This window comes from Microbacterium sp. CFBP 8801, from assembly GCF_014839455.1.
GTDB lineage: Bacteria > Actinomycetota > Actinomycetes > Actinomycetales > Microbacteriaceae > Microbacterium.
In genome coordinates, this window is the sequence record NZ_JACYNU010000012.1 from 1 (window position 1) to 56,855 (window position 56,855).

The 56,855-nt window shown below is 71.0% G+C and carries 54 protein-coding genes (1 of these 54 running past the window's edge); 33 read left to right on the forward strand and 21 right to left on the reverse strand.

Features of this window, described 5'->3' with window-relative positions; genetic code table 11:
- From IFR11_RS16225 to IFR11_RS12950, 12 genes are all read left to right on the forward strand, one after another.
- Positions 1-502: hypothetical protein (locus IFR11_RS16225; protein ID WP_206755305.1), on the forward strand; the 502-nt coding region annotated here is incomplete at its 5' end.
- Positions 499-1,341 carry a hypothetical protein gene (locus IFR11_RS12900; RefSeq protein WP_192040471.1) on the forward strand — a complete coding sequence of 281 codons (843 nt, stop codon included), beginning with the start codon at positions 499-501 and terminating at the stop codon, positions 1,339-1,341. The genes IFR11_RS16225 and IFR11_RS12900, both read left to right, overlap by 4 nt.
- Positions 1,338-2,375 (forward strand): HAD-IIA family hydrolase, encoded by a 1,038-nt coding sequence (locus IFR11_RS12905; protein WP_191916417.1) that lies wholly within the window; start codon positions 1,338-1,340, stop codon positions 2,373-2,375. The genes IFR11_RS12900 and IFR11_RS12905 overlap by 4 nt, the downstream gene beginning before the upstream one ends.
- Positions 2,376-2,394: 19 nt before the next feature.
- Positions 2,395-2,565, forward strand: a complete 171-nt coding sequence (locus IFR11_RS12910; RefSeq protein ID WP_191916418.1) for a hypothetical protein — start codon at positions 2,395-2,397, stop codon at positions 2,563-2,565.
- Positions 2,562-3,362, forward strand: coding sequence for an SAM-dependent methyltransferase (locus tag IFR11_RS12915; protein ID WP_191916419.1), 801 nt, complete (start codon positions 2,562-2,564; stop codon positions 3,360-3,362). The genes IFR11_RS12910 and IFR11_RS12915 overlap by 4 nt, the downstream gene beginning before the upstream one ends.
- On the forward strand, positions 3,359-4,279 hold the full coding sequence (locus IFR11_RS12920; RefSeq protein ID WP_055939285.1) for an NAD kinase: 921 nt from the start codon (positions 3,359-3,361) through the stop codon (positions 4,277-4,279). The genes IFR11_RS12915 and IFR11_RS12920 overlap by 4 nt, the downstream gene beginning before the upstream one ends.
- Positions 4,276-5,973 (forward strand): DNA repair protein RecN, encoded by a 1,698-nt coding sequence (gene recN, locus IFR11_RS12925; protein ID WP_191916420.1) that lies wholly within the window; start codon positions 4,276-4,278, stop codon positions 5,971-5,973. The genes IFR11_RS12920 and recN overlap by 4 nt, the downstream gene beginning before the upstream one ends.
- A gap of 130 nt (positions 5,974-6,103) precedes the next feature.
- Positions 6,104-7,801, forward strand: coding sequence for a CTP synthase (locus IFR11_RS12930; protein WP_055839967.1), 1,698 nt, complete (start codon positions 6,104-6,106; stop codon positions 7,799-7,801).
- 1 nt (position 7,802) lies between these two features.
- A complete protein-coding gene (locus IFR11_RS12935; protein WP_055839970.1) occupies positions 7,803-8,381 on the forward strand; it encodes an NUDIX domain-containing protein in 579 nt (192 codons plus the stop codon).
- Position 8,382: 1 nt separating this feature from the next.
- Entirely contained in the window at positions 8,383-9,312 is a 930-nt protein-coding gene (gene xerD / locus IFR11_RS12940; protein ID WP_055939282.1) for a site-specific tyrosine recombinase XerD, read from the forward strand.
- A gap of 74 nt (positions 9,313-9,386) precedes the next feature.
- On the forward strand, positions 9,387-9,896 hold the full coding sequence (locus tag IFR11_RS12945) for a hypothetical protein (RefSeq protein ID WP_191916421.1): 510 nt from the start codon (positions 9,387-9,389) through the stop codon (positions 9,894-9,896).
- Positions 9,893-11,533, forward strand: a complete 1,641-nt coding sequence (locus IFR11_RS12950; protein WP_191916422.1) for an ABC-F family ATP-binding cassette domain-containing protein — start codon at positions 9,893-9,895, stop codon at positions 11,531-11,533. The genes IFR11_RS12945 and IFR11_RS12950 overlap by 4 nt, the downstream gene beginning before the upstream one ends.
- A 91-nt stretch (positions 11,534-11,624) precedes the next feature.
- Here the strand turns inward: IFR11_RS12950 and IFR11_RS12955 are convergent, their stop codons facing one another.
- The 4 genes from IFR11_RS12955 to IFR11_RS12970 form a co-directional block, all read right to left on the reverse strand.
- A complete protein-coding gene (locus IFR11_RS12955; protein ID WP_055839982.1) occupies positions 11,625-11,969 on the reverse strand; it encodes a LysR family transcriptional regulator in 345 nt (114 codons plus the stop codon).
- Between the two features lie 136 nt (positions 11,970-12,105).
- A complete protein-coding gene (locus IFR11_RS12960; RefSeq protein ID WP_191916423.1) occupies positions 12,106-13,656 on the reverse strand; it encodes a GMC family oxidoreductase in 1,551 nt (516 codons plus the stop codon).
- Positions 13,653-15,047, reverse strand: coding sequence for an alpha/beta fold hydrolase (locus tag IFR11_RS12965; protein ID WP_191916424.1), 1,395 nt, complete (start codon positions 15,045-15,047; stop codon positions 13,653-13,655). The genes IFR11_RS12960 and IFR11_RS12965 overlap by 4 nt, the downstream gene beginning before the upstream one ends.
- A 217-nt stretch (positions 15,048-15,264) precedes the next feature.
- Positions 15,265-16,167, reverse strand: a complete 903-nt coding sequence (locus IFR11_RS12970; RefSeq protein ID WP_191916425.1) for an SDR family oxidoreductase — start codon at positions 16,165-16,167, stop codon at positions 15,265-15,267.
- Between the two features lie 138 nt (positions 16,168-16,305).
- Here IFR11_RS12970 and IFR11_RS12975 point away from each other — a divergent pair, with 138 nt between their 5' ends.
- Positions 16,306-17,403, forward strand: a complete 1,098-nt coding sequence (locus IFR11_RS12975; RefSeq protein ID WP_191916426.1) for a glycosyltransferase — start codon at positions 16,306-16,308, stop codon at positions 17,401-17,403.
- 37 nt (positions 17,404-17,440) lie between these two features.
- Here IFR11_RS12975 and IFR11_RS12980 read toward each other — a convergent pair whose 3' ends face one another.
- The 5 genes from IFR11_RS12980 to IFR11_RS13000 all read right to left on the reverse strand — a co-directional run bounded on the left by IFR11_RS12980 (position 17,441) and on the right by IFR11_RS13000 (position 23,248).
- Positions 17,441-18,514 (reverse strand): glycosyltransferase family 4 protein, encoded by a 1,074-nt coding sequence (locus tag IFR11_RS12980; RefSeq protein ID WP_191916427.1) that lies wholly within the window; start codon positions 18,512-18,514, stop codon positions 17,441-17,443.
- 229 nt (positions 18,515-18,743) lie between these two features.
- Positions 18,744-19,892, reverse strand: a complete 1,149-nt coding sequence (locus IFR11_RS12985) for a nucleotidyltransferase family protein (RefSeq protein WP_191916428.1) — start codon at positions 19,890-19,892, stop codon at positions 18,744-18,746.
- A gap of 166 nt (positions 19,893-20,058) precedes the next feature.
- A complete protein-coding gene (locus IFR11_RS12990; RefSeq protein ID WP_055840007.1) occupies positions 20,059-21,054 on the reverse strand; it encodes a LacI family DNA-binding transcriptional regulator in 996 nt (331 codons plus the stop codon).
- Positions 21,055-21,254: 200 nt separating this feature from the next.
- Positions 21,255-22,412, reverse strand: coding sequence for a Gfo/Idh/MocA family protein (locus IFR11_RS12995; RefSeq protein ID WP_191916429.1), 1,158 nt, complete (start codon positions 22,410-22,412; stop codon positions 21,255-21,257).
- The gene (locus IFR11_RS13000) at positions 22,409-23,248 is read right to left on the reverse strand and encodes a class I fructose-bisphosphate aldolase (protein WP_191916430.1); all 840 of its coding nucleotides are present in this window, start codon (positions 23,246-23,248) and stop codon (positions 22,409-22,411) included. The genes IFR11_RS12995 and IFR11_RS13000 overlap by 4 nt, the downstream gene beginning before the upstream one ends.
- A 128-nt stretch (positions 23,249-23,376) precedes the next feature.
- Between IFR11_RS13000 and IFR11_RS13005 the strand changes: the two genes are divergently transcribed.
- The 10 genes from IFR11_RS13005 (at position 23,377) to IFR11_RS13050 (ending at position 35,943) form a co-directional block, all read left to right on the forward strand.
- The gene (locus IFR11_RS13005; RefSeq protein ID WP_191916431.1) at positions 23,377-24,375 is read left to right on the forward strand and encodes an aldose 1-epimerase family protein; all 999 of its coding nucleotides are present in this window, start codon (positions 23,377-23,379) and stop codon (positions 24,373-24,375) included.
- A gap of 85 nt (positions 24,376-24,460) precedes the next feature.
- Positions 24,461-25,801, forward strand: coding sequence for a LacI family DNA-binding transcriptional regulator (locus IFR11_RS13010; protein ID WP_191916432.1), 1,341 nt, complete (start codon positions 24,461-24,463; stop codon positions 25,799-25,801).
- Entirely contained in the window at positions 25,798-26,838 is a 1,041-nt protein-coding gene (locus IFR11_RS13015) for a class I mannose-6-phosphate isomerase (protein ID WP_197979083.1), read from the forward strand. The genes IFR11_RS13010 and IFR11_RS13015 overlap by 4 nt, the downstream gene beginning before the upstream one ends.
- Positions 26,835-28,253 (forward strand): FGGY family carbohydrate kinase, encoded by a 1,419-nt coding sequence (locus tag IFR11_RS13020; RefSeq protein WP_197979081.1) that lies wholly within the window; start codon positions 26,835-26,837, stop codon positions 28,251-28,253. Before IFR11_RS13015 ends, IFR11_RS13020 begins: the two co-directional genes overlap by 4 nt.
- A 2-nt stretch (positions 28,254-28,255) precedes the next feature.
- Entirely contained in the window at positions 28,256-29,035 is a 780-nt protein-coding gene (locus IFR11_RS13025; RefSeq protein WP_070409269.1) for an ATP-binding cassette domain-containing protein, read from the forward strand.
- Positions 29,032-30,114, forward strand: a complete 1,083-nt coding sequence (locus IFR11_RS13030) for an ABC transporter permease (protein ID WP_070409270.1) — start codon at positions 29,032-29,034, stop codon at positions 30,112-30,114. The genes IFR11_RS13025 and IFR11_RS13030 overlap by 4 nt, the downstream gene beginning before the upstream one ends.
- Before the next feature lie 41 nt (positions 30,115-30,155).
- Positions 30,156-31,145 carry an ABC transporter substrate-binding protein gene (locus IFR11_RS13035; RefSeq protein WP_191916433.1) on the forward strand — a complete coding sequence of 330 codons (990 nt, stop codon included), beginning with the start codon at positions 30,156-30,158 and terminating at the stop codon, positions 31,143-31,145.
- A 171-nt stretch (positions 31,146-31,316) separates the two neighbouring features.
- Positions 31,317-32,144 (forward strand): class II fructose-bisphosphate aldolase, encoded by an 828-nt coding sequence (locus IFR11_RS13040; RefSeq protein WP_342030303.1) that lies wholly within the window; start codon positions 31,317-31,319, stop codon positions 32,142-32,144.
- Positions 32,141-33,139 carry a 1-phosphofructokinase family hexose kinase gene (locus IFR11_RS13045; protein WP_191916434.1) on the forward strand — a complete coding sequence of 333 codons (999 nt, stop codon included), beginning with the start codon at positions 32,141-32,143 and terminating at the stop codon, positions 33,137-33,139. The genes IFR11_RS13040 and IFR11_RS13045 overlap by 4 nt, the downstream gene beginning before the upstream one ends.
- Positions 33,136-35,943, forward strand: a complete 2,808-nt coding sequence (locus IFR11_RS13050; RefSeq protein WP_191916435.1) for an FAD-linked oxidase C-terminal domain-containing protein — start codon at positions 33,136-33,138, stop codon at positions 35,941-35,943. The genes IFR11_RS13045 and IFR11_RS13050 overlap by 4 nt, the downstream gene beginning before the upstream one ends.
- Before the next feature lie 51 nt (positions 35,944-35,994).
- On the opposite strand, the gene IFR11_RS13055 is transcribed toward IFR11_RS13050, so the two are convergent.
- The 4 genes from IFR11_RS13055 to IFR11_RS13070 form a co-directional block, all read right to left on the reverse strand.
- Positions 35,995-36,822 carry a CPBP family intramembrane glutamic endopeptidase gene (locus IFR11_RS13055; RefSeq protein WP_191916436.1) on the reverse strand — a complete coding sequence of 276 codons (828 nt, stop codon included), beginning with the start codon at positions 36,820-36,822 and terminating at the stop codon, positions 35,995-35,997.
- 443 nt (positions 36,823-37,265) lie between these two features.
- Positions 37,266-37,841 (reverse strand): sigma-70 family RNA polymerase sigma factor, encoded by a 576-nt coding sequence (locus IFR11_RS13060; protein ID WP_191916437.1) that lies wholly within the window; start codon positions 37,839-37,841, stop codon positions 37,266-37,268.
- Positions 37,838-38,602 carry a hypothetical protein gene (locus IFR11_RS13065; RefSeq protein ID WP_191916438.1) on the reverse strand — a complete coding sequence of 255 codons (765 nt, stop codon included), beginning with the start codon at positions 38,600-38,602 and terminating at the stop codon, positions 37,838-37,840. Before IFR11_RS13065 ends, IFR11_RS13060 begins: the two co-directional genes overlap by 4 nt.
- 91 nt (positions 38,603-38,693) lie before the next feature.
- The gene (locus tag IFR11_RS13070; RefSeq protein WP_191916465.1) at positions 38,694-39,893 is read right to left on the reverse strand and encodes an IS110 family transposase; all 1,200 of its coding nucleotides are present in this window, start codon (positions 39,891-39,893) and stop codon (positions 38,694-38,696) included.
- A 480-nt stretch (positions 39,894-40,373) separates the two neighbouring features.
- Here IFR11_RS13070 and IFR11_RS13075 point away from each other — a divergent pair, with 480 nt between their 5' ends.
- A complete protein-coding gene (locus IFR11_RS13075; protein WP_206755306.1) occupies positions 40,374-40,595 on the forward strand; it encodes a hypothetical protein in 222 nt (73 codons plus the stop codon).
- 356 nt (positions 40,596-40,951) lie between these two features.
- Here IFR11_RS13075 and IFR11_RS13080 read toward each other — a convergent pair whose 3' ends face one another.
- From IFR11_RS13080 to IFR11_RS13100, 5 genes are all read right to left on the reverse strand, one after another.
- Positions 40,952-42,088: a DUF4232 domain-containing protein gene (locus IFR11_RS13080; protein WP_191916440.1), complete on the reverse strand. Its 1,137-nt coding sequence runs from the start codon at positions 42,086-42,088 to the stop codon at positions 40,952-40,954.
- Positions 42,089-42,316: 228 nt separating this feature from the next.
- Positions 42,317-42,532 carry a hypothetical protein gene (locus IFR11_RS13085; RefSeq protein WP_191916441.1) on the reverse strand — a complete coding sequence of 72 codons (216 nt, stop codon included), beginning with the start codon at positions 42,530-42,532 and terminating at the stop codon, positions 42,317-42,319.
- A gap of 73 nt (positions 42,533-42,605) precedes the next feature.
- The gene (locus IFR11_RS13090) at positions 42,606-42,896 is read right to left on the reverse strand and encodes an antitoxin HicB (RefSeq protein ID WP_197979077.1); all 291 of its coding nucleotides are present in this window, start codon (positions 42,894-42,896) and stop codon (positions 42,606-42,608) included.
- Positions 42,897-43,009: 113 nt separating this feature from the next.
- Entirely contained in the window at positions 43,010-43,990 is a 981-nt protein-coding gene (locus IFR11_RS13095) for a hypothetical protein (RefSeq protein WP_191916442.1), read from the reverse strand.
- 4 nt (positions 43,991-43,994) lie between these two features.
- Positions 43,995-44,585: a TasA family protein gene (locus tag IFR11_RS13100; protein WP_191916443.1), complete on the reverse strand. Its 591-nt coding sequence runs from the start codon at positions 44,583-44,585 to the stop codon at positions 43,995-43,997.
- A gap of 545 nt (positions 44,586-45,130) precedes the next feature.
- Between IFR11_RS13100 and IFR11_RS13105 the strand changes: the two genes are divergently transcribed.
- A complete protein-coding gene (locus tag IFR11_RS13105) occupies positions 45,131-45,430 on the forward strand; it encodes a hypothetical protein (RefSeq protein ID WP_191916444.1) in 300 nt (99 codons plus the stop codon).
- A gap of 52 nt (positions 45,431-45,482) precedes the next feature.
- Here IFR11_RS13105 and IFR11_RS13110 read toward each other — a convergent pair whose 3' ends face one another.
- The 3 genes from IFR11_RS13110 to IFR11_RS13120 form a co-directional block, all read right to left on the reverse strand.
- Complete coding sequence (locus IFR11_RS13110) at positions 45,483-45,905, reverse strand: hypothetical protein (protein ID WP_191916445.1); 423 nt, start codon at positions 45,903-45,905, stop codon at positions 45,483-45,485.
- Between the two features lie 133 nt (positions 45,906-46,038).
- A complete protein-coding gene (locus IFR11_RS13115) occupies positions 46,039-46,356 on the reverse strand; it encodes a hypothetical protein (RefSeq protein ID WP_191916446.1) in 318 nt (105 codons plus the stop codon).
- Between the two features lie 368 nt (positions 46,357-46,724).
- A complete protein-coding gene (locus tag IFR11_RS13120; RefSeq protein ID WP_191916447.1) occupies positions 46,725-47,966 on the reverse strand; it encodes an HAD-IA family hydrolase in 1,242 nt (413 codons plus the stop codon).
- Positions 47,967-48,040: 74 nt separating this feature from the next.
- Here IFR11_RS13120 and IFR11_RS13125 point away from each other — a divergent pair, with 74 nt between their 5' ends.
- From IFR11_RS13125 to IFR11_RS13160, 8 genes are all read left to right on the forward strand, one after another.
- Positions 48,041-49,393: an FGGY family carbohydrate kinase gene (locus tag IFR11_RS13125; RefSeq protein WP_191916448.1), complete on the forward strand. Its 1,353-nt coding sequence runs from the start codon at positions 48,041-48,043 to the stop codon at positions 49,391-49,393.
- A 59-nt stretch (positions 49,394-49,452) separates the two neighbouring features.
- Positions 49,453-50,340: a tagatose-bisphosphate aldolase gene (locus tag IFR11_RS13130; protein WP_055939201.1), complete on the forward strand. Its 888-nt coding sequence runs from the start codon at positions 49,453-49,455 to the stop codon at positions 50,338-50,340.
- A gap of 242 nt (positions 50,341-50,582) precedes the next feature.
- Positions 50,583-51,554 carry a LacI family DNA-binding transcriptional regulator gene (locus IFR11_RS13135; RefSeq protein WP_244630773.1) on the forward strand — a complete coding sequence of 324 codons (972 nt, stop codon included), beginning with the start codon at positions 50,583-50,585 and terminating at the stop codon, positions 51,552-51,554.
- Between the two features lie 292 nt (positions 51,555-51,846).
- Positions 51,847-53,505, forward strand: a complete 1,659-nt coding sequence (locus IFR11_RS13140; RefSeq protein WP_191916450.1) for an alpha-amylase family protein — start codon at positions 51,847-51,849, stop codon at positions 53,503-53,505.
- Positions 53,506-53,823: 318 nt separating this feature from the next.
- Positions 53,824-54,378, forward strand: a complete 555-nt coding sequence (locus IFR11_RS16190; RefSeq protein WP_194717100.1) for a hypothetical protein — start codon at positions 53,824-53,826, stop codon at positions 54,376-54,378.
- A gap of 22 nt (positions 54,379-54,400) precedes the next feature.
- A complete protein-coding gene (locus IFR11_RS13150; RefSeq protein ID WP_055839366.1) occupies positions 54,401-54,862 on the forward strand; it encodes a hypothetical protein in 462 nt (153 codons plus the stop codon).
- Positions 54,859-55,782 carry a hypothetical protein gene (locus IFR11_RS13155; protein ID WP_162239425.1) on the forward strand — a complete coding sequence of 308 codons (924 nt, stop codon included), beginning with the start codon at positions 54,859-54,861 and terminating at the stop codon, positions 55,780-55,782. The genes IFR11_RS13150 and IFR11_RS13155 overlap by 4 nt, the downstream gene beginning before the upstream one ends.
- A protein-coding gene (locus tag IFR11_RS13160) for an alpha/beta fold hydrolase (protein ID WP_191916451.1) crosses the window boundary here: on the forward strand, positions 55,779-56,855 show its 5' portion. The gene runs 150 nt beyond the window's last position; the window shows 1,077 of its 1,227 coding nt (coding positions 1-1,077); the start codon lies at positions 55,779-55,781; the stop codon falls past the right edge of the window. The genes IFR11_RS13155 and IFR11_RS13160 overlap by 4 nt, the downstream gene beginning before the upstream one ends.

Here is a 56,855-nt window from a genome sequence, read left to right on the forward strand (position 1 = left end):
CGTCCGCCGCGTGATGGTGACCGTCCTTACCGTCGCGACAATGACTCGCGTCCGCCGCGTGACGGTGACCGTCCTTACCGTCGCGACAATGATTCGCGTCCGCCGCGTGATGGTGACCGCCCGTTCCGTCGCGACAACGATTCACGTCCGCCCCGTTCGGGTGACTCCCGTCCATCGCGTGACGGCGACCGCCCCTACCGTCGTGACAATGACTCGCGTCCGCCGCGTGATGGCGATCGTCCTTACCATCGTGACAATGACTCGCGTCCGCCGCGTGACGGTGATCGTCCGTACCGTCGCGAGGGCGACAGTCGCGGTTTCGCCGGCGGGAATGACCGTCGTTTTTCGGGCGACCGTCGTCCCGGTGCGGGCGCACCCCGCCGCTTCGATCGTGACGACGCACGTGCCACGCGTCCGCCGCAGGACCGGCGCGAGCGGGGTCCGGAGATCCCCGAAGAGATCACGGCCTGGGATCTGCCGGGCGCGGCACGCAACGAGTTGAAGACGCTGAGCAAGGACAACGCCGAGAACGTCGCCCGCCATCTCGCGATGGCCGCGCGTCTCATCGACGAAGACCCCGCGCTCGCGCACGAGCACGCGTTGGCGGCCTCTCGGAGCGCCGGCCGTGTCGGCGTCGTCCGCGAGACGGTCGCCATCACCGCTTATGCGGTGGGGGACTTCGCCCTCGCCCTGCGAGAGCTGCGCACCCACCGTCGCATCACGGGCTCCGACGATCAGGTTCCGCTCATCGTGGACAGCGAGCGAGGAGTCGGCAAACCCGATCGCGCGCTGGAAGAGGGCCGCGCGGTGGACCGCTCGAAGCTCTCGGTCCCGGTCCGCGTGCAGCTCGCGATCGCGATGTCCGGTGCTCGTCTGGACCTCGGAGAAACGGAACGGGCGCTCCAGGAACTCGACATCCCCGAGGCCGACCCCGACCGTGCGTTCGAGTGGAGCCCCGCGCTGTTCAGCGCTCGCGCCGCGGTGCTCGAGGAGCTCGGGCGTGACGCCGAAGCGGCGGAGTGGGAACGCCGTGCACAGATCGCCTCCGACGCCCTCGACGCCGCAGCGGGCGTCGCCGACCGCGAAGTGATCGTCGTCGAGGAGATCGAACTCATCGACGACGAGGGCGGTGTGGACGTGGCATCCGGGGTCATCCCGACAGAAGACCTCGGCCTCGACGACATCGAAGACCTTGGCGACACCTCCACCTCCGCTGACGACGCCGATGTCACTGATGCTGACGCCGATGCGGTTTCTGCTGGCGCAGTGGACGTCGACGAGGCTGACGCCGACTCTGACGCTTCGACGGAGTCCTCCGCCCCCGACGAGGACGCGCGATGATCTTCGGCCGCGGCCGGACGGCGTCGACACCGCTCGACGGCATCGACGTCGTGCTCGCCGACCTCGACGGCGTCGTGTACGCGGGCCCCGGTGCCCTCCCGCACGCCGTCGACAGTCTCAACCGGGCCCAGGACGAGGGGCGCCGGCTCGGTTACATCACCAACAACGCCTCGCGCACCGACGCATCGGTCGCGGAGCACCTCTCGTCGCTCGGACTCCGCGTCGCCGCCCACGACGTCACGACGAGTCCGCAGGCGGCCATGCGGCTCATGCGTGACCTCGTGCCCGCGGGCTCGACCCTTCTCGTCATCGGCGGTGAGGGTCTCGTGGTCGAGGTCGAGAAGGCCGGCTTCGTCGTCACCCGCAGCGCCGACGACGCACCCGCGGCCGTCGTGCAGGGCTTCGCCCCCGACGTGGGATGGGCGCACCTGGCGGAGGCCGCCTACGCGCTTGCCACCCCCGTCGAAGACGGCGGCATCCCGTGGGTCGCGACGAACACCGACTGGACCATTCCGCAGGCGCGCGGCATCGCCCCGGGAAACGGGACCCTCGTGTCGGCCGTGCACACGGCGGTGGGACGCCTGGCGACGATCGCCGGCAAGCCCGAGCGTCCGATCTTCGACGAGGCGATCACCCGGACAGGGGCGCAGGCGCCGCTGTTCATCGGAGACCGACTCGACACCGACATCCAGGGAGCGCGGACCGCGGGCATGCCCTCGCTGCTCGTACTGACCGGGATCGACCGGCCGAAGCAGGTGCTCGCGGCCATTGCGTCGCAGCGTCCCGACTACATCGTCGAGGATCTGCGCCAGCTCTTCGAGCCGTATCCCGAGACGATCGTCAAGGGCGCACGCACCCGCGTGGGCGACGCGATCGTCGAGGTCGACGGTGTCGACCTGCGCATCGTCGCAGAGGGCGATCGGCAGATCGACCTTCTGCGCGCCGGAGCCGCGGCGATCTGGAACTCCGGACGCGCCATCTTCGGCTTCCGCGTGCCCGAACAGCTGTACGCCGACCCGTTCCGCCTGCGCTGACGTCGGTAGCATGGCATCCATGTCGGACAGCTCCGCCCCCGATGCCGTTCCCGAACTCGTCGACCGCCTGCGGGTGATCGAGGAGCAGCCGCTGGGAGCGCGCGCGGAGGCCTACGCCGCCGTACAGGACGAGTTGGCGCGCCGCCTCGAGTCGGCGCCGACCGACACCCCGGCAGCGCGGCGGGCGTGACTCCCCGTCTCGATGCGGAGCTCGCCGCCCGAGGGCTCGCCCGCTCCCGCTCGCACGCCGCTCAGCTCGTCGTCGACGGGCTCGTGAGCGTCGACGGGCGTCCCGTCGTCAAGACCTCGACCCAGGTCGGCGACGACAGCGTGATCGACGTGGCCGGATCCGACCATTACGTCAGTCGGGGAGCCCACAAGCTGCTGGCGGCGCTCGACGCTTTCGACATCGTCGTGGACGGTGTCGCCGCCGTCGACCTGGGCGCGTCGACGGGCGGCTTCAGCCAGGTTCTGCGCGAACGCGGCGCTCGCCCCGTCCTGGCCGTCGACGTGGGCCACGGGCAGTTGTCCACCGTCGTCGAGTCCGACCCGGACGTGGTGTCGGTCGAGGGGTATAACGTGCGGTTCATGACCGCCGCCTCTCTGGCCGCCGCGACGGGGGTCGACGAGCGGCCACGCATCGTCACCGGTGACCTCTCGTTCATCTCGCTCCACCATGTTCTTCCCGCGATCGTCGAGACGATGGATCCGACCGCCGACGTCGTGCTGCTCATCAAGCCCCAGTTCGAAGTCGGCCGCACCGCGGTCAAGGGTGGGCTCGTCACCGACCCGGCTCTGCGGTCCGACGCCGTGCACGGCGTGCTGTGGGCCGCGTGGGACGTGGGCCTGCGCACCGCGGGTCTCATCGCGTCGCCGATCGTCGGAACCCACGGCAACCAGGAGTACGTCGCGTGGTTCTCGGCCGTCCACGGCACAGAGCCCTCACAATGGGAGAGCACCGTGACCCGACTGACCGGAAGCCGATGACCCCCAGCGATCGCCGAATCCTCCTCGTCGTCCACGCGCGCCGTGACGACACCGTCCATGCCGCCGAACGCATCATCACGGCCATCTGCGCGGCGGGTGCGACTCCCGTCGTCTCGGCCGAGGACCGCCCCGAACTCGCCGAGCGCCTCGGCCTCGAGGGAGTGGCGACCCTGGGTGTGGACGTGGGCATCGACGACGTCGAGCTCGCCATCGTCCTCGGCGGCGACGGCACCATCCTGCGCGCGGCCGAGATGGTGCGCGGAAGCACGGCCCCCATCCTCGGCATCAACATGGGGCACGTGGGATTCCTCGCCGAGATCGAACGCGACGACATGGACGACGCGGTGCGTCGGGTGATCGACCGGGACTACACGGTCGAGGAGCGCCTCGCGCTCGCCGTCAAGATCGAAGACGCCGACGACCGTGTCATCTTCGAGACGTGGGCGCTCAACGAGGCCACCGTCGAGAAGGCCAGCCGGGAGCGCATGCTCGAGGTCGTCATGGCCGTCGACGGTCGCCCGCTGTCGTCGTTCGGCTGCGACGGCGTCGTCGTCGCAACTCCGACCGGCTCGACCGCCTACAACTTCTCGGCCGGCGGCCCCATCGTCTGGCCTACCGTCGAGGCGATCGCCGTCGTGCCGCTGTCGGCGCACGCGCTCTTCGCGCGTCCCCTCGTGGTGAGCCCCGAGGCCACCGTCGCGGTCGAGGTCTTGGAGCGCACGAGCGGCAGCGGCATCCTGTGGTGCGACGGTCGCCGTTCGCACGACCTGCCCCCGGGTGCGCGTGTCGTCGTGCGCCGGTCGTCCCGGCCCGTGCGGTTGGCACGGCTGCACCCGGCCGCCTTCACCGATCGCCTCGTGCGCAAGTTCCACCTCCCCGTGACGGGTTGGCGGGGAGTGGCGGGGGGACCTTCATGATCGAAGAGATGCGCCTGCGCGATCTCGGTGTGATCGCCGACGCCACCTTGCCCATGGGACGGGGATTCACCGCCATCACGGGCGAGACCGGCGCCGGCAAGACGATGGTCGTCACCGGTCTCGGACTGCTGCTCGGCCAGCGCGCCGACTCGAGCGCCGTGCGCAAGGGCGCGGCGCAGGCGACGGTCGAGGGCGTCTGGCTCGTTCCCGAGGACGGCCCCGTGGCCTCCCGCGTGCGCGAGGCCGGCGGTGACGTCGAACCGGTGGGCGGCGGCAGCGCTGAGCTGTACCTCGGTCGCACCGTCTCGAGCGAGGGACGAGGACGCGCGACGGTCGGCGGACGCACCGCTCCGGCCGGTGTTCTCGCCGACCTCGCCGACGATCTCGTCGTCGTGCACGGGCAGTCCGACCAGCTGCGGTTGAAGTCTTCGTCGGCACAGCGCGACGCCCTCGACCGCTTCGGCGGCGGCCCGGTGACGGCGGCCCGCACCGCCTACCGCGGCGCGTGGGACACCTGGCGCGCCCTCGACGCCGAGCTGACCACCCTCACCGCCGATCGCGACGATCGCGCCCGAGAAGCCGCGCAGCTGCGAGCCGCGATCGCCGAGATCGAAGCCGCTGCCCCCGTCGAAGGCGAAGAAGACGAACTGGCTCGGCGCGCGGAGCGTCTGGCGAACGCCGAGGAACTGCGCCTGGCGGCGGTCACCGCGCACGCGGCGCTGTCTAACGACGACGGCACCCCTGACGTGGTCACCCTGCTCGCCGAGGCGCGCCGAGCCCTCGAACGCATCGCGGGCAGCGACGCCGCGCTCGCGGCGATCGGAGAGCAGGTCGCCGATCTCGGCTACCGCGCCACCGACGCGTCGGTGGCGCTGTCGGGGTACCTCGCCGATCTCGACGAGTCCGGTCCGCATGAGCTGTCGGCCGTGGACGAGCGACGGGGCGTGCTCGCGGGTCTCGTTCGCGCCCACGGATCGGTGGATGCCGCGATCGCGCTGCTCGAGACGGGTTCGGCCCGTCTGGTCGAACTCGACGACGACGGTGACCGGATCGAACGCCTCAGCGCGCAGCGCGACGCGGCCGCGACCGAACTGGATGCGGCCGCCGAAGACCTGAGCGCCGCGCGACGGGACGCCGCCGCGCGCCTCGGTGCCGCGGTGACCGAGGAGCTGCACGCTCTGGCGCTCCCCGACGCCCGGCTCACGGTCGAGGTCGCCCCCGCCGTTCCCGCCGGGCACGGCCGCGACGAGGTCACGATCCTGCTCGCTCCGCACCCCGGCGCGGATCCGCGAGCCGTATCGCGCGGGGCCTCGGGCGGAGAGCTCAGCCGTGTCATGCTCGCCATCGAGGTCGTCATCGCCGGAGTCGACCCGGTTCCCACGTTCGTCTTCGACGAGGTCGACGCCGGGATCGGCGGTGCCGCGGCGATCGAGGTGGGCCGCCGGCTGGCACGGCTGGCGGAGTCGTCGCAGGTCATCGCCGTCACCCACCTGGCCCAGGTCGCCGCCTTCGCCGGGAACCACCTCACCGTCGTCAAGGGCAACGACGGTGCGGTCACGGCATCCAGTGTCCGGCGACTCGACGGCGCGGAACGCGAGGCCGAGATGGCTCGCCTGCTGTCGGGCCTGAGCGATTCCGACGCCGCCCTCACCCACGCCCGGGAGCTGCTGCAAACGGGACGCTCCGTTCGGTGACGCGCGCTCGCCGCACGATCTTCACGTTGCGGTGATGCGGATGTCGGAGGGTGGTGCGAGACTCCCGAACGAGGCGGATGAGATCCGCGAGAACCATCGACCGAGCTGACTGATAGGATCGAAGCCCGTGATGCAGACTTCGGACGCGGGACATTCAGACGACAAGATCTTCACGACGAAGCACATCTTCGTCACCGGAGGAGTGGTCTCCTCCCTCGGAAAAGGCCTGACGGCGGCAAGCCTCGGCAATCTCCTCACGGCGCGAGGCCTGCACGTGGTCATGCAGAAGCTCGACCCGTACCTCAACGTCGATCCGGGAACGATGAACCCGTTCCAGCACGGCGAAGTCTTCGTGACCGATGACGGTGCCGAGACCGACCTCGACATCGGGCACTACGAACGCTTCCTCGATATCGAGCTGAGCCAGGCGGCCAACGTCACCACCGGCCAGATCTACTCGCAGGTCATCGCGCGCGAGCGCCGTGGCGAGTACCTCGGCGACACGGTGCAGGTCATTCCGCACATCACCGACGAGATCAAGCGCCGCATGCGCCTGCAGGCCAGTGAGAGCCCGCAGCCCGACGTGATCATCACCGAGATCGGTGGAACGGTCGGCGACATCGAGTCGCAGCCCTTCATCGAATCGGCACGCCAGATCCGCCACGAGCTCGGCCGCAAGAACGTCTTCTTCGTGCACGTCTCGCTCGTGCCCTTCATGGGCGCGTCGGGCGAGCAGAAGACCAAGCCCACCCAGCACTCCGTCGCGACGCTGCGCTCCATCGGCATCCAGCCCGATGCCCTGGTGCTGCGTAGCGACCGTCCCGTCACCGAGTCGAACAAGCGCAAGATCGCGCTCATGTGCGACGTCGACGAAGACGCGGTCGTCAACGCGATCGACGTGCCCAGCATCTACGACATTCCCTCGATGCTCAACGATCAGGGTCTCGACGCCTACATCGTCGACGCGCTCGACCTCGACAAGGCGGCCGACGTCGACTGGTCGCGGTGGCAGCGTGTGCTGCAGGCGGTGCACAACCCCAAGCACGAAGTCACCATCGGGCTCGTCGGCAAGTACATCGACCTCCCCGACGCCTACCTGTCGGTCACCGAGGCGATCAAGGCGGGCGGCTTCGGCCAAGAGACCCACGTGACGATCACGTGGATCCCGTCCGACCTGTGCGAGACGCCCGAGGGCGCCGAGAAGGCTCTGGCGGCGGTCGACGGCATCATCGTGCCCGGCGGGTTCGGTATCCGCGGCATCGAGGGCAAGCTCGGCGCGCTGCGTTTCGCGCGCGAGCAGGGGATCCCCACCCTCGGCATCTGCCTCGGCCTGCAGTGCATGGTCATCGAGTACGCGCGCACGATGGCCGGTCTCGAGGGTGCCTCGTCCAGCGAGTTCGACCCCGACACCGTCCACCCCGTCGTGGCGACCATGGCGGAGCAGGTCGACATCCTCGAGAGCGGCGACCTCGGAGGCACGATGCGCCTGGGCCTGTACCCGGCCGCCCTCGCCGAAGGCTCGCTCGCCGCAGACCTGTACGGGCAGTCGCAGATCTCGGAGCGCCACCGTCACCGCTACGAGGTCAACAACGCCTACCGCCAGCAGCTGAGCGACGCCGGTCTGGTGTTCTCGGGCCTCAACCCCGACCTCGACCTCGTCGAGTTCGTCGAGCTGCCGCGCGACGTGCACCCGTACTACATCGCCACCCAGGCCCACCCCGAGCTGCGCTCGCGCCCGACCGAGCCCCACCCGCTGTTCAGCGGCCTGGTCGCGGCGGCGCTCGACCGTCACCGTTCGAGCGAGCTGTTCGACGTCGAGGAGGACTGACGTGGAAGAACTGCGCGACGAATCCGTCGAGCTCGAGGTGCTCTCGAGCGAGCTCGTCTACGAAGGCGCGGTGTGGGACGTCCGCTCCGACACCGTGCGCTACGGCGACGGCGAGATGACCCGTCAGTACGTCGCCCACCCGGGAGCGGCCGCGGTGGTGGCCATCGACGACGACGGGCGCGTGGTTCTCATCCAGCAGTACCGGCACCCGATCAAGGAACGCGACTGGGAGATCCCGGCCGGACTCCTCGACGTGGCCGGCGAACCCCCGCTCGAGACGGCGAAGCGCGAGCTGACCGAAGAAGTCGACCTCGAGGCGTCGCGGTGGCAGCACCTCGTGTCGATGCACACCACCCCCGGCGGCAACGACGAGGTCGTGCACCTCTTCCTCGCGCGGGGACTGACGACGGTCGAGACCGACTACCAGCGGGAGCACGAAGAGTCCGACATGCGCGTCGAGCGGGTGCCGCTGGCCGATGTCATCGACGGCGTGCTGTCGGGGCGCCTGCGCAACGGCATCCTCGCCACCGGCGCGCTCGCCGCGGCCGAGGTGCTGCGCCGCGAGGCCGCGTCGGCCTGACGTGGAGCTCGAGCGCGCGGTCGAGACCTACCTCCGCCACGTCGCGCTCGAGCGCGGGCTCTCGGACCACACGTCCGCCGCGTACCGCCGCGACCTGACGGTGTACGTCGCCTGGCTGCGGGAGCGAGGGGTGACGACGATCGATGCGGTGACGCCGGCTCTCATCGCCGACTTCGCCGCAGAACGCGCGTCGGCGGAACCTCCTCCCGCGTCGTCGTCGCTCGCGCGCCTGCAGTCGTCGGTGCGGGGACTGCACCGTTTCCTCGTGCGTGAGGGGCGCGCCGACGACGACCCGACGGGTCGACTGCGGCCCCCGAAAGCACCCCGCCGTCTGCCCAAGGCGCTCACCATCGCGCAGGTCGACCTGCTGCTGGATGCCGCGGGTCCCGCACCGAAAACCGAAGACGCCTCAGCGGCGGAACCGTCGGCGATCCGGGATCGGGCACTGCTGGAGCTGCTGTACGCGACCGGCGCGCGGGTGTCGGAGATCGTGCAGCTCGACGTTGACGACACGGCCCACGGCGATCTGCTGCGGGTGCGCGGCAAGGGCGACAAGGAGCGCATCGTGCCGGTGGGCTCCTACGCGCGTGCCGCGATCGAGGCGTACCTCACGCGGGTGCGTCCCGGCTTGGCATCCCGGGGACGCGCCACACCGCGACTGTTCCTCGGGGTGCGCGGGGCGCCGCTGTCGCGACAGAGCGCCTGGCTGATCATCCAGGCCGCCGCCGAGCGCGCCGAACTCACCGCGCACGTCTCGCCGCACACGCTGCGGCACTCGTTCGCGACGCACCTGCTGCAGGGTGGGGCGGACGTGCGGGTGGTGCAGGAACTGCTCGGCCACGCGTCGGTGGCCACGACGCAGATCTACACGCACGTCACGGTCGACGCGCTGCGCGACGTGTATGCCACGTCGCATCCGCGGGCGCGGTGACGGGGGCGAAATCGGCATACTGGTTCTGCCCCAGCATCCGCGCCTCGGTGCGCCCGACCTTCGAGAGTGAGCGCATGACCACCGTCGCAACGAGGGACGACCCGGGGAAGTGGTGGTTGTCACTGCTGTACATCGCCGTCGTCCTGGCGGCTGGCGTGTGGGCGGTGCTGTCGCATCCGATTGTCGACATCGTCTCATTCGTCACGACGTCGCCGTCTGAAGCGGTGCCCGGGATGCTCACGGCGGCGACCCTCGTGGGCGGCACGCTGGTCGTGGTCTGGGTATGCCTGAGGGTCCCGGCGGTGCGTCACCGGCTGCGCCCGGGGGCGGCGAGTATCGCCGCGAGCTCGGCGACCTTTCTCGCCGTGGGCTGGGGGTGGTTCGTCCTCTTCGCGTTCGCCGAGGACGGGGATGTCTGGAGCCGCATCCCTCTTAGGGTGGCCGCGTGCGCACCGGTTCTGCTCATCGCCATCGGCGCGCTGACGATCTCTCGGCCCATCCAACGCGATCACGATCGTCGAATTGCTTCTGCCGCGACCGCGCTCGCGGTGAGACGTCCGGGCCCTGAGAGACTAGAGGGATGACCGCAACGCTCGTCGCACAGGGCCTCGCCGGAGGCCACGGACACCGCACCCTGTTCGACGGCATCGACCTCACCGTCGCCCCCGGGGACGTGATCGGGGTCGTCGGGGCCAACGGTGCGGGCAAGTCCACGCTGCTGCGTCTGCTCGCGGGCGTCGACGAGCCGCAGGGCGGGTCGATCACCCTCGCGCCGGCCGACGCCTTCGTCGGTTGGCTGCCGCAGGAGCACGAACGCGTGCCCGGCGAGACCGTCGCCCAGTACATCGGCCGCCGCACCGGGTCTACCGAGGCGACACGCGAGATGGACGCCACCGCGGCCGCGCTCGGAGATCCCGATGCGGTGGGGGCCGACGACGCCTACGCCACCGCGCTCGAACGCTGGCTCGCCAGTGGCGCCGCCGATCTCGACGAGCGGATGCCGGTGGTCCTGGCAGACCTCGGCCTGCAGGTGGGACCGGATGCCGAGATGACCGGGCTCTCGGGAGGGCAGGCCGCGCGCGTGGGGCTCGCGGCGCTGCTGCTCTCGCGGTTCGACATCGCGCTGCTCGACGAACCCACCAACGATCTCGATCTCGACGGCCTCGAGCGACTGGAGACGTTCGTGAGGGGGCTGCGGGGCGGCGTGGTGCTCGTCAGCCACGATCGCGAGTTCCTCGCGCGCTCGGTCACGCGAGTGCTCGAGCTCGACCTGGCGCAGAGTTCCCACCGCGTGTACGGGGGCGGCTACGACGCCTACCTGGAGGAGCGGGCGACGGTGCGCCGACAGGCGCGGGAGAAGTACGAGGAGTACGCCGAGACGAAGGCCGACCTGGTCGGGCGGGCTCGCACCCAGCGCGAATGGTCGAGTCAGGGTGTGCGCAACGCGATGAAGAAGTCACCCGACAACGACGGGATCCGCCGCAAGGCCGCGGCCGAATCGAGCGAGAAGCAGGCGCAGAAGGTCCGACAGATGGAGAGCCGGATCGCGCGGCTCGACGAGGTCGAGGAGCCTCGCAAGGAGTGGCAGCTCGAGTTCACGATCGGGACGGCGCCACGGTCGAGCTCGGTCGTCTCTACGTTGTCCGCCGCGGTGTTCCGGCAGGGCGACTTCACCCTCGGCCCGGTGTCGCTGCAGGTCAACGCGGGCGAGCGCATCGGCATCACCGGCCCCAACGGTGCCGGCAAATCGACGTTGCTGCGTGGCATCCTGGGTCGTCAGGCGCCCGACGAGGGCTCGGCGAGCCTCGGCGCCAGCGTCGAGATCGGCGAGATCGACCAGGCGCGCTCGCTGTTCGTGGGGGAGCGCCCGCTCGCCGAGACCTTCGAGGGCTTCGTGCCGGAGCTCAACGCGGGCGAGGTGCGGACGCTGCTGGCGAAGTTCGGGCTCAAGGCCGATCACGTCGCCCGCCCCGTCGATCAGCTGTCGCCGGGGGAACGCACGCGCGCGGGGCTGGCCCTGCTGCAGGCCCGCGGCGTCAACGTGCTCGTGCTCGACGAGCCGACCAACCACCTCGACCTGCCCGCCATCGAGCAGCTCGAGCAGGCGGTGGAGTCGTACACCGGCACGCTGCTGCTCGTCACGCACGACCGGCGCATGCTCGCCGCGGTGCAGACCGACCGGCGCTGGCGCGTCGAGGCCGGGGTCGTGACCGAGCTGTAGGAAGCCCCGCATAAACGCTGATCCTGCGCGGAAACGCTCAGACAGCGCGTTTCTGTGCAGGATCAGCGTTTATGCGTGGGGAGGGCGGGGGTCAGCGCCCCTGGCGCTTCTTGTACGGCTTGGGCTCGCCCTTCACGATGGGGGCGCGGCCCTTTCCCTTCGACGCTTTGGCTTTGCCTCCGCCGGGTGCCTTCTGGCGGGGAGCCGCGGGCGGCGCGTCGGCGATGCGGTGCCGGGCCTCGGTGAGGAGCAACTGGCCCGCGGGGGTGAGCTGCGTGGGCGGGGTGCGCGACACGAGCGGCTGCCCCACCTCTTCTTCGAGCTTGTCGATCGTCGTGTACAGCGAGGCGAGGGGGATGCGGAGCTTCTCCGCCGCGCGGGGGAAGTGCAGCTCCTCGGCGAGGGCGGTGAACCGGACGAGGTGCTCGAGCTTCATGGCATCCATTCTCGCGTGTTCGGCGGCAGCCCGTTGAGTGTCCATGACGCGCCGCCCGCGCACCGGGCCCCGCGGCGTGTTCTGGACACTCAACAGGGGGTGGGCGGCGGGCGGGCGGGGTGGCGGCGGGGGCGGGTTAGGCGGCTGAGGCGAGCATACGGTCGGCGGTGCGCAGCGACAGGGCCATGATCGTCAGCGCCGGGTTCGCCGCGATCGCCGACGGGAAGACCGAGTTGTCGCAGATCCACAGGTTGGGGATCTCGTGCGAGCGACCGTTGGCGTCGACCACCCCGTCGGAGGGATCGACCGACATGCGGCACGTGCCTATGGTGTGCGCCGAGCGGGCCAGCACCATCGTCTCGCGCGCTCCTGCAGCCTGCATCACCCGCAGCATGAACGCGGTGGCGTGGCGGTCGATCGCCTTCTCGTTCTCGCCCGCGGTGAACGTCACCCGAGCGCGAGGGATGCCGAACTCATCAGTCTCGTCGACCAGCTCGAGCCGGTTGTCGTCGGACGGGAGGCACTCGGCGTTGATGCCGATGCCGGCCATGAAGCGCGCCTGGTCGAGACGCTGCATGAGCTCGGGACCCCACAGGCCGCCCCCGCGGGTGAGCGTGGTGGCGAAAGTGAGCGGCATGACGCCGAGGCTCTGCACGAGGTAGCCGCCGGCGAAGTCCGCATCGGCGGGGCGCATCATGTCTTCGCTGATGAGCGACGACGGATACCCGCGGTGCCCGCGCACCGGCTCGTCGAACCGGCCCCACACCTGCGTTGCCCCGTGGGCGAGGAAATTCCGGCCGACCTGGCCGTTGTCGTTCGCCACACCCGTGTGCAGCAGCAGCCGGGGCGTTTCGACCCCACCTCCGGCCAACACGAGGGTCCGGCAGCGCTGGCGTCGGTCGACGCCGTCCTTGCGGTAGACGACCGCCTCGACATGGCCGCGGGCGTCGAGCTCGATCCCGTGCACCATCGCCTCGCTGCGGATCTCGGCCCCGGCGGCGACCGCCGCGGGCAGATACGTGTTGGCGGTGGAGGCCTTGGCATCGGTCCGGCATCCCTGGTGACACTCGCCGCAGTTGATGCACGCGCCGCGCTCGCCGTGGTGATCCTGCAGGCGCGCCCGGGTGAGGACGGCCGCCGGCGCGTCGGCCCAGCGGATGCCGAGGGCGTCGCAGCCCTTCGCCACGAGGTTCGCCGGTGCGTTGCGTTTCGCCGGCGCGTAGGCGTACCGGCGGCTGGGGTCCCACGGGTACGGCGTCGGGCCGGAGACGCCGATGTCGCCCTCGACGCGCTCGACATAGGCCAGCAGTTCGTCGGGGTCGACGGGCCAGTCGCGGCCTTGACCCGACTCGGTGCGCAGTTTGAGGTCACGGCGGTCGGGACGGGGCGTGAACGCCCCCCAGTGCAGCATCGAGCCGCCGACGCCGCGCCCGCTGTTGTTGGGTCCGAACGCGGTGGGATCGTCGCCGCCGCTGAGGCGCTCGGACATCCAGTTGATCTCGACGGCCTCGGCCTCGTCAGGAGTCAGCTCGTCGAGCGAGAAGTGGCGTCCGGCCTCCAGCGTCACGACGCTGAGGCCCTTGCCCGCCAACTCCGCCGTCAGGGGCGCGCCGCCGGCGCCCGTGCCGATGACGACGACGTCGACGATCTCGTCGTCGGTGAACGTGCGCATCTGCTCGAGGTTCATGCTGCGTCTCCCGCCGCGATCGAGCCGCCGACACCGGCGGGCTCCCAGTCTTCTCGGCGTCCCAGCCGCAATTCCACGTAACCGCGCATCGGACTGCCGCCGGTGGCGAACCCGTCGTAGCCGACACGCGCCATGCTCGCCGGGTGGGCCAGCCACTGCCGCACGAGGTCGTTGCGGGCGTCTTCGAGCCACACCGTCACCTGGGCGGCGTCGAAAGAGCCCGTCGCCTCCGTCTTTCCCTCGATCGCCGCGCGCAAAACGTCCTCGCGCGCAACGGGATCGGTCGGCCACACGGTGGCGAGGGTGTCGAGCCCCGCTCGATACGCGTCGGGGTCGGGCGGCAGGTCGGCGTTTCGCCACCCGTCGCCCTCACCGCGCGCGAGCTGCGCGTCGACGCGGGCGGCGAGGTCGATCGCGGGTCCCTCCTGCGGGACGACGATGTCGGCGATCTCGCGGAGCAGCATCAACTGCGCGACGTCGAGCACGGCGGGGGCGTAACCGCGGTCGTCGGGAACCGCGCGACGGTTCAGGATGCCGCGCACGCGGGCATCGACGCGGTCGCCGGCGATGAGGTTCGCCCACTCGGCGGGGACGACGGGGCCGAGCAGTGCCTCGTCGGTCGCGAAGCCCGCGATCGCGTCGGCGGCCTCGGCTGCACGCTCCAGGGGGATCATGTGTCCCGTGTCGTCGAGGAGGACGAACCGCGCGCGCGGGTACACCGCGGCGAGCAGACCCGGCTGCGCCGCGGCTCCGAGGTCGGCATCGTCGGTGCCCGCGAGCACGAGCGCCGGGAGGTCGAGGGTGCCGACCTCGGCGGTCGCGTCGACGCGGCTGCCCGTCTCGAGCCACGCGCGCCACGCGGTGGGAGAGGTGCGCCCGAGATCGGCGAGGGCGAGGCGGCGGGCCTCGGGATCGAGCGGCTCGGCGGTGTTCTGCTCGAGGAAGCTCTCGGCATCCGTCTCGGAGATCGCGCCGTCGGACACCCACGACAGCATCAGCTCGCGACGCTCTTCGTCCATCGGCTCGGGACGCGGGGGCGACGGAGCCATCAGCACCATGCCGCTCAGCCCGACCAGGGGGGCGTCTCCGCGCAGGATCCGGGAGGCCACGAGTGCGGCGATCTTGCCGCCCATGCTGTGGCCGCCCAGCATCCAGCGGCCGCGCGCGTGTGCCGCGAGGTGGCGGACGACGTGGGCGACGGTGGCGTCGAGCGAGGAGTCCGCGGCCGCGGCCGCCGAGCCGAAGCCGGGGAGGTCGATGCCCTCGACGCGCACCCGGCCCGAGAGCTGGGCGGCGACGCGATCGAAGGAGTCGGCGCTCGCGCCGAGCGCGTGCAGCATGTACAGGGTGACAGGCGCCTCGCGCGGGGCGGCGGCGTTCTCGGAGGGCATGTCTTCACGCTCGCCTACCGCAGGGGTGCGGAAGGGTCGGTTGCGGATCGGGACGTTTTGCGCAAGGGCGCCGCGGGCCTCGCGGCGGTGGCGGCGGGATGCGGGCCGAACTCCTGAGAAACCGGCGCCACCGGGCGGGTGAAGGGCGCGCGGTATCGGCGGAGGTGGAGAAGTCAGGAGTTCGGCCCGGGGCGGGGCCGGGCGCGAGGCGGGCCGGTCAGGGCGTGACCATGCCGCCGTTCACGTTCAACGTCTCGCCCGAGACGTAGCTCGACTCCGCCGACGCCAGGAACACGAACGCCGGGGCGATCTCGGCGGGCTGCCCCGCGCGCTGGTAGGTGCTCTCGTCGTCGAAGTGCTCCATCTGGTCGTCGGAGACGCCCTGGCTCACCTGCAGTGCCGACCACGTGGGACCGGGGGCGACGACGTTGACCCGGATGCCGCGGGGGGCGAGCTGCTGGGCGAGGCCCTTCGACAGGTTGTTGATCGCCGCCTTGGTGGCGGCGTAGTCGAGGCGGTCGGGGGCGGGGACGTAGGCCTCGAGAGACGCGGTGTTGATGATCGTGCCGCCCTCGGGAAGGTGCGCGAGCGCGGCCTTGGTGATCCAGAACGGGGCGAAGACGTTCGTGCGGAACGTCTGCTCGAACTGCTCGTCGGACAGGTCGTCGACCTTGTCGACCATCACCTGCTTGCCCGCGTTGTTCACCAGGACGTCGAGGCCACCGAGCGCCTCGGCGGCCTGGGCGACGAGCTCGCGGCACGCGCTCGGGTCGGAGATGTCGATCGCGATCGAGACGCCCGTGCGCCCGGCATCCCGGATCTGCTGCAGGATGTGGTCGGCGTCGCGCTGCTCGGCGGGCAGGTGAACGATCGCGACATCGGCGCCCTCGCGGGCGAACGCGATCGCCACGGCCCCGCCGATGCCGGAATCGCCGCCCGTGATGAGTGCCTTGCGTCCGACCAGGCGGCCCAGGCCGCGGTAGGTCTTCTCGCCGAGGTCGGGCACGGGGGTCATGTCTGCCTGCACGCCGGGCTCGGGCTGATGCTGAACGGGCGGCTCGACGCGGGCGTAGCGGGTGACCGGGTTGTCGAAGGTGAACTGGTCGCGAGCGGAAGTCATGGCCCGACGGTACGCACCGGCCCCCGTGTGGGTCGGGGCCTTGACGGACGTGCGGATGCCGCGCACGCCACGCTTCACCCGGGGGCGCCGCCGCCCTCGCCCGCCGGTGACGGCGCGGAGGATCCCTAGCGTCGACGGGTGACCGCCCCCGCGCCCCGCCGTGTCCTGCACCTCGTCGACCGGGTGACGGGAGGTGTCCCCGTCGCGGTGCGCACCTACGTCGCGAACTCCCCGGCCGGCGTCGACCACGTCATCGCCGCGCCGTTCTCGGACGGCGCCCCCGCCGCGGTGTGGGAAGGAACCACCGCGAGCCATCGGGAGTGGGACACGGCATCGGTGGGGCGGGCGGTTCTCGGGCTGCGACACCTGCTGCGCACCGCGTCGTTCGACGTGGTGCACGCGCACTCGACCTTTCCGGGTGCGTACCTCCGGCTGTGGGGAGCACCGCGCCGCGCCCGCGTCGTCTACACCCCCCACTGCTACGCCTTCGTGCGCACCGACGTCGCCCCACCGGTGCGCGCGGCCTTCCGCGCCGTCGAGACGCTGCTGCGCGGGCGCGCCACCATCGTGGCCGCGTGCGGCCCGGGGGAGAGCGCCGAGGCTCTCGGCCTGGGTGTCCCTCCGGAGCGCATCGTCACGGTCCCGAACGTCTCGTCGCTTCCCGACGCCGCCGCGCCGATCGCCGCTCGGCGGGCGCGGACGGCGGCAGCGTCGCTGCGCGTGGGCATGCTGGGACGCTGGGCGGCCCAGAAGGACCCCGACTACTTCCGCGCGCGGGTGCAGGAGCTGCGCGCGGCGCTCGCCGAACCGGTGGAGGCCCGGTGGATCGGCAGCGCCGACGGGGGAGCCGCCGCCGCGGTGCACGACGAGCCGCGGGTGCACGTGACCGGATGGCTCCCCGCGACCGAGGTCGGTGCGCAGCTGAGAGAGCTCGACCTCTACCTGCACACCGCGGCGTGGGAGGGATTCCCGATCGCGCTGCTCGATGCCCACGCGGTGGGGGCGCCGATCCTCGCGCGCGCCATTCCCGCCCTGCCCGGGCTTGCGCCCGCGTTGACGATCGAGCAGGGTCTCGGCGGCTTCGTGGATGCCGTTCGCGCCGGCCGGCTCGGGGCGTGGAGCGACGCGAATCACGCGGCGTGGGGCGCCTACCTCCGGGACCGCACCGCGCGGGCGCAGCGGGTGGCGCTGGAGCGCGCGTGGTTCGGCGAGGTGGCCGACGGCGGGTCTCGCTGAGGGGCTGCCGGCGGGCGCGCCCGAGGAACCGCGCCGGTCAGGGGCGGAGCTCGGCGCGCACCTCCGCCACGATCGCGGCCACGCGCGCCGCGGAGTCGGCCCACGAGTACAGGCTCTCGTTCAGGCGACCGCGACGGGAGAGCTCGGCCCGCAGCGCGGGGTCGCCGTCGAGGCGCTCGATCCCCCGGCGGATGTCGTCGGGGTCGCTCGGGTCGACCCAAAGGGCGGAGTCGCCGAGCACGGTGGGAAGAGAGGCCGCCCGCGCGGCGAGCACCGGCGTCCCCATGCGCTGCGCCTCGAGCGGGGGGATCCCGAAGCCCTCGTAGAGCGACGGGAAGGCGAATGCCGTCGCGCCGCGGTACAGGCGCGCGAGCTCGTCGTCGTCGACGCGACCGAGGAAGCGCACCCGGTCGCCGGCGGTGGCGCTCATCGACGCGTGGAAGGCCTTCGCCTGGTTGCCGACGATGAGCAGGCGGCGTATCTGCCGCAGGTCGGCCCGGTCGAAGGCCGTGAGCAGGGCGTCGAAGTTCTTGTGACGGTTCGGTGAGGACACCGCGAGCAGGTACGGGGACCCCTCGTCGTGCGCGGGCCCGTCGGTGGGGAAGTCGCTCGAGACGGCGTTGGCGACCACGCGGAGCTTGTCGGCCGGCACTCGATAATGCAGGGCGATCTCGCGCGCCGAGAACCCGCTCACGGTGATGACGCGGGCGCTCGAGCGCAGCAGGGGCGGGATCAAGGCGCGGTAGAGCAGGCGGAACGATCGCGCGAAGCTCTCGGGATGACGCACGTAGGTGATGTCGTGGTGCGCGACGATCTGCGGCCGATAGCGCACCGGTCCGGTCGTGGCCAGGCCGAGCAGCAGCGGAGTGCCCGACCGGCGGAGGTGCGCGGGCAGATCGATCTGCTCCCAGAGGTGACCGCCGCGGCGTCCGACCTGTCGGATCTCGACGCCCAGGTCGGCGTCGAGGAGACGACCCGGTGGGGCGACGACCACGACGTCGATGAGGGGGGCGAGTTCGCGGACGATCTCGCGGGCGAATCGTTGGACCCCCGTCGTGGGGTGGGTGAGGAAACGGCCGTTGACGACGAGCGGGGTGTCGGAAGCAGACATGCGGGAGGGCTCCGGAGTGAGACGGCGGTGAGCGGGGAGGGCGGGCACACACGGTGCGACGACGTCTCAGCTTCGGCGCCGCGCTCGCCGCGGTTCGCGCGCCCCGAAAGGTGAGCACCCGGGTGAAGCGCGGGCCGCGCCCGGGTTCGTCGGCGGAGGGGGATACGCGCGGCGGCGGTGCTCACCGTTCGTTCACGCTGCTCCTCACCCCTCGACGCCGGGCGCGTCGTCACCCGCGCGCGCGGAGCCATTCGCGCAGGCCCCGCACCAGGCGCCGGCGGCGCGCCCGGTCGGGGTCGTCGGTGGCCTCACCCGCGCGGCGGGCCGAGGCGAGAGCGATGTCGTCGGGCGGCCAGACGAAGCGCAGGAGCAGACGCGCCCGCGTCGTCGGGGGCTCGCCCCGAAGCGCCGCCCAGTAGGCGCGGGCCCGGCTGGACTCGGCGCGCCAGGCCCAGTCGCGCGGGACGCCGTGGTCGCCGTCGAGCGACCCCGGGGGAGCCAGGGGTGCGAGCTCGTCGCGCAGCACGCCGACCGCGCCGAGCTCGCGCGCGCGATCGAGGGAACCGGGTGCCCGGGCGAGCAGCAGGGCGGCCGTGTCGGACGTCGCCCGCGTGCGCGGTCCCGCCCCGATGACGGGGCGCACGGCGTGCACGGCGGCCAGGACGGCGTGCGTGTCGGCGCGCGGCACCCGGATCTCGACGCCGGCGAAGCGCATCGGCTCGGCGTCGCGGAGCACGATCGCGAGAGCGTCGGCGTCGGCGAGGGTGAGCCCGGGGAATCGGCGATGGACGTCGATCTCGCAGCCCCAGCGTTGTGGCGTCATGGTGGCGGTGTGGTGCACCGAGGTGCCGCGCCACGGATCGGGTTCGCGCGACCAGCCCCACGGTTCGAGGGCCGCGGCCAGGATGTCGCCCTGCGCCGGGTCGCACCACACGTCGACGTCGCCGGAGTGCTCGCGCTCGCGCAACCCCTGGAGGAAGAGCGCCGGGCCCTTCGTGAACACGCAGGGGATGCCGTGCTGCGCGGCCACGCGGGCCGTCAGGGCGTAGACGAGCTCGTGCAGCGGCGACGACAGCGTCGGCGGGTCGAGCCGGAGCACTCGCGCGGGGTGGGAGGGATCGCGGGAGACGAGGCCCGCGACGCTCATCTGGGCCAGCATCTCGCGCTCCGCCGGGTCGAGGTCGGCGTCGCCGACGGGGGCCCGGTCGATCAGCCGACGCCAGAGGGCGGCGCCCGCGCCCACCAGGCACAGGGCATCACCGGGGTCGGCCGGGACCATCAGGATCTGGGCACCGGCGTCGAACAGGGCCGACCCCCCCACGTCGAGGGCGCCGTGGGCGATCGCGAACCACCCCTCGGCGGGCGGGGAAGAACTCATGCATCGCTCCCGGGTGGGTGGTGGGCGATCTCTCACTCTTCCGCGTGCCACGGCGCGCGCGGATCGATGTGCGCCCTCCGCCGTCGGACGGCAACGAGAAGTTCGTCCGCGACATCACCCGCGACGCGCGTTCCCTCGCCACGGCACGTGCGCGAGGCGCGTCGACTCAGCGCACGCCGCCCCGGTCCACCAGGCGCGTCGGAACGAGGTGCGTGTGCGACCCCGTCGCGGGAGAGGCCCTGCGGGCGAGGAGCGTCTCGGCCGCGCGCGTGCCGAGGTCGGCCACGTCGTAGTCGACGATCCGTATGCGCCGGGGGAGCAGACGTGAGAGTTCGAAGTCGTCGAAGCCGGCGATGGCCACGTCGGCTCCGCGCGGCAGGATGGCCTCGAGCGCGCCGATGGTGACGCGGTTGTTCGCGCAGAACACGGCCGTGGGCGGATCGTCGAGGTCGAGCAGGCGCTGCATCGCCTCACGGGCGACCGCCGGGGTGTGGAGGCCGTCGACGACCATCGCGGGATCGGGCTCGCGTCCCGCGGCGCGGAAGGCTTCGTGGACCCCCGCCCAGCGCTCGGCCATCGTGTAGATCCCGCGGGCGTCCATCAGGACGGCGATGCGACGGTGTCCGGCCTCGAGCAGTTCGGCGACGGCGGCGCGCGCCCCGCCGCGGTTGTCGAGCAGGATCGCGTCGGCGGGCACACCGCTGCCGGGACGGTCGAGGAAGACGACCGGAGTGCCGAGCTCGACCTCGCGCCGCAGATAGGAGTGGTCGTCGGCCGTGGGCACGACGATGAGTCCGCCGACCTGACGCTGGCACAGGTCGAGGGCGAGGGTGCGCTCGGTGTCGGCGTCTTCTTCGCTGGAGGCCATGACCAGGTGCATGCGTTCGCGGGCCGCGACGGTCGAGACGGCGGCGGCGACGGCCATGTAGAAGGTGTTCGACAGGTCGGCCGCGATGAAGCCCACGGTGTCGCGATTGCCGGAGCGCAGGCTCGCGGCGAGGGCGTTGCGGTGGTAGCCGAGTCGCGCGACGGCCGACTGAACCCGCTCGGTCATCGCGGGGTCGACGTTCGGTTCGCCGTTGATGACCCGCGAGACGGTCTTGAGACTCACGCCCGCGTCGGCGGCCACGTCGACCATCGTGGGGCGGCCGGTCTTGCGCATGAGTCTCCTCGGATGCCGTCGGGCACGGCATCCTCCGAGCATAGGGACCCGGGCAGGCCGACTTCGGAATCCGGGCGGGCCGACTTCGGGATCCGCGCGTCGGCGGGGGCTGATGCGCCCGTCGAGTGTCCGAGACACGCCGCTGCCAGCGCGACGGATGCGGCGAGTCCTGGACACTCAACGGGTTTGGCGGGAGCAGGTCAGACAGAGCTCGGAGCGACGAGCGTGCCGGTCTCGTGCGAGGCGATGGCGGCGGCGAACAGCCGGTGCGTCAGCGCGGCCTCATCCGGGCGGACGCAGCCGAAGCCGTCGCCGAGCTCGCCCACGTACTCGGCGAGGAAGGCCGCCCACATCTGCAGGATGGCATCCGAGAAGCCGGACTCGAAGTTGGCTCCGGTCACCGTGGGCCACACCGACTGGCTGCCCGCGTCGATCTTCTGCCAGCTCTGCTCGCGCCCGACGCCGGGAACGTCGATGACGGCGAAGACCTCGACCTGCTTGGGGTTCTTGGTGCTGAAGCGCACGCCGCCCGACATGCCGATGGCCTCGAACTCCCACGTGTTCTTGTGGCCCGGCGCGATGCGCTTGGTCTGGGTGGTGAGCGGGAAGGGGGCGCCGTCGTGGCGGGCCCAGGAGTGGATCACGGCGTTGTCCCAGGTGTCGCACGGCTGCGGGGTGCCGTCGGGACCGGGGCGCTCGGTGACGATGTCCTGCAGGATGCCGACCACCTTCTCGGGCGTCCACCCCAGCCGCAGCGGCACGTGCCAGGTGTGCATGCCGAGGTCGTTGAGCACGCCCGCGTCGCCGCAGAACTGCTTCTGCCGCTTCCAGTTCAACGGCTTGTCCACGTCGATGTCACTGGAGTGCAGGAACGAGCAGTTCGCCTCGATGATGCGGCCCAGGGCTCCCGAGCGCACGTAGTCGACGGCCCACTGGGCGCCGGGGAAGAACGGCATCTCGCTTGAGACCCGCACGAACGACACGGGGTTCTCCGCGATGGCGGCGACGACCGCGTCGGCGGCGGCCCGGTCGATGCCGAACGGCTTCTCGGCCAGCAGCGCCTTGCCCGCGCGGATGGTGTCGACGTACAGTCGCTCGTGCAGGTCGTGGCGCACCGCGATGTAGACGACGTCGACGCGGGGGTCGGCGAGCAGCTCGTGGTGGTCGGTGGTGGTCAGCTGCACGGTGTCGATGCGCTCGAAGAATTCGAGCGCCGCGGGGTTGATGTCGCAGACGGCCACGAGCTCGGGCTCGACGGGGTGGTCGATGAGGGCGGGCCAGCGGCGCAGCGCCGCGGCGATCTCGCGGCCCATCAGCCCTCCGCCGATGATGCCGATGCCCACCTTCTTGCCGGTCATGCGGCACCGCCGATCAGGCTCAGGGCCTCGTCGACCGAGGCGTCGTCGTGCACGACGGCCATGAGGGCCGCGGTGATGCCGGCGGGGTCGCGATGCTGGATGACGTTGCGGCCGTAGACGATGCCGCGGGCGCCCTGCTCGAGCACGGCGCGCGTGCGCTCCAGGAGCGTGCGGTCGTCGACGCGCCCCCCGCCGCGGACCAGCAGGGGGGTATCCCCGGCGGCCTGGATCACCCGGTGGTACTCGGTGATGTCGTCGGTGGGGTCGGCCTTGATGAGGTCGGCGCCGAGCTCGCGTGCCTGACGCACGAGGGTGACGATCTTGGCGGTGTCGCCGTCGACGCCGTACCCGCCGCTGCCGGGCTTGGTCTGCATGACGAGGGGCTCGATCATCAGCGGCATCCCGTACCGCTCGGCGTCGGTGCGAAGAGCCAGGATCGACCGGATGCACTGCTCGCGCACCTGGGGTTCCCCGGGCAGATCGAGCAGGTTCACGCACACGGCGACGGCGTCGAGGCGCACGGCGACCTCGATCGCGTCGGGCACGTGGATGCTGTGCAGGGGGGATTCGAGCGGGTCGCCGTACACGTTGGCGATGTCGGTGCGCAGCACCAGGCCGGGCTTCTGCTTGCCGGGGACGCTCTGCAGCAGCGGGGCCTGGCCGAGCGTGAGCTGCACGGCGTCGGGGCCGGCTTCGACGAGCGTCGCGACGGTGGCGGCCATGTCTTCGATACCGGTGAGGAAGCCGTGTTCGTGGAACGCGCCGTGGTCGACGGCGACGTCGAGCGCGCGGCCGGAGGTCGCGTTGAAGAGGCGGTGGAGGCGGGGTTTCGACATGGGGTGTGGGTCTCCGAGACGTCGGGTCGGGGCGCGGCTCTGCGCTCGACCGTCAGTATGCGGGGCGCGAGACAACGTTGTCAACGGCTGCTAACGTGGGCCGCGCAACGGCGAGGAAGGCGGGGCTCATGGGCGAGCTGTACGGATCGACGATCGACGAGGCGCGCCGCAGGGCGGGGTGCACGGCGCAGGTCGCGAGCGTGGAGGCATCGGTGCGCACCGACGGACCGGATGCCGGAACCCGGCGCCTGCGCATGATCGCGGGCGACCTCGAGGTCGAGCTGCTGCCCGACCGCGGCCTCGATCTGGGTCAGGTGCGTCACCGTGGTGTGCCGCTCGCCTGGGTGTCGCCCACGGGCTGGCCGCGGCCGGGAGCGGGGGGCTTCGGAGCCTCGTTCGGGGGAGGCCTCGTCACGACCTGCGGCTTGCTGTCGTTCGGCCCGCCGTCGGTCGACGCCGAGGGGGAGCACCCCCAGCATGGGCGGTACAGCGGGCTCTCGGCATCCGTCACCCGGGCCGAGGTGACCCCGGACGCCGTGGTGGTCGAGGCGGTCGTCGTGGAGGCCACGGTGCTCGGCGCCCATCTGGAGCTGCGGCGGAGCGTGCGGGTTCCGCTCGGTGAGGGGCGGATCGAGCTGCGCGACGAGATCGTCAACCGCGGCTCCCGCGAGGTGGAGCCCATGGTGCTGTACCACGTCAACCTCGGCTGGCCGCTGGTGGCGACGGGCTCGGTGCTGCGCTCTCCCGCCACGGGGGTGCAGCCGCGTGACGCCGCGGCCGAGGCGGGACTGTCGTCGTGGGCGGAGTTCCCCGAACCCGTCGCGCACTACCCCGAGCAGGTGTTCGCGCACGATCTGCCGACCGACCGTCGGGTGAGCGCCGAGGTGATCGCGCCGTCGGGGCTCGGCATCCGGATCTCGTTCGACACCTCGGTGCTGCCGGGGATGTTCCAGTGGCGCGTGGCGCAGGAGGGCGGGGTGGTGCTCGGGGTGGAGCCGGCGACGGCCGCGACGATCCTCGGTCGTGGCGACGCGCGGGCGAGGGGGCTGCTGCGCCCGCTCGCCCCCGGAGCCTCGTGGGAGCTCGGTCTCGACATCGCTGTCATCCGAGATGCTTCCGTGACTTGACAACGTTGTCCCATCGGGCTCATGCTGACTCCAGCGCAGCCCGCCCGAGGGTTTCGTCCCCAATGACAACGATGTCGGAGATGCGATGACGCACGACGAGCGACCGGCCGCCACGGCGGCCACCGAGGCCATGGCGCCCCGGCCGCGCGCCCGACTCATCGACGTCGCCACGGCCGCGGGGGTCAGCCCCAAGACGGTGTCCCGTGTCGTCAACGACGAAGCCGGCGTGCTGCCCGCCACCCGCGATCGCGTGCTGTGGGCCGTGCGCGAACTGGGCTTCGTCCCCGACCGCAGCGCTCGGGAACTCAAGCGGCGCGACGCCGACACGATCGGCATTCTGATCGACGCGATCAGCGACCCGTTCTTCGCCGCGTTCGTCAGCGTCGTCGAAGAGCTCGCCGTCGCCGAGGGACTCAGCGTCATCTTCGCCAGCACCGGCTACGACGCCGCCCACGAGCGCACCCAGCTCGACCGCCTCACCGGGCACCGCCTCGCGGGCCTCATCGTCGCGCCCGTCGCCGTGGACGCCGCGACCCTCGCGGGGCTGCGCACCCGCTTTCCGGTCGTCTGCATCGACCGCTCGCGCCCGGGTATCGACGCCGTCGTGATCGACGACTTCGGCGCCGCCGCGGAGGCCACCGCCGCCCTCGTCGCCCACGGGCACCGTCGGATCGCCTTCATGGGCGAGGACGTGCCCTATCCCACGGTCGACGATCGCCTGGCCGGCTACCGCTCGGCTCTGAAAGCGGCGGGTCTGCCGTTCGACCCCTCGCTCGTCGTCACCCACGAGCGCTTCGGCCGAGGCGAGGCCGCCGAGGCCTCGCGCCTGCTCGAACGCGGCGACGCCCCCACCGCGCTGCTCTGCGCGACCAGCCTCGCGGCGATCGGAACGGTCCGGGCGATCCGCGCGAAGGGCCTGCGCATGCCGGCGCTCATCTCGTTCGGCGACTTCACCCTCGCCGAGGTGCTGGAGCCGGCGATCACCTACGTCGACCACGACCCGCGCCTGCTCGCGGTCGCGGCGTTCCGCCTGCTGCGGCAGCGCGCCGCGCGCCCCGACGAGGGTCCCGCGCGCATCGTCGTGCCGACCCGCCTCGTCCCGCGGGGATCGGGCGAGGTCGGCGTCGGTGCCGGATTCCTGCCCGCCGTCGCCGCGCCGGTGGGCGCCGTCGCCGCGGAGGGGGCGTCCGTCGCGCAGCCCACGTCCGCCGGGCGGCCCGCCGCGCCCGCCGTGCCCTCGGCACCTGCCGGGGAGCCCGCCCCGTCGGCGTCCGCCGAGCAGCCCGCCCCGCCGGAGGCCGCCCCCCTCTCCGTCGCCGTGATCGAGCCCGCCGCGGCGCTCGTGGCGACGGCCTTCGCCCTCGCCCGCACCGAGACCTCCGGCGTCGCCGCCGTGTCGTCCTCCGAACCGATCGGAGCCTCGTGATGAAGCCCGTCCTGCTGCCCCCGAACCCCGTGCAGCACTTCTACCTCGGCGGTGACCGCATCGCGGCCCTCCGCGGCATCGTGCCCGAGACCGACCGCCAGCCCGAGGAGTGGCTCGGCTCGACCGTCTCGCGCTTCGGCTCCGACACCATCGGCCTCGCGATCGCCGAGGACGGCGCGTTCCTGCGCGACCTGGTCACGGCCGACCGCGCCGCGTGGGTGGGGGCCCGCGGCGGACGCGACGCCGCGGATCTCGGCATCCTGGTCAAGCTGCTCGACGCGCGCCAGCGTCTTCCCGTGCACGTGCACCCCGACCGCGAGTTCGCGCGCGGGCACCTCTACTGCCCGTACGGCAAGACCGAGGCCTGGTACGTGCTCGAGACCGAGGACGACTGCGCCGTGCACGTCGGCTGGAACCAGGCCGTCGACCGCGACGAGCTCGACCGCCGCCGCGACGCGCAGGACAGCGAGTGGATGCTCTCGCGGATGAACCGCGTGGTCGTCCGCCCCGGGATGGGCGTGCTCGTTCCCGCCGGCACCGTGCACGCGATCGACGGCGGGATCTTCGTCGCCGAGGTGCAGGAGCCCACCGACTTCTCGATCCTGCTCGAGTGGTCGGTCACGACCTCGACCCGCGACGAATCGCACCTCGACCTGGGCTTCGACGCCGTCATGCCCGCCGTGTCGACCGAGAAGCTCGACGCCGCAGCCCTCGACGCCCTGATCAGCACGGCCGGCACGACGCCGGCGGGGACCGACTTCCGCTCGCTGCTGCCCGCCGCCGCCGACCCGTACTTCCGCCTGTTCGACGCGGCCGGCGAGACCGCCGCCCGTGAAGCCGGTTTCGCGGTGGTGCTGGTGCGCGAAGGGTCCGGCGCGTTGGTGTCGGACGCGGGCTCGGTCGACGTCGAGCGCGGGCAGGTCTACGCCGTCCCGCACGCCTTCGGCGCCTGGCGCCTGGCGGGGGAGGCCGACGTGCTCGTCGCGGCGCCCGGCGCCGGCTGGCCCGGGACCCTGCGCGGGGGAGGAGTGCGGTGAGCGACTACGTCGTCGGCATCGACATGGGAAGCACCAGCACCAAGCTGCTGGTCGCCACCCCAGACGGGCGCCAGGTGCTCGTCGTGAGCCGCCGCTCACCCTGGACCAACCTCGACCACGGTCAGGCCGAGATGCCTGCCGACCGCGCCATCGCCGTCGTCCGCGAGCTCGCGGCCGAGGCCGACCAACGCCTCGACGCGGGCTATCGCATCGTCGCCCTCGGGGTGTCGGGCATGGCCGAGGCGGGAGTGCTGCTCGACGCCGACGGCACCGCGCTCGCCCCGATCATGGCGTGGTTCGACCCGCGCGGCGCCGCTCAGATCGCGGCGACACCCCACGCGTTCCGCGCCGAGTTCCCCGGCCGCACGGGGCTGCCGGTCGGGCCCCTGGCATCCATCGCCAAGCTCCTGCACCTGCGGGACCGCGGGATCGCGCTCGCCGGGACCACCTTCCTCAACGTTCCGGAGTTCGTCGTGCACGCCCTCGGCGGGCCCCGCGTGGCGGAGTACTCGCTCGTCTCGCGCACCGGACTCATCGACCAGGACGACAGCACCCCCTGGCAGGCGGCGCTCGACGTGCTCGGGGTGGACGAGACGATCCTCAGCGCTCGCGTCAGCGCCGGTGAAGCGGTCGGGACGCTCAGCGACCCGGCCATGCCCGCGGGCTTCCGCGGCGCCGCCCTCACCATCGCGGGGCACGACCACCTCGTCTCGGCCGTCGCCGTCGGCGCCACCCACACGGGACAGCTGTACGACTCGATGGGCACCGCCGAGGCGCTCGTGCGCGTGCTCGACGACACCCTTCCGTTCGCCGCGCGCGAGCGTCTCGCGCACGCCGGTATCAACTGCGTGCGCCACGTCATCCCGGGCAAGTACGTGCTGCTCGCGGGCACCAAGTCGGGACTGCTCATGCGGCGCGTGCTGCAGATGCTCGGGATCACGGATGCCACGGGACGCGCGGTCATCGACGACGCGGCCGTGGCTCTTCCCGTCGACGGCACGCTCGCCGACGGCGGTCTCGAGGTGTCGGGCGCCCGCAACGACGACGGCGTGCTCAGGATCGTCGCGCAGAGCGACGGACTCAGCCCCGCCGAACTGTTCGCGGCCAGCCTGCGCCACGGCAACGAGATGCTCGCGGAGTGCATGGCGGTGATGGACCGCGAAGTCGCACCGCCCACCTCGACGGTGCTCACCGGTGGCTGGTCGACCATGGCGTCCGTCGTGCGCTCGCGCTCGGCGCTGCTGCCCGCGGTCACCGTCTCGACCCACGACGAGGGCACCGCGTACGGCGCGGCGTTGTTCGCCGCGTTCGCCGCCGACGCGGCATCCCGGTCCTTCGAGGACGTCGCCGAGGCGTTCCTCTCTTCTTCTCTCGTCGCGGACGAGAGCCCTCTTCTCACCAACGAAAGGAGCTGACGATGTCGTCAGTCACCACCGCCGTTCCCGTGCTGCAGGCGCGGGGACTGTCGCGGCAGTTCGGATCCGTCCGGGCGTTGAGCAATGTGGATTTCGAGGTCTATCCGGGGGAGGTCACCGCCCTGATCGGTGACAACGGCGCCGGGAAGTCGACGCTGGTGAAGGCCCTGTCGGGCAATCTCGCCGTCGATGAGGGCGAGATCCTCTTCGATGGGCAGCCGATCGAGATGTCGAACCCGCAGGTCGCGTCGGCGTTGGGGATCGAGACGGTCTACCAGGACCTCGCGCTCGCCCCGCACCTCGATCCGGTGCAGAACATGTACCTGGGTCGTGAGATCCGTCGCCCGGGCCTGGCGGGTGCGCTGGGGTTCATGAAGACGAAGGACATGGCCGTCGCCTCGCGGGCGGCGTTCGATGAGCTCGGGGCGACCGTGCGTTCGTTGACGTCGCCGGTGGGGGAGATGTCGGGTGGGCAGCGGCAGGCGATCGCGATCGCTCGTGCGGTGCACTGGGCGGGGCGGTTGGTGTTCCTCGACGAGCCCACCGCTGCTCTCGGTGTGCGTCAGACGAAGAACGTGCTCGAGACGATCCGGCGGGTGCGGGACAAGGGCATCGCGGTGGTGTTGATCTCCCACTCCATGCCGCACGTGATGGAGGTGTGCGACCGCATCCAGGTGCTGCGCCTGGGGACTCGTGTGGCGAACATCGACGCGAAACAGACCTCCATGGAAGAACTCGTCGGGCTCATGACCGGCGCCGTCACGAAGGACGACCAGAAATGAGCACCACGACACCTCCGACGGAGACCGTCGCCATCGGCACGTTCGACGATTCAAAACCGAACTTCTTCGTCGGTTTGCTGAAGGCGCAGGCCTTCCAGATCCTCATCATCCTCATCGTCATCGTGCTGATCTTCAGCGCCCTGGCGCCGGACTCGTTCGCCCAGTGGTCCAACTTCCGCCTCATCATCCAAAACGCCTCGATCCTCGCCGTCCTCGGCGTCGGCATGACGTACATCATCATCACCTCCGGCATCGACCTCTCCATCGGCTCGGTGCTCGTGTTCTCCGGCGTCGTCTCGGCCCTCGTGATGCGCGCCCTCGGCGGTGAAGGGTGGGGCGTCGCCACCATCGGCATCCTGGTGTCGATCCTCAGCGGCGTCTGCTGGGGGCTGCTGAACGGCTTCCTCATCGCCAAAGCCAAGATCCCGCCGCTCATCGTGACGCTCGGCTCGCTCGGCATGGCCCTGGGCCTCGCGCAGATCCTCACCGGCGGTGTCGACGTGCGCGACGTGCCCACCGTGCTGACCGTGTCGATCGGGTACGGCAACGTGTTCGGGTCGTTGCCGATCATCAGCGTCATCGCCCTCGTCGTGGTCGTGATCGGTGCGATCGTGCTGCACTTCACGAAGTTCGGTCTCTACACCTACGCCGTCGGCTCCAGCGAGCTCGCCGCCCGCCGCGTCGGCGTGAAGGTGGACCGCCACCTCATCTCGGTCTACACCCTGTCGGGAGCACTCGCGGGCCTCGCCGGCATCCTCGCCCTGTCACAGTTCTCGACCACCGCCATCGCGGGACAGTCGCAGACCAACCTCAACGTCATCGCCGCCGTCGTCATCGGCGGCACGTCCCTGTTCGGCGGTGTCGGCACGATCTTCGGCACCGTCGTCGGCCTCTTCATCCCCGCCGTGCTGCAGAACGGATTCGTCATCACCGGTGTCCAGCCGTTCTGGCAGCAGGTCGCCGTCGGTGCGGTGCTGATCACCGCCGTCTACGTCGACCAGGTACGCCGCACCGCCGCGACCCGCGGCAACACCCAAAGCCTCTGGCGAAAGTTCGTCAGCGGAGGACGCCGCGGCTGAGGCCCGGCATCCGACCCCACCAAGAGAGAACGGTCATCACAATGAAGTGGAACAGCAAGGTTCTCGCGTTCGCCACCCTCGGCGCCGCAGCCACCCTCGTCCTCGCCGGGTGCTCCGGCGGAGCCTCGTCGGGCTCCGCGTCGGGCGGCGCGGAGGGCGGGTACGAGATCGCGTTCGTGCAGGGCGTCGCGGGGGATGAGTTCTACATCTCCATGCAGTGCGGCATCCAGGACGAAGCCGCCAAGGAAGGCGCCACCGTCACCACCCAGGGTCCCGAGAAGTTCGACCCCACCCTGCAGAAGCCGATCGTCGACGCGATCGTCGCGTCGAAGCCCGACGCGCTGCTCATCGCCCCGACCGACGTGTCGGCCATGCAGGCGCCGATCGCGGCGGCGGAGGCGGCGGGCATCAAGGTCGTGCTCGTCGACACCACGCTCGAGGACCCCTCGGGCGCGGTCTCGCAGATCTCGTCCGACAACGAGGGCGGCGGAGCGGGCGCGTTCGAAGCCATCCAGGAGGCCAACCCGAACGGCGGCAAGGTGCTCGTCGTCTCGGTCGACCCCGGCATCTCGACCACCGATGCGCGGGCGAAGGGCTTCGAGGACGCGGTCGCGAAGGACTCGAAGTTCGAATCCGTGGGTGTGCAGTACTCGCACAACGAGCCCTCCACGGCTGCGGAGATCGTGACCGCGGCGCTGCAGAAGAACCCCGACATCGTGGGTATTTTCGCCGCCAACCTGTTCGCCGCCGAGGGCTCCGCCACCGGTGTGCAGCAGGCGGGCAAGCAGGGCGCCGTCACCATCGTCGGCTTCGACGCCGGCCCCGCCCAGGTCAAGGCCCTCCAGGCCGGCACCGTCCAGGCGCTCGTCGCGCAGGAGCCCGCCACCATCGGCTCCGACGGTGTGAAGCAGGCCATCGCGGCACTGAAGGGCGAGGCGACGGAGGAGAAGATCCAGACCGGCTTCACGATCCTCACGAAGGACAACATCGACACCGACGGCAAGGACGCGGTCTACAAGTCCACCTGCTGACACCCCCGGATGCCGGGGCCCCCACATCCGCGTGGGGGTCCCGGCATCCCCCTCCCCCCTCCGCATGAGTCGCCGCACTTCGTCGCTTCGGACACCACATCGGCGACACCTGCTGGCGACTCACGCGCGCGCGAAGCGCCGCCGATCACCACCGACGAGAAAGACACCGCCGTGCCGCTGGCCGACATGCCCGAACTGCTCGCCGCGCACCGCGCGGTCGGGGCCTTCAACTTCATCACCCTCGAGGTCGCCGAGGCCATCGTCGCCGGGGCCGAAGCCGCCGACCGCGGCGTGATCCTCCAGCTGTCGCAGAACGCCATCGCGTTCCACGGGGGGCTCGCCCCGGCGGCCTCCGCTGCGCTGCGGCTGGCCGAGGCCGCCCGGGTGCCCGTCGTCGTGCACCTCGACCATGCCACCGACGAGTCGCTCGTCGACGAGGCGTTGGCCGTCGGCATCCGGTCGGTCATGTTCGACGCGGCCCACCTGCCGGATGCCGAGAACCTCGACCGCACCGCCGCCGTCGCTGCACGCGTGCACGCAGCGGGCGCCTGGGTCGAGGCCGAGCTGGGCGAGATCGGAGGCAAGGGCGCGCACGCACCGGGCGTCCGCACCGACGTCGCCGAGGCCGTGCGCTTCGTCGGCGAGACCGGCGTCGACGCCCTCGCCGTCGCGGTCGGCAGTGAGCACGCCATGCGCGAGCGTACGGCGCGGCTCGACGAAGCCCTGATCGCCGACCTCTCCGCCGCCCTGTCCGTGCCCCTCGTGCTGCACGGCTCCAGCGGCGTCGCCGACGCCGGGATCGACGGCGCCGTGCGCGCGGGCGTGCGCAAGGTCAACGTCGGCACGCACCTGAACCAGGTGCTGACTTCCGCGGTGCGCGCGGAGCTCGACCGCGACCCGGATGCCATCGACCCGCGCCGCTGGCTCTCGCCCGGCCGCGCGGCGGTCGCGGGCGAAGTGCATCGACTGCTCGACGTCATCACCGGACGCGGCGCATGACCGGCATCGTCACCCTCACCGCGGCGGGGGCCATCGACGCGACCTACCGCGTCGGCATCCTGCGCCGCGGCGCCTTCGCCCGCGCCGACAGCTACACGCGCGAGGTGAGCGGCAAGGGCGTCAACGTCTCGGCCGCCCTCGCCGCGGGCGGCGCGCCCACGGCCGCCGTCGTGGTGCTCGGCGCCGACGACGTGCGCTTCGCGCGCTGCGGACTCACCGCCCCCCTGCTGCGCATCGTCGAGGTTCCCGGCGCGACACGCGTGAACACGTCGATCGTCGACGCCGACGGAGCGACCACCAAGGTGAACGCCCCCACCCCGCCGCTGTCGGCGGAGGCGTGGGATGCCACGGTGTCGGCCGTGCGCGACGAGCTCGCCGCGCGGGAGCAGCCCTGGCTCGTCATCTCGGGCAGCCTGCCGGAGCTCGCGGGAACCCACGCCCTCGTCGACCTCACCGCCGTCCGCGCGGCGGCCCGCGAGCGCGGTGCCCGCGTGGCCGTCGACACCAGCGGAGCCGCGCTCGACGCGCTGCTCGCCGACCCCGCCGGCATCGACCTGCTCACCCCGAACGTCGACGAGCTGTCCGCTGCGGTCGGGCGCCCCCTCACCACCCTGGGCGACGTCGTCACTGCCGCGCGCGAGATCGTCGCGCGCGGCGTGGGCATCGTGCTGGCGAGCATGGGCGCCGACGGCCTGCTCGCCGTCACCGATCAGCGGGTGGTCTTCGCCCGCGCCGAGGCCCCGCACGTCGCCAACACGGCGGGGGCGGGGGATGCCGCCCTGGCGGGGTTCCTGCTCGGTCTCACCCGCGCGCCCGCCGCGGCGGCGGCCGGCGCCGACCCGCTCGCGGTGGCCGCAGCCTCGGCCGCGGAGTGGGGAGCCCACGCGGTGGCGCACGCGTCGACCCTCGTCGCGGGACCGCCCCAGGGCATCCGGGCCCTCGTCGACACCGAGCCCGACCTCACTCGCGCTCTGAACCCGGAGGGCGACGCGTGAGCGTCCTCGCGCCCGAGATCGCCGCGGCCGTCGCCGACGTGTCGCGCGTGCGCACGCGCGCGATCGACCGGGTCGCCTACGCCAACGACGCCTCCCATTACCTGCTGACCCCGGATGCCGTGGTGGTCGCCGCCGACGCGGCCGAGGTGGGAGCGATCCTGCGGGCGGCCACCGCCTCGGCCACCGCGGTGACCTTCCGCTCGGGCGGCACCAGCCTGTCGGGGCAGTCGTCGGGAGCGGGACTGCTGATCGACGTGCGGCAGGGCTTCGGGCGGATCGACGTGCTCGACGGCGGGCGCCGCGTGCGCTCTCAGCCGGGCGCCACGGTGCGCCAGGTCAACGCGCGTCTGCTGCGGCACGGGCACCGGCTCGGCCCCGATCCGGCGAGCGAAGCGGCGTGCACGATCGGCGGGGTCGTGGCGAACAACTCCAGCGGCATGGCGTGCGGAACGGAGGAGAACTCGTACCGCACCCTCGAGGGACTGGTGCTGGTTCTGGCATCCGGGACCGTCGTCGACACGGCCGCCCCCGACGCCGACGCGGTGCTGCGCGATCGCGAGCCGGCGCTGGTCGCCGGACTGATGCGGCTGCGCGAGCGCGTGGTCGGCGATGCCGCGAGCGTCTCGCTCATCCGGCGGCAGTTCGCGATGAAGAACACCATGGGCTACGCCCTCAATGCGTTCCTCGACTTCGACACCCCGGCGGCTCTGCTCGCGCACCTCACGGTGGGATCCGAGGGGACGCTCGCGTTCGTCGCCGAGGCGACGTTCCGCACGGTGCCGATCCGCCCGGCCGTCGCCACGACGCTCGCGGTGTTCCCCACGCTCGACGCGGCCACCCGCGCTCTTCCCGCCCTGGTGTCGACGGGAGTGGCGACGCTGGAGCTGATGGATGCCACCTCCCTGCGCGTCGGACAGCGTCTGGCCGGCACTCCCGCCGCCATCCACGGTTTCGAGGCCACGACGCAGGCGGCGCTGCTCGTGGAGTACCACGCGGACGACGCTCCCGCGCTCCGGGAGCTCGCTGGGGCGGGCGCACACGTGCTCGCCGGTGAGGACCTGCTCGACGCGGCCGTCTTCTCCCGTGACCCGGTGCAGCGCGCCGCCGCGTGGACCTTCCGAAAGGGCCTCTACGCCTCGGTCGCCGGGGCCCGCCCCTCGGGCACGACGGCGCTGCTCGAAGACGTGGTCGTGCCCGTCGCGCGTCTCGCCGACACCTGCGAAGGGCTGCAGCAGCTGTTCGCGCGATTCGGCTACTCCGACAGCGTGATCTTCGGCCACGCCAAGGACGGCAACATCCACTTCATGCTCACCGACCGCTTCGAGGGCGCGAAAGCGCTCGGTCGGTTCGAGGGGTTCACCGAGGCGATGGTCGACCTGGTGCTCGACGCCGGGGGCAACCTCAAGGCCGAGCACGGCACCGGTCGCGCGATGGCGCCGTACGTGCGCCGGCAGTATGGCGACGAACTGTACGACGTGATGGTCGAGCTGAAGCGTCTGCTCGACCCGAGCGGCATCCTGAATCCGGGCGTGATCATCAGCGACGACCCCGGCGCGCACATGCGCGACCTGAAGACGCCCGTGTCGATCGAGCCCGAGGCCGACCGGTGCGTGGAGTGCGGATACTGCGAGCCGGTGTGCCCGAGTCGATCGCTCACGTTGACGCCGCGCCAGCGGATCGTCGTGCGGAGGGCGTCGACCGCAGCCCGCGAGCGCGGCGACGGGGCTCTCGTCGCGGAGCTCGAGCGCGACTACGACTACGACGGCGTGCAGACCTGCGCGGTCGACGGCATGTGCCAGACGGCGTGCCCCGTGCTCATCAACACCGGGACGCTGATGAAGCGCTTCCGGCGGGAGGATGCCAACCCGGTGCTGGCCGCGGGATGGTCGGCGGCGGCGACCGGATGGGGAGCGGTGACGCGCGCGGGATCCGCCGCGCTGACGGTCGCCGCGGCGCTGCCCACGCCGCTCGTGCGGACGGTGACGGATGCCGCCCGCGCGGTGCTCGGCGCCGACACGGTGCCGCGGTACTCGGCGGAGCTTCCCGCCGGTGGGGCGTCGCGGCGGTCGCTGGGGTCTCGGGTCGGCGCGGCGGGCGTGGAGCCCGTGGCGGTGTTCCTGCCGGCCTGCGTGGGCAGCATGTTCGGCGCCTCCGAGGGCATCGGCGCGACCGCGGCGTTCACCCGGCTATTGGAGCGCGCCGGCGTCTCGGCGGTCGTCCCCGACGGCATCGACGCGCTGTGCTGCGGCACCCCGTGGTCGTCGAAGGGCTACGCGAAGGGGCACGCCACCATGTCGGCCCGCGTGCGTGCGGCCGTCCGAGCGGCCACGCGCGACGGCGCCCTCCCCGTGGTGTGCGACGCGTCGAGCTGCACCGAGGGGTTCGCGGCGACGCTGCGCGACGACGGCATCCGGGTTCTGGATGCCGTGGCCTTCACGGCATCCGATCTGCTTCCGCGTCTCACCCCGACACCGGTGGCCGAGCTGCTGGCGCTGCACCCGACCTGCTCGTCGACGCAGTTGGGCATCGACCCGGCACTCCGCGCGATCGGTGCGGTCGTGGCATCCGAGGTCCGTGTTCCCGACGCCTGGGGCTGCTGCGCGTATGCGGGCGATCGCGGCATGCTGCACCCGGAGCTGACCGAGGCCGCGACCGCTCCCGAGGCGGCCGAGGTCGCCGGCTGGGGCGCCGACGCGTACGCCTCGTGCAACCGCACCTGCGAGCTGGGCATGACGAAGGCGACGGGGGAGTCGTACGTGCACGTGCTGGAGCTGCTGGAGCGGGCGACGCGGTCGGGCGCGTGAGGCGTCAGGCCCCGTCGCCTCGGGAGCCCCGCGGCGACGGGAATCGACCCCTCACTCGAAGGCGGGTGCGGCGGCGGCGCGGCGGCGCTCACTCACGATCAGGGCGATCAGCAGAATCAGCCCGGTGAGCACGACGATGTAGGTGCTGAGCGTGGGAACGACGCCGAGCAGGCCGTTGGCCGGGAACAGGGCGTGCAGTTCGAGGGTCGGGTCGGTGCTCGCGTGCACGAGCATCGGGGCGATCAGCGTGCGGGTCACCCGCAGCACGAGGTACATGCACAGGCCGAAGAAGAAGGTGTACACGACCTGCTGCAGCACCACGGCGACGCCCTCGGTCGAGGTGAACAGGTTGGCGAGGTGCAGCGCGGCGAAGATCCCGGCCGAGGCGAGGGCCACGGCGATCTCGCGGTGACCGGCCTTGCGCATGAGGTTCACCACGAAGCCGCGCGTGACGAGCTCTTCGACGAAGCCGATGAACAGTCCCGTCACCAACCAGGCGCCGACGAGCGGGAGCCCCGCGGCTGCGTAATCGATCGAGAGCAGGGCGAAGACGTTGATCGCCAGCACGACGATCACGGCCGTCCACATCCACCGGCGCCCACCGAGCGTCTGCCGCGAGAACAGCTCTCGGCGCCACCCGACCGACGCCGCGAAGGCGACGAGCAGTACCCCGGTGACGAGGATCGGGAGGCCGGTGCCGAAGAACACGTCGCCGGCGCTGCCCGTCTCGCCCCGCAGGCTTCCGCCCGGGGTGAGTACGCGGCTGAGCAGAAAACCGATCAGCAGATAGACGCCGAGATAGACGACCGCGAGCAGGAGCGCCCGCCAGAACCCGCCCCGGTTCCAGAATCTCGACCAGCTCGATGCGCCGTGCGCCATGTCTGCCCCCTTGAATGCCCTGCCGCCCGTTCGTGCTTCATCGTGACAGAGGGGCCGCGATGGCGGGGTGTGCGCTGCGGCTTCGGCACAACTCCTGCGTTTTGCGGGGGAAGGGTGGGTGGGAGCGGGTGGTGGGGCGGGTTGCCGGAGGTGTGCGGGGCGGGGCTCGGGGCCTGGGTCGCGCGGCGGGGCTCGGCGCCGAGGCGGGCAGCGGCCAGCAGGAACGGCTCCCGATGACGTCCTGACGCGCTGACGCGAACCGATCGGTTTTGCGGCACGGGCGAGCTGGTTGCGCTCGAAGTGCGTTGGCCGAGAGAGTCAACCCATGGCATCCCTCATCCAACAGCGGCTGGCCCTCGGTCGCATCCGAGTGCGGGCCCTGTGGGCACTTTGGGTTGGGGGGATGCCCCTATCTCTTTCGTCAAGCGGTTCGAGTGCCTTGATTACGCCTGGTCGAGGAGCGCGTAGGTCGTGCGGAGGCGGTTCAGCGCTCGTGAATAGCGGGTTCGTGCTGTTCCCGGGCGGATGCCGAGCACCCGGCCGGCGTCCGCGACGGTGAGCTCTTCCCAGACGATGAGGCGGATCAGCTCTTGATCCCGTGGGTTGAGAAGTTTGAGTGCCTCAGCGGCCGTGAATGCTTCATCAGGCACGGGCGTGACGGGTGTGGCTGCCGCCGCGCGGAGGGCGTGGTCGGCCGTAGTGCGTCGGATGCGGCCTCGGTGGTGGTTTGCGAGGACTTTGCGGGCGATGCCGTATGCCCATGCTCGGCGTTCGTTTTCGGATTGCGGTAGCCGTGAGCGGTGGCGCCAGAGGGCGAGGAGCGTTTCTGATGTGCAGTCGGCCGCGTCGTCGGTGGGCGTGACGCGGCGGGCGAAGTAGCGCAGGAGGAGGGGCACGAGGGGAGCGATCGCCGTCTCGAAGGCGCGGTCGGGGTTGGCTGGCGTGGGGGTGAAGACGGTTGCCGGGAGGTTGTCGGCTGAGGCGGGGATGCTGCCGGTGATGGCATCGGTGGGGTTCACTCGTTCGCCCCGAGAACCTCGTTGTAGATCTCTGTCCCGAGTTCGGAGCGGTCTTGGCCGTCCCAGCTGGGGGCGTTCTCGATCTGAGCGAGGGCTTGCGCGGCGTCGTTGTCTCCGTCAGCAATGCGTTGAGCGAATGCGCGCATGATGTCGGTGACCCCGCCGCCATCTGTTTCCACCATGGCGGGCCAGTCGGCCGCTTCCTCGAGGATTATCGCTGCAGTTGTCTGTCCGTTGGTATCTCCGGTGTCGTGAGCGGTGATCCATGCTCCGATCCAGTCCCGGTAGGCCTCGTATTCGTAGGTGCGGCGGACCAGGGTCTCCTGAGCCAGCCCCTCCATACCCGTCATCGCTTCGGTGACGCGTGCGGTGAGCGCATCGGAAGTCACCCCCGGTGCGAGCGGCAACCATTCCGGATAGAGCGATGCAACGACTTGCGGCAGGTCGTCCGCCCCAAGATCTAGCCACTCGGTGTCGTCCGACTCGGTGCTCACGAAGCTTCCGCGGTCATCCCCGGGGTTGGGGGATCCGAACCATCCGGTCCGGGCCGCAAACCCGGTCGCGACAGCCCCGACCGGCAACCCCACGACGACGACTGCGGTCAGCGCGGTCGCCCAGATCGTCCATCGTCGCCGCGGCGCCCGCCGTGGACGGGCCTGCCGAGTCGACGCGGCCGCGTCGGCGGATGTCAGAGTGATCAGCGCCGCGGGGTCCGCCGCGCGCAGGGCTTCGAGAAGGTTGGCATCTGACACGGTCTTCATTGGTGCTCCCATCTTGGACTGAACACTTTGTTCATGTCCGAGGTGGTGCGAACCGTTACAACTTTCCTGCGTCGACGCCTCCAGTGATGAGTCAGGCAGCGATCTGTTGCGGCGGTGCCGCGTAGAGGGTGCCGTCGCGCAGCATGGCGTAGAGGACATCGGACCGGCATCGGGCCAAGGCGAGGAGCGCTTGGTTGTGACGTTTGCCGTGGCCGATTTTCCGGTCGTAGTAGGCGCGGGAGTCGGGGTCGCGGAGCGCGGCGAATGCGGAGAGGAACATCGCGCTCTTCAGGATCTTGTTCCCGCGACGCGACGAGTATTCGCTTCGGATCGATGACCCGGATCTTCGGGTGACGGGGGCGAGGCCCGCGTAGGCGGCGAGGTGTCCGGCGGTGGGGAAGTGTTTGCCGGCGACTTCGGTGAGGAGTCGGGCTGCGGTCCTGACGCCGACTCCGGGCATGCTCGTCAGGACGGGCTGAAGAGGGTGCGCATCGACCAGGCGCTCAACCTCCGCTGCGACCTCGTCGCGCTGCTTACGCAGGGTCGCGAGCTGCGCCGCGAGTCGTGGGAGAACCAGGGCGGCCGCGTTGGTGCCGGTGACCAAGACCGTCTGCTCGTCGAGCGCGACGATGATCTCGTGTGCCCAGTCTCTTCCTTTCCGGGGTGCGAGTTTCAGCATCCGTGTCGCGATCCGCTTCTCGCCCGCAGCGCGAAGATCAGCCGGTGATGGGTAGCGCTCCAGCAAGTCCAGGATTGCCGGATGATCGAGCCGCGACCCCACCACGCGTTCCAGCGCGGGGTGGATCTGGGTGAGCAGCCCCCTGACCCGGTTGCCGACCTGGGTGATCTGGCCGGCGAGGTCGTCATCGAATCCGCAGAGCATCGTGAGCTCGGCCACCTGCTCATCCGTCGCCTGGATCGACCGCAGGGTGTGCGGCATCGACCGCGCCGTCTCCGCGATGATCGCTGCGTCTCTCGCGTCGGTTTTCGCTTCGCCCGGGTGCAGGTCTGCGATGCGTCGCATGGCTAGTCCCGGCAGGTAACCGACCAGCGCGCCGGCCGCCTGCGCGACTGCGATGGGCAACGCGCCAATCGTTGCCGGCTGATCCACGATCAGAAGCACGACGCCGTGCTTCTGCAGATCTGCCAACACCGTGCGCAGTCGTCGTTCGTCGTTGGGTAGCGCTCGGTCGTAGAGCTTCATCCCGGTCCGGTCGAGGGCGACCGCGTGGTGCTCGCCTTTGCCGACGTCCAGGCCGACGAACACGTCGACCTGGTCGTAGTTCTCAATTTAGGTGACCACTGCTCCTCCGTTCGCTCTCGAATGACAGCTGCGACGGTGCGTCTCGGCATCCACGTTACGAACGACCTCGAGCGTGCTCGGGCCTGGCCCCTATCAGCGATCACCCACCGCCAACCAGGCTCGGTGACAACACCCCCCGGATCATGAGTGCGACAGGGGGGACCAATCATGCCGAGCCCGGCAGGCTGTCACCGCCCAGCATGGTCGCCGAACGGTCACGAACAAAGTAACGGGGGGGGGGGGGGGATTGGCGTCACCCCTGGTCTGGTCCTGCTGGTGAGCGGCGGAACTTCGACCTTTCCCGGTTACCCCAACGCACAGCCATCACTATGGTCCCGCTCCGCGAAGGGGCCAGCAACAGTGCGATGGGCTCGCTCGGATCAGGACACAGATCAGATCGGTCTGCACGTTGGCGCAGGGTCGTGGTGGCTGGACGCGACGGTAGACAATGCGCGCCGTCTGGAGGGCATGGTGACCGCCGTCACCGCCGGGAACGTCTCTGAAGAGGTCATCATCGAATCCGACGGAGGTCGACGGCTTGAAACACACATGACAGCCGCGGACCGCGAATGGGTGACCACCACCGGTCATCTTCCACCGCCCGACAAAAACGGATTCATGTACACCGTCGGCGACGTGTGGGAACGCGCACAGCAGGGCACCACCCGGTACCACCCATGGCAGCACTGAAGCGGAGCATCATAGAACGCTTCAAGGAGGAAGACCCGTCCATCGAAGATCAGCGGGGCATCCGTGTGGTGCATTGCGAGCGCGATCCTGTTGGCGGCTGCCCCACCTGCCCTCGTGGGTGAGGAATGGTGGTTCTTCGCCAGCGCGACAGCCGTAGCGACCGGTGCCCTCCTCACTTGGGCCGTCCGTGTCCCCGCAGGTCTCCTAATGATTGTCGCGGTCGCTTCGCGGCACAGGGAGTTTTAGCGGGGCTCACCAAGTACGACGATCGAACGAACTCTGGCGCCGTCCCACGCGTTGACCCGTAGGCTGCGCTTCCTTCCAACCTGCCGGTCACGACCTCGCCAGCCGGTTGGTCAGCCTGGGCTTGTCGGGTCGGTATCGACGGTCCACGCGGTGATGGCGACGGTTGATCCTTCGACGATGTCCAGCTCGATCGGCCACGACCCCCGCACCATCCCCGCCGTGGGCGCAGCCCATACCGTCTTCGTCACGAGCGCGCCGTGCGGTGAGGCGGCATCCCACCCCAGCACGGCGACCGCTTCACCACCAGCCGGTACTTCCACGCGTTGTGGGCCGGGATCTTGGGCCATGAACGACCGGCCGTGCTCGATCGTCACCTCGAGTAGGTGCCCGTTCTGATCTCCGAGGGCAACGTCGGGATATCCCTCGATCACGCACGGCTGGTCTGAGAAGTTCAGGAGTTGAAGCGGCATCCCCCGGTGTCCTGTGGCCGCGTCGGGTTCACCTTTCAAGATGGTGGCCCGCTCAGGTGTGCACCACTGCGGATCGTCAGAAACCACGGCATCAGCCGTCTCGGGGACCGGCACGCCCGGCGCGTCAGGATCGGGCACCGCACCGAAGCTGCTGGCAGCGTCAACCTCCTGCTGTGCAGCATTCTCGGCCGCGATCGCAGCCGTCCGCGCGGCGTCGGTGACCGCACCTGTGATGCTTACCCCCACCACGGCGATGACCGCGACAGGTGTGAGCCAGAGCGGCGCGCGACCAACAGTCGGCTCGCCACCCGGCTGGTGGGCGATCAGTGCCGGAATCCAACCCACCGCGAGACCCCACAGTGCCCCCGCAGCCGTCGCGGCGCCGAACCCGCTCGTCAACAACCCCCGCGGGCCGAAAGAGACAATCCACGTCCATCCAGCACCGACGTCAAACCCCAACCCCACGACAGCGCTCGCAAGAACCAGAGCGAACCATGCCGTGATGACGGCAGAACCCCGCGGTCGGTGCAGCACTCCCGTGAGGATCACGTAGACGGCGGCGAGCACAACGCCGCCAATGATGATCACAGCCACGCCACCGCCCCCGCTCTGATAGACCGTCAGGGTCGTCGGCACGAGTTCCGGCAGCACGCTCGACACCTGCGCCACGCCGCTCGGGATCTGCAGAACGACGTCGCGCAAACCGGCCGTGAAAACCCACAGGACGGCAACGACAGCACCGGCCACAAGGAAGCGAGGAGAGAAAAGTGCACGCACCCGCTCATCTTGTCGCACCCAGCGCTCACGCCCCTGCAGCTTCGCACAAGGGCGTGAGCTTGGAAGGGCTCGAGGAGGCGGAACCATTCGGCGTCCTCGGCGAACATGTCGCCGAGGCCACAGAACGCCGGGAGAGCGCTGCGGATGAGCCAGTCGGCAGCCACGTCGACGGTGACCGTGGCCCACTCGCCCTCTTCGTCCTGGCCCCCGGTCATCCCCACTTCCTCCTCATGCGTCGTCGTGTCTGCGGGTGGGGCGTATCTCGCAGTCGGATTCGCCGACGCCGATGAACAGGTGCTCGATCGATGTATCCCAGCTGACGTACCGGCCCGATTCTGCGAGCTCGTTCTCGAGATCGTCGACGAACGAGGTGGTAGCTGAGCCGACATGAGGAAGGAACGGTCCGTACAGGCGGGTGACGTCTTCGCCGTCGACGGTGGTCATCGTGGCCTTGACGACCACGGCAGTTGCGGTGCGGCTCGTGGGTGCCTTCTTCCTGCGAGATGAAGCGGCCGGGTTAGGCCGCGACCGCTGCGTCGGTCTTGTCCTCGTTGAGCTGGCTGATGCGGGCGGGGCTGACGCCGAGAAGCACGGCAGCGTCGGTGACGGCAACGCCGTGCGCGCGGCGTTCGCCGACGATCGTGCGCGCCTGGCGCGCTGCGGCGATCTGACGCTCCTGCGCGGCCGCGGTGGCCTCCCGCGCCGCTCTCACGCGCACCGAGACGCCGGCTCCGAGGTCGGGGATGAGATTGAAATGGACGTCGCTGTGGTCGATGTCGGGGTCGAGGGTGTCGAGGTAGTCAGTCACGGACCTGCCGTTCCGCACGGTCAAGGTGGCGGACTTGGGTCACGGAATCGCCGTTGGTCGCGAGTTCCCATCCGCCATCCCTGAGGGCGGCCCCTGACCCCACGCTGGGGTGCTCAGCGGCAGAACGGCCGCCCGAACCCGAACAGGGCACCGCCGATCGATACCGACGTCGACGAGTCGGCGCTCCACTGCCCGCCAACGTTCGCGCGCACCGTCACCGTCGAGCTGCGGAACACCGAGTAGAAGCGATCCTGGGGCACGCGCGCGGATCGAGCCCAGGGTGAGAGGTCGCGGGCGACCACCTGGCCATCAACCAGCAGGTCAAAGCTGCGCGGTTCCCATTCGTCGTATGCCCAGGTGACCACCGCGCCGCCGTCGTTGGAGCATCCCAACGACAAGGGTGCCGTGACGCGGCCGGCCTCGACGCGTGCCGGGGTCCACGCAGTATCGCCGAGCGCCGCCCAGGCCGGTGTCGCCGCCAGAGTGGTGGTCAACGCCACCGTCGAGACCACCCCCAGAGCGCGACGCATGCGGCGGGTCTGTGGAGTATCCGCGGGTGCGGAGGGGTCGACCGAGGCGCCCGGGGGGTCGGCCGGCTCGTCATCTGCACCCTGGCGTAGGGCGACGCTCACACAGAGGATGAAGGCCGCCATGGTCGTTGCGAGCGGGAGAACCTGCCCCGTACGTAACCACACGATGGGCAGCCCGATCCAGGGAACCCGCAGCACCCCGACGCCGTGGACAGCCTCGGGGCGGATGGGCGACGTGTCGACCGACGGATTCGCGTCACCCCGGGTGATGAGTGCACCGTCGGCCGACACCTCCGAGACACGGTGGAGCCGCAGGCGTCCGGGCCAGTCGGGGTCCTCGCCCAGCAGCACACGACCCGGGACCATCTGGTCAAGAGATGCGGGCCGCGCCACGACGACATCGCCGACCTCGATCGCCGGCGACATGGACGCCGTCATCACCGTGGTCGGATGCCAGCCCACAACAATCGGTGCCGCCGCCCAGAAACCGAGCCCCAGCACCAGGACGACAATTGCCCGCGCCGCCGCCACCCCCGCAATGGTGGCAATTCGTCGCAGGTGCACCGATTCAGCCGTTCTGCGCTTCCCAGACGAACGAAGTGGCGGCGGTCCCACCCTGGACGCTGTTCGGGGCGTCGCCAGCGAGCTGCCAGGTCACACGGAATGTGCGGGCATCAGTGTTCTCACCCGTCGGGCTCCAAGTGGCCGCGCCGTCTGCGAACGAGGTGTGGGTGGCCACGAAGCCCGCGAGGCGGCCGTCGTAGACCGTGCTCTGCGCCGAAAAGCCGGCACACGAGCCAGCGCTGCCGCCGACACCCTGCTCCACTCTCAGGGTCACGTGGTCAGCCAGCCCGTTAGTGGTCGAGACGTCGGTGGCGTACAGACGTACCTGTGAGGCGAGCGAGCCCGTCGAGGTGACCGTGACGCAGTTCTCGCCACCGTCGCCGGGTTTGGCGTTGGTGGCGCTGAACAGGACACGGCCGGCGGAATCGTCGTCGATCTGGACGGTTCCGGCCCGCCAGGCGTTGCCCTCGTTGGACGACGTGTCAGAGAAGGCCGCATAGGAACTGGTCGATACGAGAACGCCGGCCGTGATGACCGCCACGGGGACGGCGATCGCGGTGGCGATGCGGGACGAGCGGCGAGTGAACTTCGACATGCTGGATCTCCCCACGAGATCGGTGTGCGGATGGACACCAGAACAGTAGATAAACCAGTAGTGCGGCGTGACACCGACCCGGGGGCTTGACATGTCGCCCCATACCGTGGCATCTATTCAGGAGAATGAATACCGCGCGCGCGTCGGCGGCGGCGCTCGATCACCGCGACACGATCTGATCGTGGTGATCGCCGCTCGTTCAAATGGATGAATCGCAGCAGCTCATGCCTAGCTGATCGCGCGAGGGGGCAGCGTGTGATTCTGTCGACGACGGCGGGGGAAAATGCACAGAGCTGGGCGCGAACCTCTCCCCAGGGAGGGCAGCGATGTTCGAGCGCGTCGGGTTAGCGTGGCCGCGCAATGTCGTTGATATGCGAGACGTGGGAGAACCGGCTATGAAAGCTCTTCGACGTATGACGCTGACCGCAGGGCTCGCGCTGGGTCTGATCGCGACGGCACTGCCGGCGGCGGCTAGCACCGCCGCCGCGCCGCTGGCATAGACGCCGAACTTTGTTGCGTACACCTCCAACCCGGCCGCGGAGGCCGTGGCCAAGCTCAACAGCTTGGTGGGAACGCAGAGCCCAGACGAGATCGAGGACATCGTCACCTCCGGCCGCGCGATAAACTCTCGTCAACGACGACAACGTGATGATCGCGGCGTTCTATGTCGAGCCGACGTTCTCGACAATGGCAATCACTCCGCGCGGTCCTGGCTGTGCGGTGGGCGACGCCTGCGCGATCACGACCCGCTAGCCACTCTTATCGATCCAATCGTGGCGCTGCTTACTCGAGAAAAAGACGACCACGTCGCCGACTCTCCCCCCGAGAAGCGACCGGTGCCCTGATCGGTTCACCGGATGGTGCGAAACCGATCGGTTGCGCACCACGCGGCGTGGGTCAGGGAGTGGGAGCGCAGCGCGTAGACGAGTAGGTCTCGATCACACGGTTTTCATCTGGATAGCCAGCGTCCGCCAGAGCCGTTCGCACGTCGGCACGGACGGCCTCTCGATGCACCGCGCCTGCGAGTTCGGTTTCTGATGACCACTCCGTGTCGTCGAGGTTGGTGAGCATGTCCATCCACGACTCGAATTCCTTGGGACTGACGGTCGACTCTTTGAGGGCGGCGCGCGCGACGCGCCACGCCTCGTCCGTTGCTTCATCAGACAAGCCCGCCAGCCACCACTCGATACGGCACGTGCCGCCCGCCACCGCGATCTCGTCGGCGCGGTCAACAACGTCAGGCCGGGCAAAGCCGCAGGCGCTCAAACACCCCAGCAGAACTACAGCAGTTATGGGGACCACGATCGACCGTCGGCGCATCGCTCAACCCTACGGAGGGCGGGTGGTGGCTTGTTGTCAGTGGTCGAACGGTCGTCGCGGCCGAGCGGGGAAGCTGACCGACGATCAGTAACGCCCTGCCTGGGGCTGTCGTGCGCGGCCGTCTAGCTCGTTGTCAGGGCAGTGCCGGAATCGGCGCGGTCAGCGGTATGGAAAGCAAGAGGCCCACGACGGACGAGGCTACGCAAACGAGGACCGGAACGATAAAGCCGGTTTCATTGGACCTGCGGGACCACACGCCTATGGCCACGACGATGCCCAGCGCCGCAATGTGGGCGACGACGACTGGCGTGATGCCGAAGTCGTTCACGAGTGCGTCGGCATAGTCCTGACCCGCTTGGCCGCTGTCTTGCCGGGCACCCTCTTCGACTAGGCCCAGCCAGAACCAGGAAGTGAACAACACGACGCCCGCGAGCGAGGTGACGATCCACATGCAAGCGCGCCGCCCGGAGCTGCTGCTGGTAGGGCTCGGGGCCGCGCCTGGGTGGAAGGGTTCGTTCGGAAGTGTCGAGGAGTTCGCCATGACGCTCAACCTACGTGTGGCGCGAAACCGATCGGTTTCGCACCACCCAGGAATCCGCGAGCGAGGCGCATCGAGAAGCCCCGAGAACCGCGGATCGGATCGGTGCCAAACCCCAATGCGAAATCCGCAAACGTGCAAAACCGACTCTGACCCTTACGCATCTTTCGTGGGGGACTCGGCGACGCATCGCCGGAGAGAACCCGCGCCCTGTGTCGAGCGGGGCGGGTCGGCGGGCTGCGACGGGCACGGATGGGGAGTTTCGCCGGGTAGCGCCGGTGTTAGGCCGGCACCAACCGCAGCCTTCCGGATGCCGCGACATCGAGCCGCACGGCATCCAGTCCGTCCACCACCAGGTCGGCGGTCAGTTCGTCGTCGGCCGTCGTGCCGGTGAGGGCCAGCACGGCGCAGCCGGCGGCGCGGGCTGCCGCGATGCCGGCCGGCGCGTCTTCGACGACGAGGCAGCGCGCGGGGTCGACGCCGAGGCGGGCGGCGGCGGTGAGGAACGGCTCGGGGTGGGGTTTGCCGTTCTCGACGTCGTCGACCGTGACGAACACCGCGGGACGCTCGTACCCCGCGGCGGCGAGACGTGCGGTGGCGATCGGCACCGATCCCGATGTCACGATGGCCTGTCGTTCGGCCGGCACCGACGCGAAGAACGCGTCGGCGCCTCGGATGGGGAGAAGGCCCACGGCATCCGTCACCTCGAGGTCGGTGACGTGCGCGAGGGCTTCGGCATGCCGGTCGGCGGGCAGCAGATGACCCACGAGCGTGCTCGCGGGCTGACCGTGGTTGGCGTGCAGGGCCTCCATCGACACGTCGAAGTGCTCGGCGAAGCGGCGCCACGACCGCACGACGGATGCCGTGGAGTCCACCAGCGTGCCATCGAGGTCGAACAGCACGGCGTCGAACTCGCGCGTGAAGATCTCGGCGTCCGCATCGATCGGCCGCCGGATCCCCAGCGCAGGTAGGACGCGGGCCAGCTGCTGCGCCGTCGACAGCTCGGCATCGACGGCGGTGACCGGGATCGAGGGGGCCACGGGAGCGGTGTCGGGGCGGTGGGCGTCGCGAGACGCGCCGCGGGATGAGCGACGGGATGCCAGCACGGCGGGGTCTCCGTCGACGTGCACGACGTGCGGCTCGGCGGGGGCGAGGGCCTCGCGTAGGGCGTCCCACTCGGGTCCCCCGGTGAGCTCAGCGGTGAACGGCGCCACGACCACCACGCGGCCCGCCGTGGAGAGGGCGTCGGCGGCGGTGGCGCGCAGGGCGGCATAGCGTCCGGCGCGGATCGCGGGGGCGTGCGGCGACGTGAGCCAGTGGTCGCCCAGTGCGCCGTCGGGCAGGGCGTCGAGCAGCGGCGTGGTCACGCTGTCGAGGTCGACGAGGGGCGCCCGCAGGCGCTCGGCGATCGCCCGACCCAGGGTGCTCTTGCCGCTGCCGGCGGTGCCGGCGACGACGACGGCGAGCGATTCGGGTATTTGACACGGCGACGGCATACCCCCACCATAGACGTAGCAAGTCACCGGTGTCATGCTTGAAATTCCGGGACTCGAAGAAGTCCCGGAAAGGACGGCCGCTCATGCGAGACACCGGTGACATGGTTTCGGGGTCAGCGCGCCTCCACGCCGGGCTCGACCTCGGCAGCACCGCGATCAAGATGCTGGTCATCGACGACGACGGCACCGAGATCGCCGGCGCTCAGGTACCCACCCCGTGGCGGGTCGGAGCGGGCGGAACCACCGACATCGACGCCGCCGACCTGCTGGCCTCCGTGCGCGCGCTCGTCGACCTCGTCGACGCGGACCTCGCCCCGCTGACCGCCGAGCCGCTGACCTCGCTCGCCGTCGCCGGCATGGGGGAGACCGGCATCCTGATCGACGAGAGCGGTGCCGCCGCGGGCCCGGGCTTCGCCTGGTTCGACCCGCGCGGCCTCGAGCAGATCGCGGCGTTCCCGCGGGCGGTGCGCGAGGAGTTCGCCGGGCGCACGGGCCTGCCCCTCGGAGCGCAGGTGAGCGTCGCCAAGCTCGCCTGGTTGCGCGATCAGGGCACCGACCTCGCGGGTCTGCGCTGGCTGGACCTGCCCGAGTTCATCGTCGCCGCCCTCGGCGGTGACGTCGCCCTCGAGCTCTCGCTCGCCTCACGCACCGGCCTCATCGACCAGGACTCCGGCGCCGCGTGGCCCGCGATGCTCGACGCCCTCGGCGTCGACGACACGCTGCTTCCCCCGCTCCGCGGCGGAGGCCTCTCGTGGGGCGTCGCCTCCGGTGTCTTCGGCCCGCGCGTCGCGGGTGCCGCCCTCACCGTCGCCGGCCACGACCACCTCGTGGCCGCTCAAGCCAACGGCACGCTGGATGCCGACGGGTACCACGTCTCGCTCGGCACGGCCGAGGTACTGCTGCGCGTGCTCGACGCGCCCCTGGGGTACGCCGCGCGCCAGCGCCTGGCCGACGCCCTCATCAACGAGGTGCGCCACGTCGTGCCCGGCAAACACGTGCTCGTCGCCGGCGTCAAGACCGGGCTCCTGCTGCGGCGCGTGCTGCACGCGAGCGGCATCAGCGATCGCGCGGGGCGCGACGCCCTCGACGCCGCGGTGATGGCGCTTCCCTACGAGGGTGAGCTGCCGGCCGGCGCGATCGAGGTCACCGGGGCGCGCAACGACGACGGCGTCCTGCGCCTGACGCTGCACGCCGAGGCCTCTCCCGCCGAGATCTTCGGGGCCGCCCTCCGGCACAGCAACGCCGAGATCGCCGAGCTCATCGCCGCGATGGACCGTGAGGTCGCCCCGGCGACCCACTCCACGCTCACCGGCGGGTGGGCGGGCATGGCCTCGGTCCGACGCGCCCGTGCCCACGCCCTGCCCGACCTCGCCCTGTCCGCCCGCGAGCAGGACGTCGCGTGGGCAGCCGCCGACATGGCGCGGCGCCTCGTCTCGGCATCCGTCCCCTCCTGACCCGACCCTCGCGCCTGCCCCGACCGCACGCGCGCGCACACCCCAGAGAAGAGAGAAACATGAACGAACTCACCACGCTCGAGCGCCGCGCGCTCCAGTCGATCAGCACCCCCGACGGCCACATGCTCATCGTCGCCGCCGACCAGCGCAACGGCATGAAGGCCGCGATCAAGGACGCCCCGAACGGCTCCGACGCCATCACGCGCGAGGAGCTCGCCGAGGTGAAGGCCGACCTCGTCCGCCACCTCGCCAACCACGCTCCCGCAATCCTGCTCGACCCCGAGGTCGCGCTGCCGCAGATCGTCGACGACGGTGTTCTCGACCGTGACACCGGACTCGTCGTGGGCCTCGACGCCTCGGGCTTCGAGACCGTCGACGGCCTCAAGTACACGCGCTTCGTGCCCGGCGTCACCCCCCGCACGGTCCGCGACATGGGCGGCACCGTCGCGAAGATGCTCTACTACACGCGCCCCGACAAGCAGGATGCCGACTCCCGCGTCGCCCAGGAGATCCGCGACCTGGTCGCCGCCTGCGAGGCCGAGGGCCTGCTGCTCATCGTCGAGCTGCTCACGTACCAGCTCGAGGACGAGAGCGACGAGGAGTACAAGGCGAAGTTCGCCGACCTCGTCGTCGACGGCGCCGAACTGGCGGTCGCGTGCGGCTCGAAGATCCTGAAGCTCCAGTACCCCGGCTCGGCCGAGGCCAGCGCCCGCGTGACCGAGGTCGCCCAGGGTGTGCCGTGGGCCGTGCTGTCGGCCGGTGTCGACCACGAGACCTTCATCGAGCAGGTGCGCACGGCCGTCGCCAACGGTGCGTCGGGCGCGATGGCCGGTCGGTCACTGTGGAAGGACAGCCTCTCGATCGACGCCGACCGCCGCGAGGAGTTGCTCTCGGGCCGCGCCCTGCCGCGCCTGCGCGAGCTCGCCGACGCCGTCGACGGCCGCTGACATGCGCCCGACCGCCCGGCGCCGGGTACGTCCATGACCGCGTCCGACATTCGTCGGTCGAGGATCCCGCGTGTGCATGCGGGGGATGGATGCCACGGTGCCGGGCGGGAGGGCTCTCCTTTCGCCCGGCGGGGAGCGGTGTCGGCCCTCGCCGGCCCGGCACGGGTCGACGGTGACCGGCCGATAGGGTTGCACGTCGAAGCCGCCACTCGCCCACATCCCGGAGGTGCCTCGTGACGACGATGCGCGACGTCGCCCAGCGCGCGGGTGTGAGCACCAAGACCGTCTCGCGAGTCTTCAACGACGACCCCCACGTGCTGCCCGACACCCGGGCGATCGTCGAGGCCGCGATGCGCGAGCTCAACTACGTGCCCAACGCCCTGGCGACCACGTTCCGCGCGGGCCGCGCCTCGGTCATCGGCGTGGCCGTGCCCGACGTCGTCGACCCCTTCTTCGCCGCCATCGCCCGCAGCGTCGAAGACACCGCGCGGCGTCACGGCCTGTCGACCCTCGTCACGAGCCTCGGCGAGGATCCCGACGACGAACGCCCCGCGCTCGAGTCCCTGCTCGGTCGCCAGCTGACCGGGCTGGTCATCGCGCCCGTCGGCACCGACCACTCGTGGCTCGAGCGCTGGCGCGGTCACACGCCCATCGTCTTCGTCGACCGTGCCCCCGTGGGTCTGCTCACCGACACCTTCACCGAGAACGACGAGGCCGGCGCTCACCTCGCCACCAGCCACCTGCTCTCGCACGGGCACCGCCGCATCGCGTACGTCGGCGACATGGTGCACCTGTCCACCGAGACCAAGCGCGTCGAGGGCTGGCGCCGGGCGCTGCGCGACGCCGGCGTCGAGATCGACGAGCAGCTCGTGGCCTCTCAGGTCTCCGACCGCGAGTCCGCGGCATCCGCCTTCACACGGCTCCGCGATCTGGCGGAGCCGCCGACGGCGCTGTTCTCGGCCAACGCCCGTTCCTCGATGGCGCTCGCGCACGTGCTGCGCGGGGCGCCGATGCCCTTCGTCGGCTTCGGCGACTTCCCGATGGCCGACACCCTCACCCCGGCCGTCACCGTGATCGACCAGGATCCGCGCCGCATCGGAGCGCTCGCCGCGGAGCGCGTCTTCGCCCGCCTGCGGCCCGACGCCGGCCTCGGCCTCGACGAGCTCACGGTGATCGACGTGTCGCTGGTCGAGCGGGAGTCCTGCCGCCTCTGACCCGCGCTCCGCGGCCGGTGGCGCTGCCCCGCGGCCGGTGATGGGCGGAGGGCGTGGGGCGAGGGGAGGGCCCTCGTGGGTGGTGCGTCCTCCGTTCGTTCCTGCTCCTCCGCCCGCCACGCGCCACCGCACGACGCACATCGCCGCGACCGAGGCAAGAGGCCGCCGATGATCAGGTGCGGTGGGTAGAACGAAGGGGACCAGCCGCCACCGCTCCCGAGAAGAGGGCTCCGATGACGACCTCCGCGACCACAGCGCGCCACCCCGACACCGCGACGGGGGTGACGACGGCATGAGACTCACCGACACCAGCGACCTGTGGTGGAAGACCGCCGTCTTCTACAACCTCGACGTCAAGACCTACCTGGATGCCGATGACGACGGCATCGGAGATCTTCGGGGCCTCGCGCAGCGCCTGGACCACCTGGCCGAGCTCGGGGTCACCTGCCTGTGGCTCGCGCCGTTCTACCCCTCGCCGCAGCGCGACAACGGGTACGACATCGAGGACTATTACGGCGTCGACCCCCGCTACGGCTCGCTGGGCGACATGGTGGAGGTGCTGCGGACCGCGCACGACCGGGGAATGCGCGTGATCGTCGACCTCGTGGTGAATCACACCTCCGACCAGCACCCCTGGTTCCAGCAGGCGCGGACCAGCCGCGACAACCGGTACCGCCACTTCTACCAGTGGCGCGACGACGTGCCCGACGACGCCCCCGCGAGCATGTTCCCCGACGTCGAAGACGGCGTGTGGTTCTTCGACGAGACGGCGGGGCAGTACTACAAGCACTCGTTCTACCGGCACCAGCCCGATCTCGCGACCGACCACCCCGAGGTGCGCGAAGAGATCGCGAAGGCCATCGGCTTCTGGCTCGAACTGGGCATCGACGGCTTCCGGGTGGACGCCGTGCCCCACCTCATCGACGGGCAGGAGGGACCCGAGCACGAGTTCCTGCGCGAGCTCCGCGGCTACGTCTCGCGCCGCAGCGGTCACGCGATGCTGCTCGGCGAGGTCAACCTGCCCTACGACGAGCAGCTGCGCTTCTTCGGCGACGCCGACGGCGACGAGCTGACCATGCAGTTCGACTTCGTCGCCAATCAGCGGCTCTTCCTCTCGCTCGCCCGTCAGGATGCCGGTCCCCTCCGCGATGCGCTCCTCTCGCGGCCCGACATCGCCCGGGGCAATCAGTGGGGCAACTTCGTGCGCAACCACGACGAGCTCACCCTCGACCAGCTCACGGCCGACGAGCGCGACGAGGTGTTCGAGGCGTTCGCACCGAACGCGGGCCAGCGCATCCACGGCCGCGGCATCACCCGCCGCCTGCCGTCGATGCTCGAGGGCGACCCTCGTCGCATCCGCATGGTCTACAGCCTGATCTTCTCGCTGCCGGGCGCGCCCGTGCTGTACTACGGCGAAGAGATCGGCATGGGCGAGAACCCCGAGATCGAGGGCAGCCGCGCCGCCGTTCGCACGCCCATGCAGTGGACCGGCGCCGAAGACGCGGGCTTCTCGCACGCCGACGGCGATGATCTCGTCGCGCAGGTGGTCCCCGGCGGCTTCGGCCCGCAGCACGTCAACGTCGCCCAGCAGCGTCACGACCCCGACTCGATGCTGAGGTTCGTCCAGAACCTGGTGCGCCACTACCGCGCTTCGCCCGAGATCGGGTGGGGGGAGCTCGGCATCCTGGATCAGCCGCACGCCTGCGTGCTGGCTCACTCGGTGACGAGCGAACTCGGCATGGTCGTCGCCGCGCACAACTTCGCCCCCGATGGACGCACTTTTCACCTCACTCTCGAGGGAGCGGATGCCGAGGGGTGGAGCGTGGTGAACCTGCTGAGCGACACCGAGGGTCCCGTGCCGCTGAAGGACGGGAGGTTCGAGGTCGCCCTCGAGGGCTACGGCCACAGCTGGTGGCGGGTCATCCGTCCGGGGGAGCGACGCATCGCCTGACCGTCTCGCCGAGAGGGGAGAACGGGCGCGGCGTCCCCCAATGCCGCCGCGCCCGTAGGCGAGAAAAGCGGCAGCCCCGCGTCATCCGACGCACGCGGGCGGAACGAGCCGGGGGGCCGCACGCGATGTCTCGCATTCATCCAAGCACAGAGGATCGTAAATAGCACTCCCGGCGTCACGTAAATACGATCACCTCCCCCCGGGTGAGGGTCGTCTACGATCGAAGACGTGGGTCGTGGCGCTGTCGGACCACCCTCTCGGTACTCCCGACGAGTGGTGGCGAATGTGGATCGCCTGCGGAAGGCGAAAGGGCTCACCGTGGGTGAGCTCATCAGTCGCGCCGGAATGACGAAGAGCTACTACCAGTCGCGGGCCGGTTTCTCGCTGCCGTACAACACCAACGACATCGAGTCGCTCGCCGCCGTCCTGGGCGTCGCCCCCGAAGAGCTCGCGAGCCCGGAGTCGGCGCCGCGCGTCGAGATGCGGGTTCCCGCCGGTGCCGTGAGCGACCGCGTGCGCCGACTCATCTCGAGCCAGGCCGCCACCGAGACCGAGCTCCTGGGGCACCTCGACGATGCCGACCCGTCGGTCGCCGCCGGTGCCCGAGGCCTGCTCGACGCCACGACGAACACGGTCGTGGTCGACGAAGAGGTGCTGCGGCAGATCACGCAGTGGGCCGACGTTCCCGTCGAATACCTCACCGACCACACCGACGAGGCGCTCACCGACCGCACCGAGGCCGAACTCGAACTGCGCGAGGCGATGCGCGCGGCGGGGGCCGAGAGCATCCAGTTCCGCGCCCTCGGGCAGATGTCGCCCGACGCCCTGCGCGCGATCGCCCACTCGCTCCGTGGCAGGCCGCCGACACCATGATCGACGGCGAGGGGGACCGGCGATGACGCAGGCCGACGAGACGCGTGCCCGGGTGCAGGCCCGGGTCGATCGCGCGCTCGCGCGCGCCGCGCTCGCGCCGGGGATGACGTTCGCCGAGGTCGTCCGCGCCGTCGAAGCGGCCGTCGACATCCGTCTCACCGTCGTCGCGGAGTCCGACACCGCCACGTGGGGGACCCTGACGGGATTCCTCGCCTACTTCCCCGACCGGCGCGAGGGCACCATCCACGTGCGCGCCGCCGACGCGCCGCTGTACAGCCAGTTCGCCGCGTCGCACGAGCTCGGCCACCTGCTCGACGATGCGCACTGCACGGGAGCGCTGCACGAGCGTTCCTCGGTCTCGCCCCACGCGAACCCCGCCCTCACCACACCCGAGGTCGAGGCGGAGCTGGTGGCCGAGCACGTCGCTCACGCCATCGCGAAGCTCATGTACACCAGCCCCCGGGTCGCCGAGCTGTCGTGGTGACCGTGCTGCTGATCGATGCGGCGCTGGTCGGACTCGTCCTCGTCGTGGTGGGACGTGCGCGCGTCGCCTGGCGACAGCCCCGCGCCCGCATCGCCTGGCTCGCCGCGCTCGTCGGCGCGATCGCCCTGCTGACCCAGGGGACGGTCATCCCGATCGAGGTGCTCGACGGGGCACTGGGCGGCACGAACATCCTCAAGCTCGTGCAGAACGTGCTCACCATGGTGGCCCTGTGGCTCGGCATCCAGGCGGGAACGGCCCCGGCGACCGCGCGCATCCCCACCCTGCGGTGGCGCTTCCCCCTGCTGCTCGGGGCGCTGTTCGCGGTCGTGTTCTTCGTGGCGGTGCCCGATCGGGGCCCCTCGTCATTCCTGTTCCTCGAGACCGCGGCCGAGACCTCGACCGGGGCGTGGGCGTACGGCGTGCTGCACATGGGCGGGATCGCGCTCGTGGGCGTTCTTCTGCTGCGCTCGGCACGCGGTTCGCTGCCCGTGAGTCGGCTGCTGTTCCGCCTCGGGGCCGTCGCCATCGTGCTCGGCTGCCTCAGCGAGATCGTCGACCTCACCCTCACACGGTTCTTCACGGCGAACGCCGTGGTCAGCGCCCTGTTCGACCCGCTGTTCTACCTGGGCGTCGTGTCGTTCGTGGCGGGGATCTTCGTCGCGTCGCGCGCCGCGACCACGATCCGGCGTCGGGGCGCGTCGTTGCTCGAGCGTCTCGAGAACCTCGCGCGCGAGCGCGGTGCCACCGACCTCTCGGGCATCGCCCTCGACCCGGCCCTCGACACGCGGCTGTACGCCCTGCGCGTCGCCATCGAAGACGACGCGATCGCGCGGTCCGTGCCCCTGACGCCCGCGCAGCGCGCGCTGCTCGACGACGTCGACGCCCACCTCACCCGCCGAACCCCGGGAGTCCGCGCATGATCCGACCGCTCGTCATCGGCGCGGGTGTGGCCGCGGCCACGCTCGCCGTCGCGCACACGGCGCTCGCCGGCTACGTCGCACGGCGTCTGATCGCGCCGCGCGCCGCGAAGGTCTTCGAGTCCGTCACGATCGCCGGCGACACGGTGTCGGTGCCGGCGACCGAGGACAGTCGACAGCCCGGCACCTACGGGCTGCGCCTCGACGACGGAGCGCACCTGATGGTCGGCGACGTCATCCGCGTCGAGGGGGACCGCGTGGTCCGCTCGATCCTCACCCGCCCGGCAGGACTCGGCGATGGCACCGCGACAGCGGCATGGACCTCGCAGAACATCGGCGCGCCCGAAGACGTCGGCCCCACGCGTCACGTCGCGATTCCGCTGCGCCGAGGCGGAACCGCCGAAGCGTGGGAGATCGGCGACCCCGAGAACGCCGACGGCGGCTGGACCATCCACGTGCACGGGCTGCGCTCGAGTCGCCACGGCGCGCTGCGCTCGGCTCCGGCCTCGAACGACGCCGGATGGATGTCGCTCGTGGTGTCGTACGCCGGCGACGAGGAGGCCGCCCCCGCCGACGCCCTGCCCTCGACCCTCGGCACGCGCGAGTGGCGCGACGTCGACGACGCCATCGCCTACGCGGTCGAGCGGGGGGCCCGCGAGATCGTGCTGGTGGCCTGGTCGATGGGGGCGACGATCGCCATGCTCGCGCTCGAAGAATCCCGGCACCGCGCACGGATCACCGGCCTCGTGCTCGTCGCGCCCGCGTTGGATTGGACGCGCATCGTGCACAGCGCCGTCGACGGCGCGCACCTGCCCCGCTCGATCGGCGCATCGGCTCTGCGGGTGCTCGGCAGTCGTGCGGGCGCGAGTGCCCTGGGCCTGATCGAGGCCGTCGACGCCCGCGCCCTGAACTGGGTCGACGGGCCGCGCCCCGGGGCGGACCTGCCGACGCTCATCGTGCACGGCCGCGCCGACCCGGTGGTGCCGTTCGCCGGTTCGGCGGCGTACGTGGCTCGGCATCCCGAGGCCACCCTGGTCGCGTTCGACTCGTCGGGGCACTGCAACGAGGCGAACCAG

Bases quoted from the DNA above. Each gene is read 5' to 3' on its own strand.
- IFR11_RS12905 (WP_191916417.1), top strand. From the start codon at position 1,338: ATGATCTTCGGCCGCGGCCGGACGGCGTCGACACCGCTCGACGGCATC.
- IFR11_RS12910 (WP_191916418.1), top strand. From the start codon at position 2,395: ATGTCGGACAGCTCCGCCCCCGATGCCGTTCCCGAACTCGTCGACCGC.
- IFR11_RS12920 (WP_055939285.1), top strand. From the start codon at position 3,359: ATGACCCCCAGCGATCGCCGAATCCTCCTCGTCGTCCACGCGCGCCGT.
- recN (WP_191916420.1), top strand. From the start codon at position 4,276: ATGATCGAAGAGATGCGCCTGCGCGATCTCGGTGTGATCGCCGACGCC.
- IFR11_RS12930 (WP_055839967.1), top strand. From the start codon at position 6,104: ATGCAGACTTCGGACGCGGGACATTCAGACGACAAGATCTTCACGACG.
- IFR11_RS12945 (WP_191916421.1), top strand. From the start codon at position 9,387: ATGACCACCGTCGCAACGAGGGACGACCCGGGGAAGTGGTGGTTGTCA.
- IFR11_RS12950 (WP_191916422.1), top strand. From the start codon at position 9,893: ATGACCGCAACGCTCGTCGCACAGGGCCTCGCCGGAGGCCACGGACAC.
- IFR11_RS12955 (WP_055839982.1), bottom strand. From the start codon at position 11,969: ATGAAGCTCGAGCACCTCGTCCGGTTCACCGCCCTCGCCGAGGAGCTG.
- IFR11_RS12960 (WP_191916423.1), bottom strand. From the start codon at position 13,656: ATGAACCTCGAGCAGATGCGCACGTTCACCGACGACGAGATCGTCGAC.
- IFR11_RS12965 (WP_191916424.1), bottom strand. From the start codon at position 15,047: ATGCCCTCCGAGAACGCCGCCGCCCCGCGCGAGGCGCCTGTCACCCTG.
- IFR11_RS12970 (WP_191916425.1), bottom strand. From the start codon at position 16,167: ATGACTTCCGCTCGCGACCAGTTCACCTTCGACAACCCGGTCACCCGC.
- IFR11_RS12980 (WP_191916427.1), bottom strand. From the start codon at position 18,514: ATGTCTGCTTCCGACACCCCGCTCGTCGTCAACGGCCGTTTCCTCACC.
- IFR11_RS12985 (WP_191916428.1), bottom strand. From the start codon at position 19,892: ATGAGTTCTTCCCCGCCCGCCGAGGGGTGGTTCGCGATCGCCCACGGC.
- IFR11_RS12990 (WP_055840007.1), bottom strand. From the start codon at position 21,054: ATGCGCAAGACCGGCCGCCCCACGATGGTCGACGTGGCCGCCGACGCG.
- IFR11_RS12995 (WP_191916429.1), bottom strand. From the start codon at position 22,412: ATGACCGGCAAGAAGGTGGGCATCGGCATCATCGGCGGAGGGCTGATG.
- IFR11_RS13000 (WP_191916430.1), bottom strand. From the start codon at position 23,248: ATGTCGAAACCCCGCCTCCACCGCCTCTTCAACGCGACCTCCGGCCGC.
- IFR11_RS13005 (WP_191916431.1), top strand. From the start codon at position 23,377: ATGGGCGAGCTGTACGGATCGACGATCGACGAGGCGCGCCGCAGGGCG.
- IFR11_RS13010 (WP_191916432.1), top strand. From the start codon at position 24,461: ATGACGCACGACGAGCGACCGGCCGCCACGGCGGCCACCGAGGCCATG.
- IFR11_RS13025 (WP_070409269.1), top strand. From the start codon at position 28,256: ATGTCGTCAGTCACCACCGCCGTTCCCGTGCTGCAGGCGCGGGGACTG.
- IFR11_RS13030 (WP_070409270.1), top strand. From the start codon at position 29,032: ATGAGCACCACGACACCTCCGACGGAGACCGTCGCCATCGGCACGTTC.
- IFR11_RS13035 (WP_191916433.1), top strand. From the start codon at position 30,156: ATGAAGTGGAACAGCAAGGTTCTCGCGTTCGCCACCCTCGGCGCCGCA.
- IFR11_RS13045 (WP_191916434.1), top strand. From the start codon at position 32,141: ATGACCGGCATCGTCACCCTCACCGCGGCGGGGGCCATCGACGCGACC.
- IFR11_RS13055 (WP_191916436.1), bottom strand. From the start codon at position 36,822: ATGGCGCACGGCGCATCGAGCTGGTCGAGATTCTGGAACCGGGGCGGG.
- IFR11_RS13065 (WP_191916438.1), bottom strand. From the start codon at position 38,602: ATGAAGACCGTGTCAGATGCCAACCTTCTCGAAGCCCTGCGCGCGGCG.
- IFR11_RS13075 (WP_206755306.1), top strand. From the start codon at position 40,374: ATGGTGACCGCCGTCACCGCCGGGAACGTCTCTGAAGAGGTCATCATC.
- IFR11_RS13085 (WP_191916441.1), bottom strand. From the start codon at position 42,532: ATGACCACCGTCGACGGCGAAGACGTCACCCGCCTGTACGGACCGTTC.
- IFR11_RS13100 (WP_191916443.1), bottom strand. From the start codon at position 44,585: ATGTCGAAGTTCACTCGCCGCTCGTCCCGCATCGCCACCGCGATCGCC.
- IFR11_RS13110 (WP_191916445.1), bottom strand. From the start codon at position 45,905: ATGCGCCGACGGTCGATCGTGGTCCCCATAACTGCTGTAGTTCTGCTG.
- IFR11_RS13115 (WP_191916446.1), bottom strand. From the start codon at position 46,356: ATGTGGATCGTCACCTCGCTCGCGGGCGTCGTGTTGTTCACTTCCTGG.
- IFR11_RS13125 (WP_191916448.1), top strand. From the start codon at position 48,041: ATGGTTTCGGGGTCAGCGCGCCTCCACGCCGGGCTCGACCTCGGCAGC.
- IFR11_RS13130 (WP_055939201.1), top strand. From the start codon at position 49,453: ATGAACGAACTCACCACGCTCGAGCGCCGCGCGCTCCAGTCGATCAGC.
- IFR11_RS13135 (WP_244630773.1), top strand. From the start codon at position 50,583: ATGCGCGACGTCGCCCAGCGCGCGGGTGTGAGCACCAAGACCGTCTCG.
- IFR11_RS13140 (WP_191916450.1), top strand. From the start codon at position 51,847: ATGAGACTCACCGACACCAGCGACCTGTGGTGGAAGACCGCCGTCTTC.
- IFR11_RS13150 (WP_055839366.1), top strand. From the start codon at position 54,401: ATGACGCAGGCCGACGAGACGCGTGCCCGGGTGCAGGCCCGGGTCGAT.